Source organism: Geodermatophilus sp. CPCC 206100, assembly GCF_048569675.1.
In the GTDB taxonomy this organism is placed as follows: domain Bacteria; phylum Actinomycetota; class Actinomycetes; order Mycobacteriales; family Geodermatophilaceae; genus Geodermatophilus.
Genome location: NZ_JAQISV010000028.1, coordinates 1 through 56,731, shown reverse-complemented (window position 1 = coordinate 56,731; position 56,731 = coordinate 1). Strand labels below are relative to the sequence as shown.

The window sequence follows — 56,731 nt, the reverse complement described above, 5'->3', positions numbered from 1 at the left end:
GGTCGGGCTCATGCGGTCCACGGTCAGCTCCTCGCCGCTCTTCCTCGCTGGATCCGCTAGCCGACCACGCGGCGCCCGGCCCGTCCAGCCGACGGCTCACCCCGCCCGGCGACCCGGCAGCCGGGCCTCCACCCGGTCCAGCAGCCGCAGGAGGGCGTCGTCCACGACCCACGGGCGGGTGAGGTTGACGCAGTGCCCGGCGCCGGGCACCTCGACCAGCTCCGCGTCCCCGATCGCCGCGGCCAGCCGCCGGCCATGGGCCAGCGGCGTGAGCCGGTCGGTGGTCGCCGCGACCACGGTGACCGGGACCCGGCCGAGGACGGACAGCGCCGCCGCCTCGTCGTGCTCGAGGAGGGTCGCGTAGAAGGCCATGGTCACCGGCAGGGGCGTCTGCTCGAGCAGGGCCTGCACCTCGCGCACGTGCGCCGGGTCGGCGTCGTCCCGGCCGAACAGATAGCGCCGGGTGAACCAGCGGCCGGCCGCGGTGCCGCGCCGGCGGAGGCGTTCCAGCAGCGGCGCCAGCGCCTGCAGCAGCCGCAGGTACACCGGGAGCAGACCGAGCAGGCGCAACGCCCCGACGCCGAGGCCCACCAGCCCGGTGCGCACCAGCCCGCCGGCCGAGGTGGCCAGCAGGAACACGCCGACCACGCGCGAGCCGAACAGCTCCGGCCGCTGCCGGGCCAGGGCCATCACGCTCATGCCGCCCATCGAGTGCCCAGCCAGCACGACCGGCCCCTCGGGGGCGACCGCGTCGAGGACCTCGCCCAGGTCGCGGCCGGTCCGGTCGATGGTGGCCCGCGTCAGCGGCGTCCACCCGGACCGGCCGTGGCCGCGCTGGTCCCACAGCACCAGCCGGGCCCGGTCGCGCAGCGCCTGCCGCTGCAGGTCCCACTCCTCCAGCCGGGCGGTGAAGCCGTGGCTGAGGACGACGGTCAGGGGCGCGGCGACGTCGCCGTCCACCTCGACGTGCAGGTCCACGTCGTCGTCGGTGCGGACGGTGCGCGATGCGGAGGACACCGGCCCATCCAAGCCGCCTCAGTCCTCGTCCGCGCGGGGGCGCCCGGGGGCGGCGTCGCGGACCAGGCGCCGGGCGGTGTCCACCTCCCGGGCCACCGGAGCGAGGACCCCATCGGCGTGGATCTCCGCGTCGTCGGGCGGGCGGTGGGCCTCGATGTCGGCCTCCAGCTCGCGGATCGCCCGCCGGAGGACGGCGACCTGCGCGAGGTCGGGCGCCGGCTCGCCCTGGCGGGTGGCGATGACCGCCTCGGTGACCGCGTCCGACGTCCGCTCCAACTGCACGATCACCGGCCAGAACGCGGCCGCCCGGGTGCTCACCGGCGGCGGCTCGGCCAGCCGGCGCTGCAGCTGGGTCTGCAGCTCGGTCAGCGCCCGGTAGTTGCGCCGGCGGGCCCGGCGCCGCTCCACCGGGCCGCCGGTGAAGGCCGCCTCGACGAACGCGTCGAGGGCCAGGGCCGCGGCGCGCAGCGCCTCGTCCAGCGGCGCGCGCCAGGTCTGCGGCCACAGCAGGTAGCCGAAGACCAGCACGATCGCGCAGCCGATGAGGGTGTCGATCAGCCGGGCGCCGACCAGGCCGGGGTCGCTCGGCAGCGCCAGGTCCAGCAGCAGGATGATCATCGGGGTCTGGAAGACCGAGAACAGGCCGAAGTTGGCCCCCCGCGCCCACGGCAGGACCGCCGCCGACGCGGCGATCGCGACGAGCACCCAGCCGTTGCGCGGCAGCACCGCGAGGAGCGCCGAGCCCAGCAGCACGCCCAGGAGGGTGCCGGCGCCGCGCTGCACCGCCCGCGCGAAGACCGAGCCGAAGTCCGGCTTGAGGACCAGCGCCACGGTGAGCAGCACCCAGTAGGGCCGCTGGACCGGCACGTACTGGCGCGCCACCTCGGCGATCGACATGCACAGCGCCAGCCGGACGGCGAAGTCGCGGCTGTCGCGGCTGGCCAGCGTCCGGTCGGCGAGCTCGCGCAGCCTCGTCCGCAGGTCGGTCTCCGGCTGGAGGGCCGCGGCCCCGGCCCGCTCCTCCGGGTCGCCGACGACGTTCCACACCAGCCGGACGCCGTGCCGGACCGCGCGGCGGGCGGGCGGGCCGTCCTCCAGCGCGGGCGGGCGCGCCGCAGGCAGCTCCCGGCTGCCGGTCAGCGCCCCGGCGAGCGCGGACACCGCGGTGACGTCCTGCGGATCGGCGGGCACGCCGGCGCGGGCGGCCGCCACCGCGCCCTCCACCAGCGGCGCGGCCGCGTTGAGCACCCCGGCCAGCTCCGAGAGCTCCCGGCTGCGCCCGGGGGAGTGGCTGCGGCTGCGGATGACCCGGTCGTAGGCGGCGTTCAACGCGGTCGTGAGCTCCCGGCGGGCGTCGTCCGACCCGGGTGTCCCGCAGGCGGCCAGCAGGTCGGCGATGCGGGTGAAGACGGCGGCCACCGCGGTGCGGTCGGGGTCCTGCTGCTCGATCCGGGCCTGGAGCAGCGCCATCAGCAGCGCCCAGGCGGCTCCGCAGAGGAAGAAGCCGACCTCGGCGGCCGTCGAGAGCGCGGTCACCAGCCCCGACGACAGCGCGGTGTACACGAGCAGCTGCAGCCCGCCGAGGGAGAGGGCCGCGTTCACCCCGCTCACCAGCGCCGCGACCACCGACAGGACGGCGACGACGACCACCGGCTCCCATCCGCCGCCGGTCGCGTACTGGCCGGCGAGCAGGCCCACCGTGCCGAAGCCGACGGCGGCGGCGATGCGACGCAGCTGGTCCCGCAGCGGCCCGGCCTGGGGCGCGAGCGTGGTCACGAGGGCGCCCATCGTGCCGAACACGCCCGCCCCGAGCGCGGGCCCCGGCTGGATGCCGCCGCCCACGAGCACGGCGACGACCAGCGGTGCCGGGATGGAGACGGCGAACCGGACGACGTCCCGCCAGGGCACCGGAGGGCGCTTGGTGCGCACCAGCTCCTCGAGCCAGGCCGGCGCGTGCACCCCCCTCTCCGCCACGGCTCCCGAGCTTTCCACCGGCGAGGGAGCCGCGCGCACCGCCGCTCTGGGACGCTGCCCGACGTGATCGACGTCCCTCCCGTCCGGGTCGCCGAGCCGGCCGAGCCGGCCGCCGGCCCGTGATGGCCCGACCGGTCGCTCCCGTTCCGTGACCCCTTGGCCCGCGCGGTCCACCGGAGCACGCTGGAGGTGTGCCGGGGGAGGCGCCGTCCACGGGAACGGCGCGGGGGACGGCCGTCGGGCACGGCGGCACCGCCGCGCTGCCCGTTCCGCTGACCGCGCTCGTGGGCCGCGACGCCGACCTCGACACGGTGGCCGACCTGCTCTGCCGGACCCGGCTGCTCACGCTGGTGGGCGCCGGCGGCTGCGGCAAGACGCGGATGGCGCTGGCCGCGGCGGTGCGCGAGCGCGACGCTGGGACGCCGGTCGCCTGGTGGCCGCTGGCCCCGCTCCGGGAGGCGGCGTTCGTCGCGCCGTCCCTCGCCACCGCGCTCGGTCTGCAGCACAGCCGCCCCGAGGCGGAGTCGCTGGCCGCGGCGCTCGGCGACCGCGAGGTGCTGGTCCTCGCCGACAACTGCGAGCACCTGGCCGACGAGGTCGCCCGGCTGCTGTTCGCGCTGCTGCCCGAGTGCCCCGGCCTGCGCGTCCTGGCCACGAGCCGCCAGGCGCTGCGGGTCACCGGCGAGCACGTCTGGGAGGTGCCCCCGCTCGGGCTGCCCCCGGAGCGGGCAGCGGACGCGGAGCTGTCCTCGGCGCCGGCCGTCCGGCTGTTCCTCGACCGCGCGTCGGCCGCGGGGGCGGCGCTCGGGCGCGGTGACCTCCCGACCGTGGCCCGGCTGGTGCGGCGCCTGGACGGGATGCCGCTGGCGGTGGAGCTGGCCGCGGCCCGGACGGCGGTGGTGTCCCCCGTCGAGCTGCACGAGCAGCTGGACGACGCGTTCCGCGTGCTCGTCGACGACCGGCAGGGGGTGCCGGCCCGCCAGCGCACGCTGCACGCCACGCTGACCTGGAGCCACGAGCTGCTCAGCGCTCCTGAGCGGGTGCTGTTCCGCCGCCTGGCGGTGTTCGCCGGGCCGTTCGACCGCGAGGTCGCGGCCGCGGTCGCCGGGGACGTGGGGGAGGACCCGCTCGTCGTCCTGGAGTCGCTGGTCCGGCGGTACCTCGTGCGCGCGTTGCCCGCCGAGCCGCGCCGCGGCCACCGGCTGCTCGAGCCGGTGCGCCAGTACGCGGCCGAGCGGCTGGCCGGGGCCGGTGAGCTGGAGGAGACCTCCCGGCGGCACGCCCGCGCCCATCTCGCGCTGGCCCGCCGGCTGGCGCCGGCCGTCCGCGGGGGACCGGCCCCGGTGACGCAGCGCGAGGCCCTGGACCACCTGGACTCCCGCAGCCCCGACCTGCGCGCTGCGCTCGGCTGGGCGCGGCGGACCCCGGGGGAGGACGCGCTGCTGGTCGACCTCGTCGTGGCGCAGTGCTGGGCCTGGTGGCGGCTGGGCCGGTTCGCCGAGGGGAGCACCTGGCTGCGGGCGGCGCTGGCCACGGGCGCGGGCACGGAAGCCGACCGTGCGGAGCTGCTGCACGGGCTCGGGTGGCTGGCCCGTCACCAGGACGATCCCGGGCAGGCCCGGGCCGCGCTCACCGAGGCGCTGGCCCTCTACGACCGGCTGGGCGACTCGCGCAGCGCCGCGTTCGTGCTGCACCGGCTGGCCGCGGTGTGCCTGGACGCCGCCCTCGTCGGCGACACGGACGAGCTGCTCGAGTGCCGGACGCTGGTCGAGGCCAGCGTGGCGCGGGCCCGGGTGGCCGGCGACGACTGGGCGCTGGGCGGCGCGACCTACTGGCACGGGCTGCTCACCCTGGCCGAGGGTGACCCGCAGGCCGCGGCGCGGCTGCTCGCCGAGGCGCGGGCCCTCTTCGTCGTCGTCGGCGACCGGTGGGCGGTGGGCCGGGCCTCCGGCATGTCGGCCTTGGCGCTGGTCCGGTCCGGCCGCCTGCGCGACGCCGCCGCGGCGCTGGGCGAGGCCGAGCGGACCAGCCAGGAGGTGCGCGACCGCTGGGGCCTGGCCCGCTGGGCCCAGCACGCCGCCGAGTGGCACCTCGCCGCGCGGGACCCCGTCGAGGCGGCCCGGTCCTGCGCCCGCGCCGCGACCGGGTTCGCCGAGCTGGGCGACGGCCTGCGGGTGCTGGAGGTGGCCCGCGTGTGCGCGGAGGCGCTGTCCGGGCAGGGCCGGCACGCCGGGGCCGCCGCACTCCGGGCCGCGGTCGCCGTCGCCGCCGAGCGACACGGCGGCGCGGGTGCCCGGCTGGCCGACCAGGTCGCCGAGCTCGCGGCCGGGGCGCCCGTCGCCCCGGAGGGGGACGCCCTCCCGGAGCCGCTGAGCCGGCGCGAGCTGGAGGTCCTGCGGCTGGTCGCCCGCGGGTGCACCGACGCGGACGTCGCCCGGACGCTGTTCCTCAGCGTCCGCACCGTCGGCGGGCACCTCGGGTCGGCCTATCGGAAACTCGGCGTCCGGTCGCGCACCGCCGCCGTCCGCCGGCTGGCCGAGCTCGGCCCGGCCGCGGGCGGCGGGTACCCGGACGCGTAGTTCTACGCATCAGTCGGGACCGGTCCGGCGACACCCTCGTACGGCAGCGGCCGCCATCCCGGGCGGCGCGACCGGGAGGTAGTGATGAGCACGTTCCCCACCACCGGCCGGAACGGCACCGTCATCGTCGTCGGGGCGAGCATGGCGGGGCTGCTGGCGGCGCGCGTGCTGGCCGAGCACGCCGGCCGGGTCGTCGTCCTCGACCACGACACGCTGCCCGAGGACGCCGTGCCGCGGGGCGGCGCCCCGCAGAGCGCGCACGCGCACGGGCTGCTGGCCAGGGGCCTGCGCGGGCTGGAGGAGCTGTTCCCCGGGCTGACCGCCGAGCTCGTGGCGCGCGGAGGGCGCGTGGCCGACGTGCAGGAGGACTTCCGCTGGGTCAGCGACGGCTACACGCTGGCCCGCGGCCGCTCGGGGATGCACGGGATCCTGGTCAGCCGGCCGCTGCTCGAGCGCGAGGTGCGGCGGCGGACCCTCGCCGACCCGCGCATCAGCGTCCACGACCGGGTCGAGGTCCGGGCCCTCATGCACGACGACCGGGGGCGGGTGCTGGGGGTCGCCGCGGTGGAGCGCGACAACCCGGCCGGCCGCGGGATCCGGCGCTGGGACGCCGACCTCGTCGTCGACGCCTCCGGGCGGACGTCGCGGGCGCCGGAGTGGCTCCAGGCGCTCGGCTTCGAGCCGCCCGAGGAGGAGCGGGTCGAGGTGGACGTCGCCTACTCGACGCGGCACTACCGCCGGGAACCGGGCCACCTCGACGGGGGCGGCGGGGTCGCCATCGCGGCCGCGCCGGACAACCCGCGCGCCGGCTTCCTCCTGGCGCAGGAGGGCGACCGCTGGATCTGCGCCCTGGGCGGCTACCTGGGCGACCGGCCGCCGATCGACCCCGAGGGCTTCGAGGCCTACGCCGCGACGCTGCCCTCGCCGATGGTCTCCGAGGTGATCAGCCGGGCGGTGCCGGTCGACGAGCCGCGTCGGTACCGCTTCCCGGCGTCGGTCCGGCGGCGGTTCGAGCGGCTCCGCCGGTCGCCCGAGGGCCTGCTCGTCCTCGGCGACGCGGTCTGCAGCTTCGACCCGGTGTACGGCCAGGGGATGACGGTGGCGTGCCTGGAGGCCCTCGCGCTGCGCGACGTCCTGCGCCGGGGGCCGGCTCCGGCCGACCTCCCCCGGGAGTTCTGGCGGGCGTGCGAGCCGATCGTCGACATCGCGTGGCAGATCGCCCTCGGCGCGGATCTGCGCATCCCCGGCGTCCGGGGGCCCGTGGACCGGCGGACGCGGGTGGTCAACGGGTACATCGGCAAGGTGTACCGCGCGGCCGCGCTCGACCCCGCGGTCGGGACGGCGTTCCTGCGGGTGATCCACATGGAGGCGGCGCCGCCGTCGCTGATGTCGCCGTCGGTCCTGGCGCACGTGGTGATGGGGTCCCGGCGCGCGCCGGCTCTCCCCAGGCCGCGGATCTCGCCCGAAGCCCAGCAGCGGGTCTGACGAGGGTGCCGGGCCGGCCCGCCGGGTCGGCCCGGCCTGCAGGCCGGAGGCGGCGAGCGGCGGCTGACCTACAGTCCGGCCCGTGACCGTGTCGCTGGGCGAGGTCGTCGCCGCGCTCGAGGCCCGCTACGCCCCCGCGCTCGCCGAGGACTGGGACGCGGTCGGCCTGGTCTGCGGGGACCCCGAGGACCCGGTGCAGCGGGTGGTGTTCGCCGTCGACCCGGTCACCGCGGTCGTCGACGAGGTGGTCGAGAACGGGGCGCAGCTGCTGGTCACCCACCACCCGCTGCTGCTCAGCCCCGTCCACGGCGTGCCCGCCGACGACCCGAAGGGCCGCCTGGTCCACCGGTTGATCCGGGCCGGCGCCGGGCTGTTCGTCGCGCACACCAACGCCGACCGGGCTCCGGAGTCCGGGGTCAACGACGCCCTCGCCGCCGCGCTGGGCCTCGCCGACGCCGCGCCGCTGCAGCCGGACGCGACCGATCCGCGGGCGGGCCTGGGCCGGATCGGCCGGCTGGCCGAGCCGGTGACGCTGCGGCAGTTCGCCGAGCGGGCGGCCGAAGCGCTCCCGGCGACCGCCGGCGGGGTCCGCACGGCCGGGGACCCGGACCGGCGGATCGAGACCGTCGCCGTCTGCGGCGGCAGCGGCGGCTCGCTGCTGCCGGTCGCCGCGGCCGCCGGTGCCGACGTGCTGCTGACCAGCGACCTCCGCCACCACCCCGTCTCCGAGGCCGGGGAGGTCCCCGGTCCCGCGGTCTGCGACGTCGCGCACTTCGCCTCGGAGTGGCCCTGGCTCCCGGTGGCCGCCGACGTCCTGCGCCGGGACCTCGCCGGGCGCGTGGAGGTGCACGTCTCGCGGCGGCGCACCGACCCGTGGACCTGGAGCACCGGGGGCGACCCCGCGCCGCAGGTAGGTTGAGCGGGTGAAGGCCGACCACTTCGACCAGCAGAAGCTCCTGGCCCTCGCCGCCGAGGACGTCGCGTTGGCCCAGCTGGCCCACCGCCGGCGCACCCTGCCCGAGCTGGCGGCGGTCGACACCGCGGCCGAGGCCGAGCGGGGGCTCACCGAGCAGGCGGTCCGCGCCGAGACCGAGGTGCGTGACCTGCAGCGCGAGGTCAAGCGGCTGGAGGGGGACGTCGACACCGTCCGCCAGCGCGCGGCCAAGGACCAGCGGCTGCTCGACTCCGGCAGCGTCTCGGCCAAGCAGATGACCGACCTGCAGCACGAGCTGCAGTCACTCGCCCGCCGCCAGTCCGACCTCGAGGACACCGAGCTCGAGCTCATGGAGCAGCTGGAGACCGCCGAGAACGCGCTGGCCGCCGCGCAGGAGGGGCAGCAGGCGGCGCAGACCGAGCTCACGCGGGCCGAGCAGGCACGCGACGACGCCCTCGCCGACGTCGCCGACCAGACCGCCGTCCACGAGAAGGCGCGCGCCGAGGCCGCGGGCACCGTGCCGGCCGACCTGCTCGCCCTCTACGAGCGGATCCGCGCGCAGACCGGGAGCACCGGCGCGGCGATGCTCAAGGCCCGCCAGTGCCAGGGCTGCCGCATCGAGCTGTTCGGCCGGGAGCTCGCCGCCGTCCGCAACGCCGACCCCCACGAGGTGGTCCGGTGCGACAACTGCGGGCGGATCCTCGTGCGCACGGCGGAGAGCGGCCTGTGACGCGGAAGCTGGTCGTCGAGGCGGACGGCGGCTCGCGGGGCAACCCGGGCCCGGCCGGCTACGGCGCCCTGGTCCGCGACGCGCAGACCGGGCGCGTGCTCGCCGAGCGGGCCGAGTCGGTCGGGCGGGCCACCAACAACGTCGCCGAGTACGGCGGTCTGGTCGCCGGGCTGCAGGCCGTCCTCGACCTCGACCCGAGTGCCGAGGTCGAGGTCCGCATGGACTCCAAGCTGGTCGTCGAGCAGATGTCGGGGCGCTGGAAGGTCAAGCACCCCGACATGCAGAAGCTCGCCCGCCAGGCCCAGCAGATCGCCCGGCAGCTCGGCGGCGTGCGCTACACCTGGGTGCCGCGGGCGCAGAACGGCGCGGCGGACGCGCTGGCCAACAGCGCCATGGACGGCCGCCCCGTGCGCCGCGACCTCGCCGCCGAGCCGGCGACGACGGAGGACGACGTCCAGCCGGTCGTCGCACCCGCGCCGGTCGTCACGACGGTGACGCACCTGCTGCGGCACGGCCGGACCGAGCACACCCCGGAGCGTCGGTACAGCGGTCGCAACGACCTGCCGCTGTCGGCCACCGGCCGCGCGGAGGCCGAGGCCGCGGCCAAGCGGGCGGGCGAGCTGGGCATCGAGGTGGTGGTCGCCTCGCCGCTGCGGCGCACCCGCGAGACCGCGGAGGTCGTGGCCGGCGTGCTGGGGCTGCCGGTGACCTACGACGACGACCTCGTGGAGCTCGACTTCGGCCAGCTCGAGGGGCTGACCGCCGACGAGGCCCGCGCGCGGCACCCGCTGGCCACCCGCCGCTTCGTCGCCGACACCACCGTCGCCGCGCCCGGCGGCGAGTCGGTCGCCGACGTCAGCGTCCGCGTCGGCCGGGCCCGCTCCCGCATCCTGCGCGAGCACGCCGGGAAGACCGTCCTCGTGGTCAGCCACGTCACGCCGATCAAGCTGCTGCTGGCCGCCGGCCTCGACGTGCCCGACGAGGTCGTCCACCGGGTGTTCCTCGAGGCGGCGTCCTACTGCACGGTGGCCTGGAGCTCCGACGGCCGCAGCACCGTCCGCCTGGTCAACGACACGAGCCACCTGCGGTGACGACCCGCGCCGACCGGAGCGAACTCAACCGATGAGTTGAGGACGCCGGCGTGGTCTGTCCTGGCGGGGCCCGATCCGGGGCTCCCGACGGGACAGGAGGCACGACGATGGGCAGGGCGATCCTCTTCGCGGCGGTCTCTCTCGACGGGTACGTCGCGCGGCGCGACGACTCGGTGGGGCCGCTGTTCGACTGGTACGGCAACGGCGACGTCGAGATGACGTTCAGCGACGAGTCGCGGCCCTTCCGCGTCACGCAGCAGACCGCCGACTTCCTGCAGGCCACGGCACCCCGGATGGCGGCGATGGTCTGCGGGCGCCGGCTGTTCGACCACACCAACGGCTGGGAGGGGGTGCCCCCCAACGGCGAGCAGGTCTTCGTCGTCACCCACCGGCCGGTGGACGACTGGCCGCACCTCGGCACGGCGCCGTTCACCTTCGTGCCGGACGTGCGCAGCGCGATCGAGCAGGCCAAGGCCTCCGCCGGGGACGGCGACGTCTCGGTCACCGCCGGCGACGTGGGCGGGCAGGCGTTCCAGGAGGGGCTGATCGACCAGGTGGTGCTCAACCTGGTGCCGGTCGTCCTCGGCTCCGGCCGCCCGTTCTTCGGCTCCGGCGGCGCGGCCGAGGTGCTGCTCGAGGACCCGCGGGTGGTCGAGGGCCGGCGGGTCACCCACCTCGTCTACGACGTCCGCCGCTGACGCGGCCGGCGCGCCTCAGACCCGCTGCGCCGCGACGACGGCGGGGATGCGGGCGAGGTCGGCGTCCATCGTCCGCCGGTACCCCGGCACGAGCAGGGGATGGACCAGGCGGAAGAGGCCGTGCGGCACGACGGTGAGCTCCTCGGTGACCAGCGAGGTCCCGTCGGGCTGGGCCGTCACCGTCCGCCGTCCCCGCAGTGTCATCTGCCGCGAGCCGCCCTCGAAGGCGAACCCGTCCGGCCCGGCCTCGACGACCTCGCTCGGCGTGACGAAGGTCAGCCCGGCGACGCGGAGCCGCTCGACGGCGCGCTGCCCGACCCGGGCCGGACCCGGCGGGTCCACCTCCATGTGGGTCACGGCGGGGCGCCACTCGCGGTCGCGGGTCAGGTCCAGCACGACCGCGGCCGTCGCCTCGACGGGTGCCGGCACGGCCACACGGGACGTCAGGGTCGTCATGCGGGGGATCGCAACACCGGCCGGTGGGCCGGTCGAGGGTCGATGGTCCCGCGGGAAGGGCGGGCAGTGGGACGGCGTTGCACGAGGTGCGCCACGACACACCCGGCCGACCCGTGGCCCGGGAGATCATGGGCCCGCACGCCCCGACCCGAGGAGTCCAGTGACCGCGACCATCGCGCCCGCCACGTCCGCCGTCGTCGGTGACGAGCGCACCCTGTCGCCCGCCGAGTACGAGACCTGGGCCGCGGAGGTGCGCCGGCTGGCCGAGGAGCGCGGCGCGGTGATCCTGGCGCACAACTACCAGGTGCCCGAGATCCAGGACGTCGCCCACTTCACCGGCGACTCGCTGTACCTCTCCCGCGTCGCGGCCCAGACCGACGCCCGCGAGATCGTCTTCTGCGGCGTCCACTTCATGGCCGAGACGGCGAAGATCCTCTCGCCGGGCAAGACCGTGCTGCTGCCCGACCACGCCGCCGGCTGCTCGCTGGCCGACTCGATCACCGCCGACCAGCTGCGCGAGTGGAAGGCCCAGTACCCGGGCGCCGTCGTCGTCAGCTACGTGAACACGACCGCGGCGGTGAAGGCCGAGACCGACATCTGCTGCACGTCGTCCAACGCCGCGGACGTGCTCCGCTCGATCCCGGCCGACCGGGAGATCCTCTTCTGCCCCGACCAGTTCCTCGGCGCGCACGTCAAGCGGGTCACCGGGCGCGAGAACATCCACATCTGGGCCGGCGAGTGCCACGTGCACGCCGGGATCAGCCCGGCCGACGTCCGCGCCCAGGTGGCCGCCCACCCCGACGCCGAGATCCTCGTGCACCCCGAGTGCGGCTGCACCACCTCGGTGCTCGACCTGGTGAGCCACGGCGACCTGCCGGCCGACCGCACCCGCGTGCTGTCCACGGGCGGCATGGTCGAGGAGGCGGCACGGACGACGGCGAGCCAGGTGCTGGTCGCCACCGAGGTCGGCATCCTGCACCAGCTGCGGGGGCTCAACAGCGGGACGTCGTTCATCCCGATGAACGACCGCGCCGCCTGCCGCTACATGAAGATGATCACGCCGGCCAAGCTGCTGCAGACGCTGCGCACCGGCGAGGGTGCGATCGACGTGGACCCGGAGACCGCCGCACGGGCCCGCCGCGCGGTCGAGGCGATGATCGCCATCGGCGAGCCCGGCCGCGGCGGCGAGTGAGAGGTCATCGAGGGATAGGAGGCAATACCCGCGTCCGCGGCGCGAGGACGCAGGTATTGCCTCCTATACCTCGCCTCAGCGGAGGACGTCGTCGGAGATGTCGGCGACGATCGCCTTGAACGTGCGGGTGTCCACCTCGTCGTCGACCGTGACGCGCACGATGTCGGAGACCTGCTGCGGGGACGTCGGGCGGACGGCCGCCGCGCGGGCGGCGGCGATGAGGTGCAGCTGCTGGACCCGGGCGGTGCCGCTCGCGTGCCGGACCGGGGAGAGTCGGTTGTCGCGCATGCGTTCGACGGTAGGCAGCCGCCGGACGGGAACCGGGGACGGCGGGTGTGTGTCCGCGCGGACGGGGACCCGTCCGTCACACCGACCCCACCGGTGGCCGCGGTCACAGCACGCGCAGCGCGGCCGGCGGCACCCGTCGGCCGCCCGCGACCGCGGCGGCGCGCCTACGACCGCAGCAGCAGGGGCGACCGCGGGGTGTCCGTGGCCTGGGCGGCCAGCCAGGCCTCCAGCCGGTCGGCGGGCAGCGGGGGCGAGTGCAGGAAGCCCTGGCTCTCGTCGCAGCCGAGCCCGGCCAGGTGCGCCAGCGTCGCCGGGTGCTCCACGCCCTCGGCGACGACCCGCAGTCCCAGCCGGTGCGCCAGCGTGACGGTACTCGCGACGATGGCCTCGTTGCGGGCGTCGGTGAGCAGGTCGGCGGTGAAGGACCGGTCCAGCTTGAGCTCGGCCACCGGCAGCACGCGCAGGTAGGACAGCGACGAGTAGCCGGTGCCGAAGTCGTCGATGCTCACCGTCACGCCGAGCTCGGCGAGCCGGCCGACCACCGCCAGGCTGCGGTCCGGGTCGCTGAGCAGCACGCTCTCGGTGACCTCGAGGACCAGGCGCTCCGGTGGCAGGCCGGAGCCCGCGAGGAGCCTCGCGACCCGGCACGGCAGGTCGGTGTCCAGCAGGTTGCTCGCCGACAGGTTCACCGACACCCGCAGGTCCAGGCCGCGGTCGCGCCAGTCGGCGGCCTGCGCCACCGCCTGCCGCAGCACCTCGTCGGTCAGGCTGCGCATGAGTCCGTGCACCTCGGCCAGCGGCAGGAACTCGGCCGGGCCGAGGAGGCCGCGCACGGGGTGCGCCCAGCGCACCAGCGCCTCCACCCCGACGGTGCGACCGGTGACGACGTCGACCTGCGGCTGGTGGTGCAGCACGAGCTGGCCGGCGCCCAGCCCGGCCCGCAGCTCCTCGACCAGGGCCAGGTGGCGGCTGCTGTCCCCGTGCTGGGCGCTGTCGTAGACCGCCACGCCGGTGCCGGTCCGCTTGGCGTCGTACATGGCCGCGTCGGCCCACTGCAGGAGCAGCTCGGTGCCGCCGGCGCCCTCGCCCGGGGGCCGGCCGCTGCAGCAGGCCAGGCCGATGCTGGCCGCGACGTGCACCGACATGCCGCCCACGCGGAACGGCGCGGCCAGCTGGTCGGCCAGCCGGCGGCCCAGCGCGGCCGCGGCGTCCTCGGGCGCGACGCCGGCGTCCATCGGCGCGACGACCGCGAACTCGTCCCCGCCGAGGCGCCCGAGGACGTCGCCGGGCCGCAGCATCGGCTTCAGCCGGGCCGCGACCAGGCGCAGCAGCTCGTCGCCCGCGGAGTGGCCGAGGCCGTCGTTGACCTCCTTGAACTTGTCGAGGTCGAGCAGCGCGAAGGCCAGCGGGGAGCGCCGGTCGCACAGCTGGCCGACCCGGCGCAGGACGGCCCGCCGGTTGGCCAGGCCGGTCAACTCGTCGGTGAGGGCCTCCCGCCGGCTGACCGCCAGCTGCGCCAGCTCCCGCACGTTGACCAGCAGGCGCACGCTGGCCCCGAGGGCCGCCAGCGAGGCGCACCAGGTGGCCGCCGGGTCGCCACCACCGAGCGCCGCGGCGACCAGCACCGCGGTGGCGGCGACGATGACCACGAAGGCGCCGATCGTCGACGCGGCCGGGTCGGTCGGCTGGGGGTCGGAGCGGGCCGGGCGCAGCGTGGCGGCGACGGCGAGGCACAGGGCGCCCAGCGACTCGGCCGCCGTGCCCCACCAGGCCCGCTCGCCGGTGACGAGGGCGACGCTGCTGCCCGCCAGCAGTCCGGCGAACGCCGCGGTGACCAGCCAGAGCCGCGGGTCGCGGGCCATGGAGCCGAGCGAGGCGAGGGAGGCCGCCGTCCCCACCAGGACGAAGCCGGCCGCGCACTGGGCCAGCAGCGGCTGGACCTGCGTCCAGGGCGCCTCGGCCAGCCGGCCGCCGGTGGAGTCGATGACGACGGAGGCGACGGCGACGACCGCCAGCACGGCGGCCAGCCCGTTCAGCACGTCGTTCGGGTCGGCGAGGCTGGTGCTGTGGCGGTTCCAGCGAACGAGGGCGCTGTAGAACAGCGGGAAGGCCGCGACCGGCGCCCACTGGACGCCCGCCTCGGCCGCGGCGCGGGCCCCGGGGAGGGTACCCAGCACGGCGAGGACGGCGACCACCGCGACCACGACGGCGCCGGCGAGCGCGACGCGGCCCCACACCTCGCGCTCCTGCGGCACCCGGCGGGCGCGCCACAGCAGGATCGCCGCCAGGCAGCCGAACAGCGGCAGGCCCACCGCGAGGCGGGCGGGACTGCCGGTCGCCGGCAGGGCGCCGGTCGCGGCCAGGACGATCTGGACGGTCGTGAAAGCGACGGCGATGCCGAGTGCCCGGCGTGGTGCGCCGGGCAGCAGCCGGGCACGCGCGGGAGACGGCATGCCCCCTGATCGGACGTGTGGCGGGCGGAGTTCACCGTTCGGCGGGCCGGGTCACCCCTTCGGGCCAGCAGCTACACCCGGGTGAAGAGGTACGCCGACACGAGCAGGCCGAACCCGACGATGAACAGCCGCAGCGGCGTGGCGGGGATCCGGCGGGCGACGCGGGCGCCGAGGAACCCGCCGAGCAGGCTGGCCGGTGCGGCGACGACGACCACGAGCCAGTCGACCGGGCCCCAGATGCCGAAGACCACGAGGGTGACGGTGGCGGTGACCGCCGACAGGGCGGACTTCAGCGCGTTGGCGAGCTTCAGCCGGTGCAGCCCGACCCCGAGGACGCCGACCAGGATGACGCCGAGCGCCCCGCCGAAGTAGCCGCCGTACGCGGTGGCGAGCAGCAGCGTGAGGTAGAGCCACCGCGGGTCCCGCCGGCCCCCGCCGTCCTCGTGCTGCCCGATCCGGCGGGTGAGCAGCGGCTGCACCGCCAGGAGCAGGCTGGCCAGCGCGACCAGCACGGGGACGACGAGGTCGAAGGCCTCGCTCGGCGTGGTGAGCAGCAGGACGCTGCCGGCCGTGCCGCCGACCAGGGCGACCAGTCCGAAGCGCAGCAGCCGCCCGCGCTGCCCGGCGTACTCGCTGCGGAAGCCGAGGACCCCGCCCAGGTAGCCGGGCCACTGGGCGATCGAGTTGGTGACGTTGGCGGCCACCGTGCCCAGCCCCAGCGCGACCAGCGTCGGGAAGAGGATGAGCGACCCGCCTCCGGCGATCGAGTTGATCACACCCGCGACGAGGGCGACGCCCGCCGCGATGGCCAGGTCGAGGGCGGACACGGGCGGCGAGCCTACGGCGGGTGGCGGGGACCTCGTGGACGGGTGGGGGCGAGGGCGGCGCGGCACGATGACCCGGTGGCCGACATCGTCCTCGTGCACGGCGCCTGGCACGGCTCCTGGTGCTGGCGGCGGGTGCTGCCGTTGCTGTGGGCGGCGGGGCACCGGGTCGTCCCGGTGACGCTCAGCGGCCTGGGGGAGCGGGCCCACCAGCTGTCGCCGGCGATCACCCTGGCCACGCACGTGGCGGACGTCGTCACCGCCGTCCGAGCCGAGGAGTGCGCGGACGCCGTGCTCGTCGGGCACAGCTACGGCGGGGTGGTGGTGACCGGCGCGGCCGACCGGCTCGGCGGAGAGGTGGGCCGGCTGGTGTACGTCGACGCCGTCGTCCCGGAGCCGGGGGACTGCTGGTCGACGCAGAACCCGCCGTCGGTCCAGGCCGCGCGGCGGGCGGCGATCGCGGCCACCGGCACCATCCCGCCCCCGCCGCCGTCGGCGTTCGGTCTGGAGGGCGCCGACGGCGAGTGGGTGGCGCGGCGGCAGACCCCGCAGCCGGGCGGCGTCTACGACGACCCGCTGACCTTCGACGCCGTCCGGTGGGCGGCCCGCCCGCGGACCTACGTCGCCTGCACCTCGCCGGCGCTGCCCACCATCGACCCGTCGCGGCAGCTGGTGCGCGGTCAGCCGGGCTGGGAGGTCGTGGAGCTCGCCACCGGACACGACCCGATGGTCAGCGCGCCGGAGGAGCTGGCGGCGGTGTTGCTGGACGTCGCCGGACGATGACTCCCGGGTGCCGGCGGCGTCCTACCTGCATGGGACGCATCGTCATCACCCAGAACGCCACGCTGGACGGGGTCGTGGAGGCCCTCGGCGGGTGGTTCGACCCGACCGAGGAGGCGGCGGACGCCGACGACCAGCTCGCCGTCGTGCAGGAGCACATGGCCGCCCAGACCGGGTTCCTCGTCGGGCGGCGGACCTTCGAGGACATGCGGTCGTTCTGGCCGGCGCAGACCGACGACACCACCGGCGTCACGCGGCACCTGGACGAGGTCGCCAAGTACGTCGTCTCCCGCACCCTGACCGAGCCGGACTGGGCGAACACCCGCGTGCTCTCCGGGGACCCGGTGGACGAGGTGCGGGCGCTGCGGTCCTCGGCCGACGGGGAGATCGGGGTGACCGGGAGCATCACGCTCTGCCACGCCCTGATCGCCGCGGACCTCGTCGACGAGTACCGGCTGTTCGTGTACCCGCGGGTGCTGGGCCGCGGTCGTCGGCTGTTCCCCGACGGCACCGACGTCCGGCTGCACCTGGTCTCGGCGCAGGGGTTCCGATCCGGGATCACCCTGCTCGTCCACCGGCCGGCGCGCTGACGTCCACCGGACGTCGTCCCCCGGGAGCAGACTGCCGCCATGCCACCCCTGCCCATGCCCGGCGACTGGCAGCGCGCGCTCGTCGTCGCCGCCCACCCCGACGACATCGAGTACGGCCTGGCCGCGGCCGTCGCCGTCTGGACGGCGGCCGGCAAGGAGGTGCACTACCTGCTCGCCACCCGCGGTGAGGCGGGGATGGCCGGTCTGTCGCCGGCGGAGGCGGGGCCGCTCCGCGAGGAGGAGGAACGCCGCTCGGCCGCCGTCGTCGGGGTCTCGGAGGTCGAGTTCCTCGACCACCGGGACGGCGTGCTCGTGGCCGGACCCGAGCTGCGCCGCGACCTGGCCGGCGCGATCCGCCGGCACCGGCCGGAGCTGGTGGTCACCGGGTACTTCGGTGCGACGTGGACGCCGCCGGGGGTGTCGCCCGCGTACGTGAACTCCCCGGACCACCGGGCGCTGGGGCAGAGCGTGCTGGACGCGGTCGCCGACGCCGCCAACGAGTGGATCTTCCCGGAGCTGCCGGAGGAGCCCTGGCGCGGCGTGCAGTACATCGCGGTCAGCGAGATGCTCGACCCGCCGCACGAGGTGGACGTCGCCGACCAGGTGGACCGGGCCGTCGCCTCGCTGTGCGAGCACCGCCGGTACCTGGAGTTGATCTCGTCCGAACCCGTCGACGAGCAGGCCCGCCAGATCGTCGACATGTCCACCCTGACCGAGGACGGTCGCCGACGCGTCGGGTTCCGGCTCTACTGGGGGTGAGCGTTCTCTAGACTGGTCGGCACGACGGACGAGTCGGCTGGGCGGTCGCGTCGGCGGGGGAGACCCCGTCGCCGAGGAACGTCCGGGCTCCACAGGGCAGGGTGGTCGCTAACGGCGACCCGGGGCGACCCGCGGGACAGTGCCACAGAGAACAGACCGCCAGCTGCGCCGCTCCGGTGGCGCGACTGGTAAGGGTGAAACGGCGGTGTAAGAGACCACCGCACACCGGGTGACCGGTGTGGCTCGGTAAACCCCACCCGGAGCAAGGTCGAGAGGGACGGCGGGCGACCGCCGTCCTGCGCAGGCGTTCGAGGGCTGCCCGCCCGATGCCTGCGGGTGGACCGCTGGAGCCTGTCGGCAACGGCAGGCCTAGATGGATGACCGCCCATCGGGACGCCGCGAGGCGCCCGGGGACAGAACCCGGCGTACAGGCCGACTCGTCCGTCGTCCTAGCCCGGAAGGGCGTCTGGCCTGTGGATATGCCCTTGCGTTACTGAGCGGCTTCCTCCTGGGGGCACACAGGGGGCACAACAGCCCCACGCCAGGCCTCGTCCACGGCCTCACGGGTCCGTTCCTCGGAGTCTGGCCAGAGGTGCGAGTAGGTGTCCAGGGTCTCCGACGCCGACGCGTGGCCCAGTCGGGCCTGGACCGTCTTCACCGATTCGCCGTGCCGGATGAGTAGGGATGCGTAGTGATGCCGGAGTCCGTGGAACGTCTCGGCGGGCGGTAGTCCGGCCGCCCGCGCGGCCGGCTGCCACACCTGGGCAGAGAACGCCGTCCGCCGAATCGGCTTCCCCGAGTCGGTGGTGAAAAGAAAGCCCTCCGCCCCGGCCGGGAACGCCGCGAGGTGGGCCGCCAGCGCGTCCACGACGACCTGGGGGAGGGGGATGGTCCGGTTTGATGCCGCAGTCTTCGGCGGCGCCAGAAACGGCTCCTTGCCCGGCACGAGGATGAGTTGCCGGTCCACGGTCACCTGGCGACGGAGGAAGTTGATCCGGTCCACGGTCAGGCCGAACACCTCGCCCTGCCGCATGCCGGTGCCGGCGGCCAGGACGAACAGCGTCCGGTACCGGTCCGGGACGGCTGCGAGGAGCGCGGCGACCGCCTCGGTGGACAGCGGCTCCACCCACTTCGGCTGCCGCTTCGGCAGCTTCGTGCCCTCACAGGGGCTCGTCGCCACCCGCCGGTCGCGGACGGCGGCCTTGAAGATCCCCGCGACGATGCGGTGGACGACGCCGACCGTCGACGGGGCGAGGCTGCCCGACAGCCGCTTGATCCAGGCCTGCACCTCGCTCGGCCGGATGTCGGCGAGCAGCCGGTGGCCGAGGTGGGGGTACACGTGACGACGCAGCATCGTCTCGTGGTGGGCCTCGGTCGTCGGGCGGTGCACCTGAGCGGCGCGCCACTCCTCGGCGTACTGCTCAAGGGTGACCTTGCCGGCCTTCGGGTCGACGTACGCGCCGGTGAGCATCGAGTGCTCGATGGACGTCGCGTAGCGGTCGGCGTCCACCTTCTTCCCGAAGGACTTCTTCCGTTGGGCCCCTGTCAGGTCGCGCCACCGGGTCTCCCACGTCACCAGGTCCGGCTTCCCGGGGCGCGGCCGAACCCGCTTGTAGACGCTAGCCACCGTGGGGCTCCGGCTTCTCGTCGACCTGCCCCGTCGAGACGGTCAGGTACCAGTTGAGGGCGTCGAAGAGCCGCTGCTTCGACACCGAGTTCTTCCCCGCCTTCGGTGCCAGGAGATTCTGGACCGCCACGACGACGGCGTGCATGTCCTCCTCCCGGCCGTACAGGAAGTTCGGGTGGAAGTTGTAGCCCCCCGTCGGGTCATGGGGACGCGCCGCCTCGTGCCACGCGTACTCGTCGTCCGGCGAGTCGGGCCGCATCGAGTCGTCGAGCCAGTAGTCCCCGCACATCCACTGCCAGGCCCTGTGCCAGTGGACAGAACGATGAGGCGTCAGCGCGACGAGGTCGTCCTCGCCCCAGGTCGGCGCCGGCATGAGCAGCTGACCCGGGGTGACGTTGAGCACGACGGCCAGCGCGACGAGGTCGTCGACGTCGACCCGGCGCTGTCCCAACTCCAGCTTCGAGAGCTGGCCCAGCTTGATCGGGTGCCCCTCCTCGGCCAGTCGCTCCGCCAGCCCACGCAGGTCGAGACCCAGTGCATGACGGAGGTCGCGGACGCGTTGGCCGATCCTCGCGGCCACAGGTTCAGTGACGGGTGTTGCGCCTGGTGCTTCTGACACGCGAGTGTTCTCCTCGATCACGAATCGCCGGTCTGCTGTTGTGGATCGGCGCGAACCATGTACGTTCTGTCTCGACGCGAACGGTAGAGCATCCGTTCACCGAATACCAGAACGGAAGACAGTGATCGACAACCTCATGACCGTCCAGGACGTGGCCGCCTACCTCGGCGTGCCGGTGGCCACCGTGTACCAGTGGAACTCGCGGGGGCAGGGGCCCACGCGCTACCGGCTGGGCAGGCACGTGCGCTACCGCCGGTCCGACGTGGAGGCCTGGGTCGACCAGCAGGCCGCCCCCGTCTTCGCACCAGCGTGACGGCCATGACCGCGGTGGCGCTCTCGATCCCGGGCGGGTCGACCTGGGGTCTGGAGCCACCCCGAACTGCGAGGCAGGTACTGGGGGAGATGGTGGGCCGCCCCGCCTTCCTCCTGGACGGACTGATCCATCCGACGGCAACGCTGCTGACCGGGCCGCCGAAGTCGGGCAAGAGCTTCCTCGTCGTGGAGTGGGTCGAGGCCCTCACCACGGGCCAGGAGTGGCACAGCAGGGCGGCGCCCGTGTCTGCTCGTGCGCTTGTCCTTCCCACGGACCCCGGTGGCTTCGAGGAGTACGCCGGCCGCCTTCAGTCACACGTCCTCGACGACGTGGAACTGGCTCACCCGCCCCGGCCAGGCGACCTGGAGGGCTGGGGCCGCCTAGCGCGCTACGCCCTCGACGAGGGCGTCGGCCTGGTCGTCCTCGACAACCTCTACGGCTACAACCCCACCGCGGACATCAACAACAACGGCGACGTGGGCGTCACGCTCGCAGGGCTCGGTGAGCTGGCGCGAGCCGGCGTCCCGTACCTGACCGTGCACCACCCGGCCAAGGGCGTGAAGGCCGGCTATGCCGGGACCGCCAGCATCGAGGCGCACTTCCGGCACCTCGTCTACATGGACGCGGGGGGCCGGTTGACCATCCGGGGCAACACGGTCACTCCGCACGCGCTGCAACTCGTCCGCGGCCCGGATGGTCGCACCGTCGAGGCGATCACCCGCGAGTCGTCGACCAGCAGTGCCGGCTCCAGCGTGAAGGTCCACAAGGCCACGCCGCGCCAGCAGTTCCGCGAGCGCCAGGTGGCCCAGGCAACACCCCTGCTGGCCGAGATGCCCGGTGACATCTCCGACCGGGAGAAGGCTCGTCGCCTCATCGGCGCGGTCGAGGGGATCAACACGGAGGGCAAGGCGCGCACGCTCTTCGACCTCGTCGAGGGTCGTCACGCGGAGGCCGCCCAACGGCAGCCGCACCTCGACGCGTCGAACGCCTCGACCACCGGCTGACCACGTGGCTAGGTCCCTGGCTGCCAGGGGTGGCTGGCTGGCTGACTCTCCCCCCCACACCCCCCCTCTCGACCAACCGACAAACACCCGGTAGCCCGCCCTCAAGGCGGGCGCGGTACCCGGCCCGACCGGCGCCCCATGTAGGGCGCCTGACCAGGGCCGACACCCGTCTACGCCGCTGCGCCGAGGCGCAGCTCAGAGGCCTCGACCCCGGGTCGAGGCCCAGGGTCCCTCGACCGAGCGCCACGCAGGGCGCTCGAAACCTATCGGCCTACCGGTCGAGGCCACGCGCGAAGCGCGACAGATCTCACTGAGCGGGGCCGTGGAGGCCCGCAACCCATCACCCACCCGACCGCCAGCAGGCGCTGGCGGCTCATCAGCCACGCCCTCGGACAGAGGGCAGGAAGGAACCACGTTGAACCCCGACCACCTCCAGTACCTCGACTACGGGCAGCTCCACGAGGGTCGCCTGCGGCAGCACCAGGCCGACGGGGTCGCCTTCATGATGGCGACGCCGAAGACGATGTGCGCCGACCCCGTCGGTGCCGGCAAGACTGTCCAGGCCGCCGGCGTCATCGCCCACCTGGTCGAGGCCGGCGTCGTCGACCCCTCGCGCCCCGTCCTGTGGCTGACGTCCGACAGCCAGCTCGCCCACCAGACCACCGTCGAGCTGAGGCGCTTCCTGCCGGGACTGACCGTCCGGTGCCTGGCCGGACGCCGGGACCTCGACTCGCGCGCCAACGAGGACGTCCGCCGGCTGGCGCTCAACACGCCCGCTCACGTCAAGGTCATGACGTTCTCGCAGTGGCTGGCCCGGCACACCCTCTGGGAGGGGCCCCGTCCCGTCGTCATCCTCGACGAGGTGTCGCAGCTGAAGGGCGGGGGGAAGCAGCACGCCGCCGTGCTGCAGGCGACCTCAACGGCTGAGCGGGTGCACGCCTTCACGGCCACCCTCTACGAGAACAGCCCGATGGACGTGTGGCACGTCTACGCTCTGTTGCACCTGCCGCACCTACCTGGCTGGGCCGCCTTCGCGCAGCAGTACGTCCAGTGGCAGGTCTTCGACAACGGCCGCCGTCCGACCGGCTGGCTCAACCCCGGTGCTGCCGCAGCCTTCCGCGACCTCACCGCCGGGCACTACTTCCGCCGCGCCGAGGCCCTTGCCGACCTCCTGCGGCCGGAGTACGTGCGCCACGACGAGTGGGTGCCCCCGTCCAACACGCAAGCAAGTCAGCTCCGCTGGGCCGACACCCACATCAAGGACCCACTGGCCCGGCAGCAGCGGCACCGCGCCGTCGTCACCGGGCAGCCCGGTGGCCTGAGCACGAGGGCTAAGCACGCGGCCTACCTGATCAACCGGTTGGCGACCGCTGATCCAATGACCAAGGTGCTGCTCATCGCCGAGAGCCTTGACGAGCTGGACGCCATCGCCAACGACCTCAAGGAGCTGCGCATCGGCTACGTGGAGCTGCGGGGCAGTACCGGCAAGGGCGACCGGCCGGGACTCGTCGAAGAATTCCGCGACGACCCGAACATGCACGTCCTGCTCGGGTCGAAGGTGGTCGAGCGCGGCCTCAACTTGCAGTTCGCCGGCCACCTCGTGTCGGTGGGCGTGCCAGACAACCCTGCCCGACTGCAGCAGCAGATCGGCCGCATCGTTCGGCACGGTTCGCCCTTCGCCGAGGCGCACCACTGGGTGGTCCTCTCCGACTGCGACCTCGACCGCTCCGCGCTCAAGCGCGTCGAGCGGAAGGAGGCTGAGGCCGCGCTGCTGACCACGTCCTGACCGCCTGCGCTCCTGGGGCGTCGGTGAGCCGCCGGTGGGTCGAGGCGGCCGCTTGGGCCGCACCAGGTGCCCTCCTCGACGACCAGCCAGGAGGTGGCCGTGGCGAACGATGCGGTGGCAGTTGGAGCACAGCAGCGCGCGTTCGCCCCGGGGCGTGGTGGTGGCCTCGCTCACCGGCTGGGAGGTCCTGTGGTGGAGCGCGATGCCAGGCACTCACGATTAAGAGGTCTCACAATCTCTATCCAGTGTATTTAGAGTCTGTGGAGTTGGCGCATAACAAACTGGAGTCGCAGTGAGCATGAGCAGCGCGATCATCGTGGACACCGAGGAGCTGGACGCCGGCACCGTGGACAAGCTTCGCGCGGCCATCGCCGCAGTGCTGGCAGAGGCCGGCGCCTTCGAGCCGGATCCGGCTGCGGTGCTGGGGTGGAGCCCGGCCGCGATCGCCGAGTTCGGCGCCCGGCTGGCGGCCCGAAACCGGACGGTCCAGCTCGCCGCCCTGCGCCACGCCGCGGACAACGGGGGTTCGGTGGACCGCGACACGGTCTACAGGCTCGGCGGCTACGCGCCCGAGCGGAGCCTCAACGGCTTCACCAAGCCGGTCAAGGGTGTAATGCGGGAACTGGTCGCTGAGGGGATGCTGCCGGCCGACGCCCCCCACCCGCTCGCGCCCCGCTACGACCCGGCCGCCAGCTCCATTCAGCGCGCCCAAGGGTTCGAGATGCCTGCCGAACTCGCCGGCCTGTTTGCCACAAACCTCGGCGGCGGCGCGTGAGCGCGGGGGCCGCGATAGCGGGGCGCCCCGCCGACGGCGGGCGCGTCTGTCCCGCGTGCGGGAGTGGCGACAACCTCGGGCGGGCCAGGTTCATCCCGGGTGGGCTGCTGCAGTTCACCTGCACTGGGCGCCACGCCGACGGCAATTCGCGGACCGTCACCGTGACCCCGTCCACGCCGCCAGCGGCCCCACCTGTCCGACAGCGCCCGGCAGGCGGCGGGGAAGGACGGACGCGGCAGCGCGCACATCAGCCGGTGAGCGGGGACCTGGTGAGCCCGCTGCGGGACTGTTTCCGTGTAGAAGACGGGTGGACCGAGTACGGGGTGATCGAGCACCGCCTGCTGCTGCTGGCCCCCGCCGTGCTGGCGCGGCACGTGGCCGACCACGGGCACATCGCCCTGGGGAGCAGCAGCAAGGGCAACTCGGCCAGCAACCACCGGGTTATCCCTGCGCTACAACAGCTGCGCCGCGACGGGCTGCTGCACAGCCGAATCGCCCCGGCCACCGGGCAGGCGTGGGAGCGCAGCGGCGGGATCAGCTACTGGTCCCTCGACCCGCACGCCACCGCCACCCTCACCTGGGCGGAATACTGCGCGGCCAACGGTCGGACGGACGGCTTCACCGACGCCGACCGCACCGCACTGGCCGGCGGCGCCACGGGTGGGGAGTGAGCATGCTCAGCTACGAGGAGACGATGGCCGTCGGCCAGGCTCAGTACCAGGACGTCATCGACGCGCTAACCGCTGCGGGCCTGCCGACGACCTTCACCCAGACCGGCGGCATGAACGCCGCGCTGGAGGTCCTCCTCGACGGAGGCCACTCCCTCCTGGTCACCGACGCCGATGACTCGCTGTCCTGGTCGCGTGCCGAGCAGGCCGGCTGGAGCGTGTGCCTGTACCCACCGGCGGACCAGTACGACGGCACCCCCGTAGCGTCGGCCACGACGAGGGACACCACCGTCGAGGACCTCCTCGCGTTGGTCCGCCAGGTGCTGGAACGGGGGGTCGCCGACCTCTGAAGAGGCCCGGCAACCGCCGCGCCGACGGGGGTCTTGTCGGGGGTGGCTGACAAGATGGGCCCGCTTTTGGTGAGGCAGGGCAACGTCACGGGGGAACAGATGTCGGCTACCAGCGAACCGTCCACCATCAACGTCGAGCCGCACCCGCGGCTGCTCGGGGTTCTGGGGGACATCGAACTCGCCCCGTGGCAGTGCATCGCCGAGCTCGTGGACAACGCGTTCGACGAGTTCCTCCGCCAGCACGGTGGGCCGGGGGACCTCACCGCCGAGGGGGAGGCGCCAACGGTCACGGTGACCCTGCCCTCGAAGGGGAGCGGTCCCCGCGACGGGGAGGTGTGGGTCAGCGACAACGGCCCCGGCATGAGCCGGGACCAGCTGCGGTCGGCCCTACGGGCGGGGTGGTCGAGCAACGACCGCGTGGGCCGCCTGGGGCTTTACGGCGTGGGCTTCAACATCGCCACCGCCCGGCTCGGCCACGTCGCGGTCGTCAAGACCGCACGGTCGGGGGACCCGGCGTGGACGGTGGTCACCCTGGACCTGCGGGCGCTGGCCAAGGGCGACCACTACGACCTGCCTTTGACCACCGAGCCCAAGAAGGCCCCCGGCGAGCACGGCACCGTCGTGGTCATCCGCGACCTCAAGCCCGAGCACCACGAGACCCTGAGTCGGCGACAGGCCAAGATCAAGGACAACCTCGGCGACGTCTACAGCCACCTGCTGGCCGAGCGCGGGTTCGTCCTCAATGTCGACCGCTACCCGGTCAAGCCTCGACTGGCCTGCCTCTGGGACGAGAGCCGCTCGGTGGTGCGCAACGGCGAACGCATTCCCGCGGTCATCAGAATCGACGAGCAGCTGGCCGACCGGCACGTGTGCCTTGACTGCGGGACCTGGCAGGACGACCTCGACGGCCGGTGCGAGTCCTGCCAGAGCGACCGGCTCAAGGCCGAGCCCCGTCGCATCTGGGGCTGGGTGGGCATCCAGCGCTACCTGCACACGAGCGACTACGGCATCGACTTCATCCGCAACGGCCGCAAGATCCTGGTGCGCGACACCAGCATGTTCCAGTGGCAGGACCCCGACGACGCGAGTGGTCGTGGTGAGTCGGAGTACCCCTTAGAGATGCCGCGGGCCGGGCGCATCGTCGGGGAAATACACGTCGACCACGTACGGGTCAACTACCAGAAGAGCGCCTTCGATTACGACACCCCGGAGTGGAAAAAGGTCGTCCAGGTCGTACGTGGCCGCGGCCCCCTGCAGCCGAAGAAGGCGGCCGCAGCCGGATACGGGCCGAACACCTCCCCGCTGGCCCGGCTGCTTAGCGGGTACCGCCGCAACGACGCCGGACTGAACTACCTCATCCCTGGGGATGGCAAGAACGCGCTCCACGACCGGGCCCGGGAGTGGGCCCAGCTCTTCCGGAACGGCGACCCGAGGTACCAGACCGACGAGGAGTGGTACCGCGCCGCCCAGCGGCACGACGAGCCCCAGCCGACCGCCCCGGACCCCCGGGACGGCGGCGGTGCTGGCGACGCCGACGGTGGCGATGACGGCGGGGACATCTTGAAGCGCAAGGGGCTCCTGGACGACGAGCCGGGTGACACCACGACGCGCCCCGAGCCCGCGCCGGCGGTCGAGAGCGAGGAACAGCGCCGCGCCCGGTGGCGTGCCCACGGTGACCGGCTCCCGGACCTGGAGACCAAGTTCGGGCTGCCCGGACACGGCGCCCCGCTTGAGGTCACGGCCTACCTGGTCCGGAAGCAGACGCTGCAGCGGGCCGACGGCGAGCCGGTCCCGGTCTACGTCGCCGCCGACCGGGGCGCGCGGGTGGAGGTGTTTATCGACGCCGACCACAAGGTCTTCACCGACTTCGCCGTCGACACCAGGGACTTGGTGGTCATGGAGCTCGCCGAGTACCTCCGCGTGCGCAGCGGCCAGACCGAACGGGCCCTGTCCGCCCTGTTCTACGACCTGAAAGAGAAATGCCTGCCCGACCACAAGGTCAGCGGCCTGGCCCTTAACGACGTCGCCGTCCGCCTGCTAGAGCGGGTGCGGGAAGGGATGCAGCCGGTCGTCGCCGGCAACTCGACCGGGTACTGGTCACTGCTCGCTCCAGACGAGCAGGCGAGTGCCGAGCAGAAGTACGCCCTCGAGGGAGGTACAGCCAGCTGGGAAGATGACGTGCTCACCAGCGGCGAGTGGATCTCCTACGTGCCCGGGATGGCACTGGTGCGGCTGCTCAACGCCCGCGCTGACGCCTTCCTGGACGGACGCGTCTTCCGCTCCGCCCACGATGGCCTGTCCAGCCCGGAGGCAAGGGCCATATCGGTGGAGCGCGTCGCTGACCTCCTCGGCGACGTCGCCGTCCTGGCCGACCGACCGATCAGGCGGGGGGCGGAGGAGCTGCAGCGCGGCCGGCTGTCCTGCGTGCTGCTCGAACGGGAGATCAACCCCGTCGAGCTGGACAACGGACCCCCCGGTGGGGACGGGGCGGGCGCGTGAGCGGCTCCTACCTCGACCCGCAGCTACTGCACACCGGTGGGCCGCACCGCTTCACCCGGCAACTGGAACGCCTCCTCGGGCAGCTCGGGTTCCGCGACGTGGTCAACATCGACGGCAGTGGGGATCACGGCGGTGACCTGCTGGCCACCCGCGGGGGCCGGCTCTGGGTGTTCCAAGCCAAGTGGAAGTCCCGCGGCGCCGTGGACGCCGAAGCCGTCGACGAGGTGAGCAACGCCTACGACCACTACGGGGCCAGCAGGGCGGTCGTCGTCACCAACACCCGGCCCACCGCCGGCGCGCTGCAACGCGCCCACGAACTGGCCAGGCTCGGCCGCAGGGTGGAGTTCTGGAACGGCGCGGACCTGCAGGAGCTGCTGCGCGCGGCGGAGGAACACCCCCCGATCCGGCTACGGGACTACCAAGACGACGCCGTCTCCAGCCTGTGGGCCGACCTGCGGGCCCGGCAGCGGGCGCTGCTGGTTCTGGCCACGGGATTGGGCAAGACCGTCGTCGGTGGAGAAGTCCTCAGTAGGTACCTCCGGGAGAACCCCGGGCGGGACGTGCTGGTCGTCGCGCACGCCAAGCCCCTGGTCAATCAGCTCGAACGAGCCCTCTGGCGACACCTGCCCAAACGGGTCAAGACCCAGGTACTCACGGGCGACGACAAGCCCAAGGACCTGACCGGCGTGACGTGCGCGACCACCGCCAGCGCCCTCAACGCGGTGCTGCGGGGGTGGCGCCCCGGCCTGGTCATGGTCGACGAGACCCACCACGTCGGCGAGGACGGGCAGTACGACGCCCTCCTGGCGGAGCTGGGGACCAGCCTGCAGTTCGGGGTGACCGCAACCCCGTGGCGCGGCGACAAGTACGACATCGAGTCCCGGTTTGGTGCCGCCAGCTACAAGCTCGGCATCGAGCAGGGCATGAAGCGGGGCTACCTCGCTGCGGTGGATTACCGGCTCTACGTCGACAACGTCGACTGGGACGTCGTCCGTGGCGCCAGCGAGCACCACTACTCCCTCAAGGAGCTGAACACCCGCCTGTTCCTGACCCAACGCGACGAGGCGGTCGTGGACGCCCTGCTGGAGGCATGGCACACCACCCCGAGCCCAAGGGGCATCGTCTTCTGCCAGACCATCGCCCACGCCGAGCGGATGGAGCGGCTGCTGCGCCAGGTGCCCGAGTGGTCCGGTGCTGCGGCCCTGCACGCGGACCTGCCACATCGCGACCGCCAGCAACGGCTGTTGGATTTCCGCTCCGGCCGCATCCCCCTGCTGGCTGCGGTCGACGTCCTCAACGAGGGAGTCGACGTGCCGGACGTGAACATCCTCGCCTTCGCCCGGGTCACCCACAGCCGGCGGATCTTCGTCCAGCAGCTGGGCCGCGGCCTGCGGCTGCGCGAGGGCAAGGAGAGGGTCCTCGCGCTGGACTTCGTCTCCGACATCCGGCGCGTGGCGGCGCTGCTCAACATCCGACGTCAGCTGGATGCCGAGGAGATCGAGGTTCTGCCCCGCGTACCCCAGCCTCGCATCAGCTTCAGCGATGCCAGCGTCGAGGGCCTGCTCGACCAGTGGATCAAGGACGCCGCCAGCCTGGAGACGGCCAACGACGAGGCCCGGCTCCAGTTCCTCGACCCCGACGTGATGCCGGCGTGAGCCGCGACCGCACACTCCCGGCCCACCAGCTCGCCGCGGTCGTCACCGCCCTCTACGCACGCGCGGACGACGTCGGCTGGAGCACGCTCACCCCGCAGGAACGCACCCGCCACTACGCCGAGTGGGTGGAGACGCCCGACGTCGGCAAGATCCTCGCCGCCTACATGACCCCCGAGAAGGCCCGCACCTGGATTAAGGACGGGCCGATGAAGGAGTACGTCAACGCGAGCCGCGGCACCGGCCGATACGCACGATTCGGCCGTCACGGGGGCACCGGGCCCACCGACGTCGCGGCCGCTGCCCTGGGACCAGCGGCGACCGTGGTCCCCGGCAGCCAAGGCGTCAAGCCGCCGCACTGCCTCGCCGAGGACCCGGCGGGGACCACGTCCTACCTGGCGTGGGGCGAGGCCGGGAACTTCCGCAACCTCCTGTGGGCGGCGCTGCGGGCCGCAGTCGTGGACGGGCTACCAGCCCACGTGGTCGTCCTAGAGCCACCCGGGCGCCCCACCCCTTCAGCCGACATCAAGACGCACCGCGCGATGGCGCAGCGCTGCGATCTCGGGTTGCACTACCTGCCAGAGGTGGCGGGCCGCCTCGCCGGCCCGGTGCCGGCAGGAGACGCCGACGGTGGCGACCGTGACCAGTGACCTCCTGACCCTGCCGGCCGGGGCGGCACACCTTCACATCGCACAGCACGCCGTGAGCGGGCCCAAGCTGGCGGACTTCGGTCTGGCCACCAGCGGGAGTACTGTCGACGCCCTCAGCGCGTCGACGGGACGCGGGGTCCTGCAGTCCCTCGAGCTGTTCGCCGGCGGCGGCGGCATGGCCCTCGGCATGCGGGCAGCCGGCTTCAGCCACCAGGCCCTCGTGGAGTGGTGGGCCCCCGCAGCCCGGGTCCTGCGACACAACGCCGAGCTACGACCGGAGCTCTGGAAACCAGACCAGATCGTCGAGGACGACGTGCGCCAGGTGCTCGGTGACCTCGGCGACAGGGGCCCGGTCCAGCTCATCGCCGGGGGACCCCCCTGCCAGCCGTTCTCCTTCGCCGGCGCCCACGCCGGCGACACCGACGAGCGCAACATGTTTCCGGCCGCCCTCGACACGGTCCGGCGGCTGCGCCCCCAGCTGGTCGTATTCGAGAACGTGCCCGGCCTTACCCGGCCGTCCTTCGCGCCCTACCTCGACTACGTCAAGGCCCAGCTTCGCCACCCCGATATCGCCCCACGCAGCCCCGACGAGCTGTGGTCGGACCACCACGCGCGCATCTTGGCCAGCGACGGTGAGCCGGAGTACCGCGTCTACCAGGACCTCATCGACGCCGCTGACCTGGGGGTACCGCAGAGCCGACGCCGCGTCTTCCTCATCGCCATCCGCCACGACGTCCACGGTGCGGACACGTGGACCGATGCCCCGAGGACCCATTCCCGCGACGTGCTGCTCCACCAGCAGTACGTCACCGGCGAGTACTGGGAGCGCCACGGCCTCGAGCAACCGGAGGTGCCCTTACGACAGCGAGGACACGTTCTCCGAGTCGAGCGGATCGGGGTCCCCGAGACGCTGAAGCCGTGGTCCACGCTACGTGACGCCCTCGCCGACGTCCCCGAGCCCGACGACGCCGACGAGCTTCCTGGTTGGCCGAACCACCGCGCCATTCCAGGGGCGCGTACGTACGCCAAGCACACTGGTAGTCCGCTGGACATGCCCTCCAAGACCATCAAGGCCGGCGTCCACGGCGTCAGCGGTGGAGAGGCCATGCTCCGCGAACTCGACGGCACGGTGCGCTACCTCAGTGTCCGCGAGTCCGCCCTCGTCCAAGGCTTCCCGACCGACTACGAGTTTCCCGGCCCCCGCAGCCGGGTCATGGGTGTCATCGGCAACGCCGTCGCCGTCGACGTCGCCGCAACGGTCGGCATGGCGCTCCGGGACCACACCGGACTGTGACTTTCACCCGAAGGGCGGCACCCCTCACCGAGCCCTGGCGACGGGTGGGTCACCGGGGCCGTTGGTGGAGGCCGAGTCAGCGCGTTTGCACAGGAGGGCGTGGGCCGAGGGCGATCTCGACCCTGCCGGCGGCCGCGTCGAGCGGCTCGTGCTCCCACACACGGACCACCCGCCAACCCTCCGCGGCCAATTGTTCGTCTGTATCACGATCCCGGGCGGCGTTCCCTGCCAGCTTCTTTCGCCACCAGTCGACGTTGCTCCGGGGCACCCGACCGTGCTCCGGGCAGGCATGCCAGAAGCAACCGTCGACGAACACCGCCAGTCGGTGACGGGGGAAAACTAGGTCGGCGCGGCGACGCACCCCGCGCAGGGGGGCGCGGTCGACGAAGAACCTGCGACCCCGGCGGTGCAGCTCCTGGCGGAGCGCCAGTTCGGGCCGGGTGTCGCGCCGCCGCTGGGTCTGCATCCTCGCCCGCGTCGCCGGACTGGAGGGCGTCAGCGGGAACACCACTTGATCATGCGCCCCGTCCAGCGGACAAGCAGCGCGGTGTCGGCGTGGCGAAGAGACGGCCCGGGAGCCGGAGTCCTTCTGCCGAGTCACGATTCGCCCGGCTGAGCGAACGACCTCGTTTAAAGGGCGACGCTGAGGCCTTGCACCTAGATGGAGGACGTGGACGAGTAGGTTTCGAGGAGGGGCATCGCCAGGATGCACGGGGTCACGGTTGGCCCTCCTGCCCGGACCGTTGGTGGGCTGGACTCAGTTATCTCTGGTGAACAACGCCTCATGGCGGCGCCGACTGTCGGCGCGCACGGACAGCGGACAGTTGCGGGGTGACCGAATGCTAGGCAAGGACTTCACGAGTCCGCTCACGTCCGAAGTCCTTGATCCGGGTATGCGGCTGGAGATGGAGCCCAACTTCGTAGCTGCCGCCCTGCAGCAGGGGCGTAGTCACCTCGCGGACGCGTGGCTCGCAGTAGCCCTATCCCACAAGAGCTGGCTTTACGAGAATGTGCCCACCGAAGGGCCCAACGGACACCTGGTCGACGCACTGGCAGGCCTGGGAAGCGATGTCCTGAGGTTTGAGATCCTCATGCACTTGGATAGGACCGAGCCGCAAGCGACGCTAGAACGCCGCCACCGCTCCCTTGAGCGATTCGGAGTGGTATTGGAGCACCTGGCCATGGCGATGGACATTTCCTCCCTAGCAAGACTTGGCCTAGGCGAAGCCCGCCAGGCCGAAGAGGCGTCTGCAGCGGGCCGCCAACCATCCGCCTACTCTGCGGTCGCCACTCAATGCCTTGGCTGGTGGTCCGTCTTCGGCAACCAAGCGGCGCTGCACAAGATTGTTTCGGCCGCGATTGAGAAGGCCGACAAAACTACGGACTATTCGAACATCAAGACCAAGACGCTCATCGATGTGCACTTTCGTGCTTTCATGCCCGTCTACTCATACCAAGCTAGCGGGCCCGATCACGCCCGAACCTTCATTGCCGAGTTGCGCCTCACAGATGGAAGGTCCGGCACAGGCGCGGGGGTTACGAAGAAGGCGGCAGCGGGGGCCGCAGCTCTCGATCTGCTTGCCCGTCACGCCCCCGAGCATCTAGCAGTCGCGAGTCCGAAGGAGGACATCAAGCGCGCGGAGGACGCAGTGCGTCGCGTCGGGCGTCACGACGCAGACCGGTACAAGCAACTTGCGGCCGCTTTCGGCTGCCGTATCGCGGAGAACTTCGCGCTTGCACTAACCCATCGCAGCTGGACCTACGAGCAGCACCCTGTCGATCTCGACGCTGGTAGCAATACGGTACTCGCGCACGCGGGCCGGATTGTCTTTGATTTGTCCTTTAGGCGGCTCCGGGTGATGCAACTGCTAACGCGCTCTGTCAGTCCGACAGCCACGGAGGCGTCACCTCGGAACGCGCCCGACGAGGAGATGGCGACGCTATTTGCGGTGCTTGATATACCTTCCCTGGTTCGTCTTGGCCAGGGCCAGCGTCAACTGGGCATGACCAAAGAAATTAAAGCGACTTGCGCTCAGGCTCTCTACGGTGCTGCGATACTGGAGCACCGATACATTGACCGACTCGAGCGGGCGTTACCCGACGTACTGATCGACAGCCTCCACGGGCTGGCGTCCATTGAGCTGATTGACGCGCATACCAAACTTGTTGGAGAGTTGGCACCCCTTGGAGTCGAACTCCACACTGTGTCTTTTACGGAGTTCGGACTTCGCCACGCGAACTCCTTCGAAGCGGTCCTCGCCCTCATCTACGAGGGGCGCACAGTCCAATTGCGAGGTGACGGCAATACGAAGCGTCATGCGAAGAAGGATGCCGCCCAGCAGGGCCTAGCAGCTTTGGCCACGCTCAGCGGGGATGCGGTACCCGCCGCCGCCGCCAAGGACGCAGTCGAGTTGCTTATACGAGCCCAAGTCGGAGCTTTGACTTCCCGTCGAGACTGGCAGCGATGGCTGGACAGAGGAAGCCTGGGCGGTGGCCTTCTGGCACAGGGCCGGCATGACGACTTTAGGATTTGGGCCCGCACGACGGTCGAACTGCTTAACGGCTGGAGCCCGACTCATGATGAGCGCGAGGCTGTCCGCGAATACTACGATTTCGCGCGTACCGCCGAGCCGCGGCCACTATTCACAACCGAATTGCGCAAGTTACTCAGTTCGGTAGACACCCTCGCGAGCACTGAAGCCCTGACTGCCGCGTCCTTGAGCTTCGCACGAAGGAGCGTGCGGCACCTTAGCGCTGCACACGCCGTGCACCTTGCCACCGGGGAGAACGCTCTCCTCGCCGATGTAATAGACGACTGGTTAACCCTGAGTCGGCGGACCTTGACGGTCACCAAGCTCGATGAAACAACATCCCGGATATCGGCGCGGTCCGCCGCCGCGCTTGGCCGGATCCTGGCCGAGGCCGGCGAAGCCCTCACTGGTGGGGATGGGCCGAGACCACTGGCCGTCGAAGTAAGCATTCGAAATCAGCACGGCGGAGTTACTATTGATGTTAAGGCTCCCGTCGGATGGACCTTCCCACAGCGCGACGCTGAGGGCGTTGAACTGGTTCTCGAGGCGGCCCCTGCCGTGCGAATGCAGCTATTGGGGTCCGACATCCTCTCGCTGAGTGTCGTCGGCGACGATGAGGACAACTGGCTCGTCTCGCTTTCATCCTCCTCTCCAGGGCAGGCCTATGAGCAGGAGCTCGCCCGCGTGCTGCACGACTTGAAGAATCAGCTAACCGCGGCATCGATTGCTTTGGCGACACCTGCGACCACGCGAACCGACCGCTTGGCCAAAGAGCTTGAAGTCAGCCGACACCTCGATGTAGCCGCTTCTCTTGGGTCGCGATTGAAGGCAGCACGGCTGGACCTGACCGGGGAGGACCTGGTTGGAGAGGTGGAGATAGACGGGTTTCTGCGGAGCTACAGCGCCAGCCTGTTGCAATCTCTGCCACAACACATCCACCTAGTGACCCCTCGAGCCGCATGCGGCGCGACCGCCCGCCTATCCGCTGAGGCGCTCTCGGCGGCCCTGGACAATCTTATTCGTAACGCCGTTGAGGCCTTGCCAGAGGGCGGTGTCGTGACGATTGACGCGATCGCTACGGAGGAGGAGGTCATCTTGGAGGTGGCCGACTCAGGGCCAGGCGTGCCGTCGACTGTCCTCGAGGCGCTGAGTGCCAATCGCGTGGCGGTCAGCACCAAGCGAGAGGGCTCCGGTTTAGGGCTCGCGTCAGTGCAACGACTCCTGGCGCGCGTGGGCGGTTACCTCGACTGGACCACCGGTCCATCAGGGCATCGTTGGCAGGTCGTAGCACCCGTAGTAGGGGGACCTGCCTAATGACCAACGACAGCGTTGGGGCCAAAAGTCGCGTTCTGATCGTTGATGATCAATCGGACGTTGCGCGGACCTTAGCCACCCTCTTGCCGGCCGAGCGCTTTGACGTCGTCTTCGCCGAGGACGGGGAAGAGGGTTTGAAGCGAATACTCGGCGGCATCTTCGACCTGGTCATCGTCGACCTGCGAATGCCACCTGAGCAGTGGGGCGGGCTATGGCTCCTGGAACAGCTGGCCGTCCATCCTGGGGAGCATGCGGTCTTGGTGATGTCCGGCGAGGGGGGCCAGCGGGAAACCATTCGTGCCCAACGCCTGGGCGCTCTAGACTTCGTCGTGAAGGAGTCGGCACAGGAAGAACTCCTGCATCGAGTCGAGGAGTGCCTGACGACGGCGAGCAGTCGGCGCTTGTCCTTGACGCCCCAACGACTGCCAAGGCCGTTGGCGGTGGCCGTATCTCGTATGGACGCGACGGCGGATCTTGACCATCAGCTGCGGGCGGGGCTACAAGCGGTCGAAGCAGCGCTCCGTCACGCCGCCCTATGCGATTTAGGCCACCGCAGGCGGCTTGGCCGGTTGGATACGTCCCTTACAGCAAGGCTGGCGTCTCCGAGCATGGGCACTTGGAACGAGATTTGTCGGCAAGCGGGGAAGGCGCGCGACAGGAAAGTCTCCGCCTGGACTCAGATCGTGGACGTGCCCGCCGCTGAGTCTCTCATCGCCCTGCGTAATGCCTTGGCTCACGGGAGTCAGCAACCTCGGGCTACGATCCAACAGGGCCTGCTCGAGTGTCGACGGTGGCTAGACCGATACTTCGTCGCGGTGGAGCGGCGCAACCCTCCGCCGATCAAGCTCGCGAGGGCGTTGCGCTATGAAGCTCCGATATTCCATGTGGAGACTTTGTCTCTGATGGGTGTTGGCCACGCCTCGCGGGTCGAGAGCGATCCGCGGGATCAGCCGCTAGAGGCAGGGCACGTCTACCTCTTCGAAGAAGAGACGATCGACTTATGGCCGTTCTACGTGGCGACCGAAGGTGCCACCGTCGGCACATTCGAGTTGCAGTTGTGGGATGGCTACAGGGCAACGGTCAGGGGGGTGGCGAGCCTTGGTGATCGGACTCGACACACCAATGTTGACACCGGTGAGCGCGTGATGGGCATGGCTACTGTCGGGGACATCATCGGTCCCGTTTGAGCCTTCGGGCGCCAGAAGCAATGGTCGGATTCCGTGTTGCGGAGCCATGAAGCGGCTGGCCTCCCGAGGCATGATGCTGGGTCCCGAGGAACCGGCAGCTTATCGTTAGCCCCTCCAAGAACCTCTTATCCGAAACTCTGGGATCCGGCAGCCCAGCCTATGAGCAGCCGACCGCATGAGCGTCGGCCAATGGCCCCTCGGGCGGCTGCGCGTGTGCATTCGAGCCCTCCCATGTGCATTACCGCGTCGCTGGTGAATAGCTACGGCCTTGGTAAAGTGCAATATTGACGAGGATTCGACCTCCGTGCTTTTGTCCGACTCATGGAGTCAAGCACCGAAGCCCCGAAGATCTGCGCCAAGTGCAAGACGTCGAAGCCGCGCGAGGCGTTCGGCGTGAACAACGCCACAAAGGATGGCCTCCACTACAACTGTCGACCCTGCGCAGCCCTCGTGCGCGCCGAGTGGGCCGCGAAAAACCCAGGTAAGACGGCCGAGTATGCCCGGCGCCACCGAGAGCGGGACCGAAATGGATACAACCGCAGAATGCGCAACTGGGCCCAGGCGAATCGGGATCGAGTGCGCGCGTTCGATCAAGCGATCGTGGACCGGAATGTCGCTCACGTCAATGCCATCAAGCTGGATCGCGGCTGCGCCGATCACGGCCTTCACGGATTCGACTGCGGGACGTCCAGCAACCCCAGCCTGCTGGAGTTCGATCATGTCCATGGCAGCAAGCGCGCAAACGTGTCAAGGCTCGCTCTCGGCGGATACAGCATCGCAACGATCGATGCGGAGATCGCGAAGTGTGAGGTCGTCTGCCAACTCCACCATCGAATCCGCACCCTCATTCGAAACGAGCGACCACCGAAGGCTTAGTCGGCAGCACGAATACGCGGCCCCGTGACCGGTGTCTAGGCGGCGTGGCTGCGCAGGTGCGCATAGTTGGCCCCGACTGGCCGGGCAGCTCCGCGTCATCAAGCCCAGTTGGGGTTCCCTCCCTGCCGCGACTCGGCGTCAGCTGGAGCCGCCCCCGTGTCATCGGACGGGTACCCAGACGCCCTTGCTCTTGTAGCGGTGCTTCATCCGGCGAAGGTCTCGGATGGCGTAGCGGCGATCGGAACCGTCCGGCGCAGTGTGCGTGTTCGGTAGGTGGCCGGCGACGTCCCAGCTGCGGAGAGTGTGGACCTTCACGCCCGTGATGCGGGCGGCCTCGGCTGGCGTCAGCAGTTGCAGGGGGTCCACTTCGGATTCCCCAGCCGGATTCACGTCTGCACAGAAGGCTCGAGCAGGTGGCCGGCTGGGCGCCGTCCGTGTCTGCACGCCGGTCCAGGGCAGTTCCGTATCCCAGGTGGTGCAGATGGTGAGCACTGGTGTCGCCCGGAGGCTCCGGGCGGTGACGCGACGGATGAGGGCGCGGAGCCGGGCACGGCGGGCAACGTTTTCGAGGACATCCCAGTCCTCGAGGAGCGCAGCCGCGGTGACGCTGGGGAACGGGGTGGTGTCAGGAGCGCGCAGCTGATCGAGGTCCTGAAGCAGCGATGCCCGCTGCTCGACGTCGGTGGTACGAGTGACCTCCTCGCGTACGGCGGATGCACGACGCGCCTGCGCTTGCGCCCTGTCCCACGCCTGCAGGTCGGCCTGCCGCCCGACGTGGTGGCCGTAGGCGAGTGCGGTGAGCCAGGTATAGAGCATCCCGTCGAGGCGGGCGCGGAGGATGCTCTTGCCGCGTTGCCCGGGTGGGTGCTTGAGGCACTGGTAGCGGTCGGCGGCCTTGGTGGTGTTGCGGGTCGCGTACATCAGCTGGCCGCAGTAGCAGGCGAGCAAGCCCACAGCGAGGAACTCGGCCGGGGGCCTCCGCGGGCCATTTCGCGTCCGCTCGCGCTGAGCCTGGTAGGCCTCCCACACCGCGGCGGAGATCACCGGCTCATGTGCGCCGGGCAGCAGCTCGCCGTGGGACCTGATGCAGCCGGCGGCGAATCCTCGGTCCATCAGGGCAGACAGCCTCTTGGTCCAAGGCTCGCTCGCGCCGCTCTGCTGGATGGTGGCGACGTGATGGCTGTTCAGCCAGCGCGCCAGCTCGGTGAAGGTCGCACCGCAGATGTAGCGGTTGTACAGCTCGGCCAGGATCGGCGCGGTGCGCCTGTCGGGCACGTAGTGCCCATCCGGCCGCTTGCGGTAGCCGAAGATGTTCTGCCCCTGGGAAGGCAGACCTTGCGCAACTCGGCGGGCAGCGACCTCGCGCCAGAGGTCGCCTTGGCGGTCGGACTCGAATGCGGCGAGCTCAGCCAGGATGCCGCGGGCCAGCCGGCCGGTGGAGGTCGAGACATCGAAGGCCTCAGTCGCGGATTCCAGCTGGCCCCCGATGGCTTCAACTCTGTCGACTGCGACGGCCCAGTCAAGGCGGTTGCGGGAGACTCGCGACCAGCGCCAGACGACGATGACGTCCGCTTGGTCGTCCTCGATCATGCGGATGGCACGCTCCATCTGGCGGTGCTTCCAGATGCGGCCGCTCAGGTCGAGGTCCTGCAGCTTCTCGGTGAGCACGTACCCGTGCCGCTCGCAGTGGTCCTTGATGGAGCGAAGTTGCAGGTCGGGGCTGATCGTGTCGTCGTGGGCCTTGCTCACGCGGATGTAGGCGACGGCTCGGACGGCGGTAGCGGGGTCGGGGGAAGCGTCGTGTGCCATGGGCCATCCTCGACCCCAGGCTCAGGGCGCAACAGCGCGAGCGGGGACCCCTGCTACCCCCGTTCCCCCGGAAAATCGAACCGGGGTACGTACCTAGAGAGTGCGGCGCGTGGTTAACAACTCCGGGTCGCTCCGCCGCGAGCCGCGGGGGCACAGCGGGGGCACAGGACGCTGACCTACGACGGCAAGCGATGCGAGCTACACAGAGTGATCGTTGCTGGTGACGTGGGCTGCTGAGAAACAACCCCCGATGTTGCGATCCCGCTCGACTGTCCCCGGCGTACAGGCCGACTCGTCCGTCGCCCGCCGCACTCGGCACGTGTCGTGCGGCTGGGTGTCGCTATCGGCCGACGGTGGGGTCGGACGTCCCGCCCTGCCTCCGCGCGGATCCGCGGACCCGGCGGTGTGGCAGGGTGCGCGGGTGCTGCCCTCCACGATCCGGACCACCGACTTCCACACCGGCGGGGAGCCGTTCCGCATCGTCGCCGAACCTCCGGTGGCGATCCCGGGGGCGACGGTGGCCGAGCGCCGCGCGCGGGCGATCGAGGACCCCGAGATCCAAGCGCTGCGGGCGGTGCTGTGCTCGGAGCCGCGCGGCCACGCCGACATGTACGGCGGCTTCGTCGTGCCGCCGAACGACGCCGGTGCCCACCTGGGCGTGCTCTTCTGGCACAAGGACGGCTTCTCCACCGCCTGCGGGCACGGCACCATCGCGCTCGGCGTGTGGGCTGTCGACTCCGGCCGGGTGGCGGCGCCGCACACGGGCAGCGTGGCGGTGGTCATCGACGTCCCGTCTGGCCGGGTGACCGCGCGAGTGCACCGGCAGGACGGCCGGGTGACGTCGGTCGACTTCGTCAACGTGCCCAGCTGGGTGATCGCCCGGGAGGTGGCTGTCACGACCTCCCGCGGCGAGGTGTCGGCCACGGTGGCCTACGGCGGGGCGATCTACGCGACGCTGCCCGCCGCGCAGCTGGGTCTCTCGGTCACCCCGGGGCACCTCGGCGAGCTCATCACGCTCGGGCGGGAGATCAAGTGGGCTCTGAACGACTCACCTCACGCCGTGCATCCGGACGACCCGCGTCTCGACGGCATCTACGGGACCATCTGGTTCGACGAGCTGGGCGACGTCCCGGGGCAGGTGCACCAACGCAACGTGGCGGTCTTCGCCGACGGCGAGGTCGACCGCTCCCCGTGCGGATCGGGAACCTGTGCCCGGCTGGCGGTGCTCGCCGACGAGGGCCGGCTGCCACCCGGCAGCGTGCTGCGGCACGACTCGGTGGTCGGCAGCACCTTCATCGGCTCGGTGCTCGAGACCGTGGACGCAGCGGGGCGCCGCTCGGTGATCCCGCAGGTCACCGGGATGGCCTACCGCACCGGCGAACACCTGTTCTCCGTCGACCCGCACGACCCGCTGGTCCCCGGGTTCGTGCTGCGGTGAGGTCCTCCGACGCGGACGCCGTCGCCGCACTCGGCCCGGCCGGCGCGGTCCGGGCGATCACCGACGCGCTGCGCGGCGGCCTCGACCCCGCGACCGACCCACCCAGGGCGGCGGTCGACCTCGCACGGCCAGTTCCTGCTCATGCCGTCGGAGACCGCGGCCGCGCCGCTGTCTCGCGGTCGGTGGGACGGCGGGGAGGTCCCTGCCGGCAACGCCCCGGGCCTTGACGAGCGACTCCCGCTGACGCTGCACTTCACTGTCCCGTCAGCAGGAGGCCGGCGATCCGATGCCCCGCGACGCGAGAACGGAGACGTCCGATGAGCTTTGACCCCCGCGGCTACGTCGTCTCGGCCGAGTCCGGCGATTCCCAGTGGTTCCTCGACACCCGCATGACGGTCCTGGTCGGGGGCGAGCAGACCGGCGGGTCCTTCACCTTCCTGGAGTGGGAGGCCCCGCAGGGCTTCGGGCCGCCGCGTCACATCCACCACCGCGAGGACGAGGCGTTCTACGTGCTCGATGGCGAGCTCGTCGTCGAGTGTGGGGACCGGAGCTGGACCGTCGAGTCCGGTGGCCTCGTCTTCCTGCCCCGCGGCATCGCCCATGCCTTCGTCGTCTCGAAGGGACCGGTCCGCGGCCTGCAGATCACCTCGCCGGCCGGCTTCGAGCGGTTCATCACGGAGCTGGGGCGGCCGGCCGACGGGGCAGGTCTCCCCGAGCCCTCCGCACCGGACATCCCCCGCCTCGCCGCAGCGGGGGCCCGCTACGGCCACGAGATGGTGGGACCTCCGCTGACCCCGCCGGCGGTGTCGGGCGCTCCGGCCGATGGGGAGCCATCCGTGTAGATGCCTCCGCTCCGCAACGCCCTCGGGGACTCAGGGTCTCGTGGGCGGCGCGGACGAACTACCGGCCGGTCCGCACTGCGCCGCCGCCCAGCACGCCCGCCAGAGCCACCGCCGCGATGAGCGGAGCCACGCCGAGGATGCCGGTGATGTGCAGGAGGCCCGCGATCCCGGCGAGCGAGAAGCCCTCGGGCCCGATCAGCAGTGCCCATGACAGCGCGAACAGCGGCAGGGTGACCACCCCGGTGCCCAGCGCTCCAGCCCATCCTGCTCGGCGTCCGCGACCAGCGAACAGCCAGCCGGCGAGGAACGCCGGGGTGGACGTGAACAGCCAGTGGAAGATGGGGATGATGGCCCCAGAGACGCGGTTCGACAGCGCCGCCGCGTAGAGCGCGTTCCACACCAGCGCCGCAGCGGCGACCACGACCAGAGTCAGCCACGCCCAGAACACGGGGTTCCGGGGCCCCAGACCCGTCTCCCGCCGCAGCAGGACCACGGCGGTCCCGAGACAGGTCAGGGTGGTGACGAGCAGGAACGTCCAGAGCGGCGCGGGCACGTCGTCCACCAGCCACCTGGACGTCCGCACCCACACCGGCTGCGGCCACGGCAGGAGCCCCAGCATCGTCGCGACCAGGGCCAGCACCACGGTCGCCACGATCAGCGGACGCGGCAGGCCCACGCGCGCCGGCTCCGGAGGCGGTGTCGGGGCGGCGGGGTACACGCGGAGCACTGTGTCCGTGCGGCTCGGCGACGTCGAGGTCGGATCCCCGCACAGGTGAGCTGTCCTCACAGGCGGGCCGACTGCCCCCAGCGGTCTACTTGGGACGCGAGCGTGATCCACGTCGGGCGGCCGTCCAGACCGGCGGACGGGGCGACGTCACGCAGGGGCGGCGAGCGGCGGGTGCTCGAGCACGCGGGGCTTGTACTCGACCAGCTGGATGCGGCCGTCGAAGGTGCGGTGCTCGATCATCTCGAGGGCGACGTCCGGATAGCCGTCGTAGATGCGTTCCTCGCCCGTGGCCCCGGTGATCACCGGGAAGATCCCGACCCGGAAGCGGTCGACGAGTCCGGCTCGTAGCAGGGACCGGCACAGGCTGAGGCTGCCGATCGTGCTGAGGAGCCCCGAGCCGTTCTCCTTCATGGCGCGGACCGCTTCGACGGCGTCGTCGCGGACGAGCGTGGAGTTGGCCCACGTCAGCGGCTCCTCGAGTGAGGAGGAGAACACCACCTTGGACGCTCGCGTGAGCTCGTCGACGGACGCCTCTTCTTCGGGCCTGAACTCGTCTTGGCCACTCGGGACCTCGCCGGCGGCGAAGCCCGACATCAGGCGGTAGGTGTTCGCCCCCATCAGGTAGGTGACCTCGGGCTGCTCACCGAGCCATGCGAGGTACTCCGGACCCTCGAGGCCCCAGAACCCGGGCCATCCCTCTCCCGATGCGTAGCCGTCGAGGGAGGTGATGAAATCGACGAGAAGCTCCGACATGGCGGTGTCCTTTCCTCGGGTGTCACGAGCTGGGACCGGCCGGGAGCCACGAACTCATCGACCAGCGACGACGTCAGGGCGCACTGAGCGGCCCGTCCGGGGCGCCAGCCGGGCCAGAGCCGCTCCGGCGTCGGGCACTCACTTCCTGGTCTCGTACCTGGTCAGGAGCACGCCGTCGGGGAACGTCCGGGTCTCCACCAGGTCCAGGTCCACCCAGTTGTCCAGGGCCGTGAAGAACGGCGTGCCGCCGCTCACCAGGACTGGGTGGGTGACGATCACGTACTCGTCGATCAGCCCCGCCCGCATCGCCGCCGCCGCGAGGGTGGCGCCGCCGATGTCCATGGAGCCGCCATCCTCGGCCTTGAGCCGCGTGATCTCGGTGACCGCGTCGCCGGTGACCAGGCGGGCGTTCCCGTCGACCGCGCTGGTCGTGGAGGAGAACACGACCTTCGGCATGTCCCGCCAGCGGCGGGCGAACTCGATGTGCGCCGGTGTGGCGCCGGGCTGCTGGTCGGCGGTCGGCCAGTGGGAACTCATCCCCTCCCAGAGTCTGCGCCCGTACAGCGCCAGGCCGGTCGCCCCCACCCGGTCGGACCACCACTGGAACAGCTCGTCGCTCGGCACGCTCCAGCTGAGGTCGTCGCCGGGCGCGGCGATGTAGCCGTCCAGGCTCAGGTTCATGCCGAAGGCCAGTTTCCGCATGGCGTCATGCCTCTCGTGAGTCGGTGGTCGGCGTACCGACCAGCACGGCCCGGAGAAGTCATCGGTCGGGCCACACCGAGGGCAGCCACGACCGGATCCGGCACGTGCGCATCGTCCACGGGTGTCCCACCGGCCGCCTTCAGGGAGAGGCGGCGGGCGGTCGGATCAGCGTTCACGGTTCCCGGCGTACGGGTCGACTCGTCCGTCGCCCCCGCCCCACCTGCGGTTGCCAGGTCAGCGGCGATGCTCTTGTCCGTGGCCTCCGTCGGGGGAACCCTCGACGCATGGACGGGTCCCAGGAACGGCCCCCCGACGAGCGCGGGACAGGTGAGCGAGCGCGCCGGGAGCGGCAGCGCCGTTCCGCCGAGGAGGCCTCCGAGCGCCTCCGGCAGAACATCCGGCGGCTCCAGGAGCGACTGGGCCGAGGCGCCGAGGCGGTGGCCGCAACCGAGAGCGGCGTCGCTGCCACGAACCTCACCCTGGCCGAACGAGCCTTGCAGGAGGGCCGTCTCGAGGATGCGCGGGGGCTGTTGAGCGAGGCTGCCGCGGCGCTGCAGGCCGTCGGGCACGAGCGTCTGCGGGCGGATCGCTGGGCGGGGGACAGCACGCTCGATGCCACGGACGCGGGGGGTGTCGAGCAGCGGCGGATCGCGGCCGGTCGGGCCCTGGACGACGCGGCCCGGCGTCGGGAGCAGGCAGCCCGCCGACGGGACGACGCTGCCCTGCGCCGCGAGTTCGCTGCTCAGCAGCGCGACGAGGTGGCCGCCGAGCGGGACCGGCGGGCCGGAGAGCGGGCCGTGGCCGCGGGCCGCCGGGAGACGGCTGCCGACGAGCGCCGGGCCGGACAGGCGCGGCGGACGGACCCGGCCGCCCCGGTCGGCGGGACGCCGGGCGAGGAGGCCGACCAGCAGCGGGCCATCGACGCCGAGGTCGACGCGAGCTACAGAGGGTGGTCCGAGGACGACCGGGCGCGGGCCGGGGCCGACCGGGTGGTCGACGCGGCCGACCGTCGCGCGGCGGAGCAGGACCGGATCGCGGCGGAACAGGACCGCGCAGCCGCCCGCGCCGACCGCGCGCAGGACGACCGTGACCGCGCCGCGGCCGCAGCGGACCGCGACCCACAGGCGTGATGCCGCACGTTCGGGCGCATGCCCCGGACCTCCCCGTCGCGACCTGGGCGGACGCTCCGCTAGCGTCCACCCACCTGACCGTGGCGAGTGCGCGAGCGGGAGCGAGGTGGCGGCGTGGCCCTGCACATCCGGAACGCGGAGCTCCCCGGGAACGGCGAGTCGCGGACGTTCCTCGGTCGCGACCACGGTGGCGTGCCGGTCTCGTTCTTCATCCAGGCGAGCCCCCCGGGCCATGGCCCGGGGCCACACCGCCACCCCTACGCAGAGGTCTTCGTCCTGCACGAGGGGTCGGGCTCGTTCCTGGCCGGCGACGAGACGATCGAGGCCTCCGGAGGGTCCGTGGTGGTCGTGCCGGCGGGCGAGGTCCACGGCTTCACGGCGTCCCCGGGAGGTCCGCTCCGGATGACCTGCCTCCACCTGCACGACCACATGGTCACCGAGTGGGTCGAACCCGGCTGACGGCCCGAGCAGTTCCCGGGAGACAGGCCCTGGTCCATGCCAGGATGCCGCGTGGACACGTTCGCGGAGATCGCCGACGAGCGTCGCAGTCTGGCCGCTCTGGTGTCGGGACTGACCCGCGAGCAGCAGGCGACGCAGAGCCTGTGCAGCGAGTGGAGCGTGCACGACGTGATGGCGCACCTGATCGTGCCCCTGGAAGTGGGCATCCCGAAGTTCGTGCTGGCCATGCTGGCCTCCCGCGGGAACTTCGACCGAGCGAACGTCAGGCTGACCCGCGAGCAGGCACGTCGGCCCTTCGGCGAGATCACCGAGGTGTTGCGTCAGAAGGCCGACTCGCGGTTCACCCCTCCCGGTTCCGGTCCCGAGGCGCCCCTCACCGACGTCCTGGTGCACGGCCTGGACATCCGCTGGCCGCTGGAGCTGCCCCGCGAGATCCCCGAGGAACGCCTGCAGACGTCGCTGACCTTCGTGACCGCCGCGCCGTTCGGGAGCGTCGTCCCCAAGGGCGCCCTGGACGGGTTGCGCTTCGAGGCGAACGACATCGACTGGGCTTCCGGCAGCGGTCCCATCGTGAGCGGCAGCGCCGAGGCGCTCCTGCTGGCGATCACCGGCCGCACGACCGCACTCGGCCACCTCAGCGGCGACGGCGTGCCGACACTGCGGAGCCGACTGGCCTGACCCTTCCACACCGGTGCGACACCGCACGCCCGGAACGGGCGTGATGGATCCACCGGCGACCGGACGACGTGCGTTTCTCGACTCGCCAAGGAGGCGGCCCGTGGCCCACGACATCGAGCTCGCGAACCGAGTGCGCGGTGCGATATCGGACGAGGGGGACGTTCGTGAGGTGAAGATGTTCGGCGGCCTCGCGTTCATGGTGAACGAGAAGATGGTGGTCTGCGTCTCGGGCGGTGGGGGCGCCCTGCTCGTGCGCGTGTCCCGCGGTCGCGATGCCGAGTACCTGGGCGTCGTCGGGGCCCGCCGCGCGGAGATGGGCGAGGGCCGGTCGATGGGCGAGGGCTGGATCACCGTCGAGGAGGAGGCGCTCAGGGACGACGGCGATCTGCAGTTCTGGCTCGACGCCGCCCTCGAGTACAACGCCGAGCAGACAGCAGCGCGGTGACCGAGGCGGCCGACCGATGGTCAGGCGCCGGCGTCCGGGAGTGCTGCGGGTAGTCGCACCGTGACGCGGAGGCCCCCAGCGGAGCGGTGGGTGAGCGTGAGCGTCCCGTCGTGCGCCTCGGCGATGCTCTTGACGATCGCCAGGCCGAGGCCCACGCCGGCGCGGTCGGTGCGGGAGCGTGTGCGGGTGCCGCGCTGGAAGGGCTCGGCGAGCGTCGGGACCAGCTGAGGCGGGAGCTCCTCGCCGGTGTTCTCGACGGTGAGCACCGCGGTCCCGGGAGCAGCGCTCGTCGTCACCCACACCGTGCCCCGATCGGGCAGATTGTGGACGACCGCGTTGTGGACGAGGTTCGTCGCCAGCTGCAGCAGGAGCGCGGCGGAGCCGGTGGTCAGGGCGACGTCGCCGGAGGTCTCGAGGGTGACGCCGTGCTCCTCCGCGAGGGGGAGGAGCGTCTCGGCGGCCTCCTCCGCCAGGAGGGACAGGTCGACGCGTTCTCGGCTGGAGGACCGTCGGTCGGCGCGACTGAGCAGCAGCAACGCCTCGGTGAGGTCGATCGCCCGGGCGTTGACGACGTGGAGGCGGTCGACGAGCCCGCCGGGGTCGCGGGCCGGGTCCTCGCGGGCGACGTCCAGGAGGGCCTGGGTGATCGCCAACGGGGTGCGCAGCTCGTGGGAGGCGTTGGCGGCGAACCGCCGCTGCTCGGCGACGTGCGCCTCGAGCCGGGCGAGCATGCCGTCGAAGGCGTCGGCGAGCTCCCGGAACTCGTCCCTGCGGCCCGGCAGCCGGATCCGGTGGGCGAGCGATCCGGTCGCGGCCAGGCGGGTCGCGTCGGTGATCCGGGTCAGCGGGGCGAGCATCCGGCCGGCGAGGAACCACCCACCGGCGAGACCGGTGACCAGCAGGACGGCCAGCGCCGCGGAGGCCCGCGGCGCGAAGGCCCGCTGGAGGTCGGACCGGTTGGGGACGAAGAGCCCGGGGTCGGGCCCGGGGGCGGGGGTGACGAGCACGGTGTCGGGCACGTACCGCAGCAGGAACACCCACACGACCGCCAGGAGCAGGGCCCCGGCGAGCACGAGGAAGCCGGCGTAGCTGAGCGTGAGCTTCAGGCGGACGCTCATCCCGGGGGCTCTATCCACGGCCTCCCGCCCCCCGCCCGGTGCCGGGTGCTGGGTCGATCCGGTACCCGACGCCGGCCACGGTGGCGATGATCCCCGGTTCACCGAGGCGCTTGCGCAGCGCCGAGATGGTGATGCGGACGGCGTTGGTGAAGGGGTCGGCGTTCTCGTCCCAGGCGCGCTCCAGCAGCTCCTCGGCGCTGACGACCCCGCCCTCGGCGCCGACGAGGACCTCGAGCACGGCGAACTGCTTCCTGGTCAGCGCGACGTACCGGCCGTCGCGGTAGACCTCGCGGCGGAACGGGTCCACCCGCAGACCGCCGATCTCCCGCACCGGCGGCCGGATGTGCGCGCGCCTGCGGTCGAGTGCCCGGAGCCTGAGCACGAGCTCCTGGAGCTCGAACGGCTTGGTGAGGTAGTCGTCGGCGCCGAGCTCGAACCCGGAGGCCTTGTCGTCGAGCCGGTCGGCGGCGGTGAGCATCAGGATCGGCATGCCGCTGCCCGAAGCGACGATGCTCCGGGCGATCGCGTCACCGGAGGGCCCCGGGATGTCGCGGTCGAGCACGGCGACGTCGTAGGCGTTGATGCCCAGCAGCTCCAGAGCGGTGTCCCCGTCGCCGGCGAGGTCGGCGGCGATCGCGGCCAGGCGCAGCCCGTCGCGGATGGCTTCGCCCAGCAGGGGTTCGTCCTCGACGATCAACGCGCGCACGTCCCCGAGGCTAGAGAGCCGGCACGTATCGCCGGCGTATCGGAAACGGCGTACGTGCTGACAACGCCGTCCTGCCTTGACTGCCGGCATGTCCTCCAGGGAGCAGGCACGAACGACCGGCCGCCGGGCACGTCCGACGATCGCCGTCGGCATGGCACTGGCCCTCGCCGCGATCGTCGGGACCGTCGTCGGCTACCAGGCGGTGGCCGCCCCGACCGGTCCGGCGGCGACGACCGCCGGCACCGCGGACGGGAGGACCGGGCCCGCCCTCCCGGCCGGCGGAACGCTCGCCGACGGCGTGGTCCCCGACGGCGCGACCGTCTTCGACGGCGAGTTCCCGGCCGTGGCCCACCTCGATCCCGACCTCCTGCGCGCCCTCCGCCGGGCTGCCACGGCCGCGGCGGACGACGGGCTCGAGATCGGAGTCAACAGCGGCTGGCGTTCCCCGGCGTACCAGGACCGGCTGCTCCACGAGGCGATCTCGGAGTACGGCTCGGAGGAGGAAGCCGCCCGATGGGTCGCCACCGCGGAGACGTCGGCGCACGTGACCGGGGACGCGGTCGACACCGGGCCCGCCGTCGCCACAGCGTGGTTGTCCGAGCACGGCGCCGAGTACGGGCTGTGTCAGGTCTACGGCAACGAACCCTGGCACTTCGAGTTGCGCCCCGACGCCGTCGACGACGGTTGTCCGCCCCCGTACGCCGACCCCACGGCCGATCCGCGGATGCAGCAGTGACCGACCGGCCCCGGTCGAGCCGTGCCGGTGCGCGTCACGATCCGGCATCGACGCTGGTCGGCCGCCAGATCACCGGCCTACCGTCCGCACCGTGAGGCGCTTCGTGGGCGCGGTGGTGGCGGCGCTGGCCGCGGTCGTGATCGTCGGCTGTACCGGCCCGTCCGGCACCGACTCGAGTGGCGCGGACGGCGGTGCCAGCGGGGGTCCGGTCGTTCCGGAGCCCGCGGTCCCGGGCGGTCCCGAGGTCGCGCCGGCCGCCCCCGGCGAGACCGATCCCGACGCCGACCGGCAGGTGGTCACGACCGCCTCCGCCACCCTGGCCGTCGAGGACCCGGCCGCCGGTGCCCAGCGGGTCAGCGAGCTGGTGGAGTCCGTCGGGGGCCGGGTCGACGAGCGCAGCGAACAGGCGGGGTCGGGGGAGGGCGGCGGCGAGGGTGCCGCCGCCGACCTCGTGGTGCGGGTGCCGGCGGCCGAGCTGACCGGCGTCCTGGCCGACCTGGAGGACCTCGGCGACGTGGCGAGCGTGTCGGTGTCCCGCTCCGACGTGACGACCACAGCGGTCGACCTGGACGCGCGGATCTCGGCGCTGCAGACCTCGGTGGCGCGGCTGCAGGCCCTGATGGACGGCGCGGGCACCACCGAGGCCCTGCTGTCGGCCGAGAAGGCCCTCTCCGACCGGCAGCAGCAGCTGGAGTCGCTGCAGTCCCAGCGGGCGCTGCTGGCCGACCAGGTGGAGCTGTCGACCCTCCGCGTGCACCTGGCGCCGGTCGGCGTCGCGCCGGCCGGTGGGCCGGAGGGCTTCTCCGACGGGCTCGGCACCGGCTGGCGGGCCCTGGTCTCGACCCTGGGCGCGGCCGTCGTCGTCCTCGGCGTGGTCCTACCGTGGGTGGCGCTCGCCGTGCTGGTGGCCGCGGCGGTGCTGGTGCCGCTCCGCCTGTCGCGGCGGCGGGCCGCGGTGGACCCGCCGGTACCGCCGCAGGGATGAGGGCCGAGTTCATCTCGCTCGACCCTCCCCGCGGGACCCGGCACGGTGCGCGGCTCGAGACTCCCGATCACTGCGGAGCGCGGGCGCGCCCCCGCCGCCACCTCAGAAGCGGTACGTCGTCTGGCCGTGCTCGTCGCCGAAGACGATGACCTTGTCCGGGGCGACCCGGTACACCCACGCGCCGCCCCCCGAGCTCCCGCCGGAGTGGCTCACTTCCACGAACTCCTGGCCGCGGACGTCGAAGTGCCAGTCGTCCCCGTACTTGGCGAACCACGCTGCTGCCAGCTCCCGCAGCGCCTCGCCGTCCGTCACGCGCACCGCCGTGCCCTCGACCACGACGTCCTTCCCGTTGTTCCAGCCGTTCACCCCGGTGCTCCCGGTCGTCACCGAGACGTGCGCGTTGGTGTCCAGGTTGCGCTGCTTCTGCTCGTCGGAGCCCGTGCAGAACGCGAAGGCACCGTCCTGCCACACGCCGACGAGCGGCACCGCGTGCGGACGACCGTCCGCACGGACGGTGATGATCCAGTACAGCTGCGCGTCCGTCAGGAGGCGCTCGACAGCAGCCCACGGTGGTGGGGTGGCCGACGCATCGCCGTACCTGGGGTCGATCACTCCGGTCGTCATGCCTCATCCGACTCGGTGGGAGACAGCGACTCATCGCGGGAGTCGAGATCCGGTGAGGGACGTCTGCGGCTCGATGACGACACGCGCTGACGGCCGCCTCGCGGGGCTGCGTGACGACCGCCGGCGGGTGGTGATCTCGACCGGCGCTCAGCGCCGCAGCTCGGCCACCTCGTCCAGCCGGCCCAGCTTGTGCGGGTTGCGGATCGCGTACATGCGGGTGATCCGGCCGTCCTCCACGACGAAGGTGATCGCCGTGTCGAACTCGCCGCCGGGGTCGATGCGGGCGGCGACCGCGCCGTTGACCAGCGGCGTGGTGATCTGCACCGAGGGCGCGAAGGACGCGAAGCGGGACAGCGCCGCGGCCACCCGGTCCCGGCCGGTGACGGGACGCCGGGCCGCGGGCGCCAGGCCGCCGCTGTCGGCGACCACGACGACGTCGGGGGCGAGCACGTCCATCAGGCCCTGCACGTCGCCGACGGTGACCGCGGCGAGGAACCGGTCCACGACCTGCTGCTGCTCCGTGCGGCTCACCACCATCCGCGGGCGGCGCGCGGCCACGTGACCGCGCGCCCGGTGCGCGATCTGCCGCACCGCGGCGCTGCTCTTGCCCACGGCCTCGGCGATCTCGTCGTAGGGCACGTCGAACACCTCGTGCAGCACGAGGACGGCGCGCTCGGTCGGCTCCAGGGTCTCCAGCACGGTGAGCACCGCGAACGACACGCTCTCCGCCAGTTCGACGTCGTCGGCGACGTCGGGGCTGGTGAGCAGGGGCTCCGGCAGCCACTCGCCGACGTAGTCCTCGCGGCGGCGGGACACGGTGCGCAGCCGGTTGAGCGCCTGGCGGGTGACGATCCGGACCAGGTAGGCCCGCGGATCCCGCACCGCCGTCCGGTCCGCGTCGGCCCACCGCAGCCAGGTCTCCTGCACCACGTCGTCGGCGTCGGCGGCCGAGCCGAGCATCTCGTAGGCGACGGTGAACAGCAGGCTGCGGTGGGCGACGAACGGATCGTCGGTCATGCCGAGGCGACGCCGTCCACGGACGGGGCCGCCAGTGGCGGCAGGCCGCAGGACGCCGAGAACTCCTGCGAGCGGATACCGAGTGCGACGTTGGCCCGAGCGGTGAGGTTCATGGTGCCGATCCTGGCGGTCAGCTCCAGGAGCGCGGGCGCCCCCAGCTCGGCCAGCAGGGCGGCGGACATCTCGTCGGTCACGGCCGGCGGCGTATGGCTCATCGCCTCGGCGTACTCCATGACCCGCCGCTCCAGGGGCGTGAACGCCGTGGACTGCCGCCACCGCGGCACCTCCCGCGCCTTGGCCTCGTCGAGCCCGCGGTTGTGCGACATGAAGTAGTGGAGGTCCAGGCAGAAGCTGCACCCGACGGCGCCGGCCGCCGCCATGGTCGCGAACGCCGCGAGGTGCGGGTCCAGCCGGTTCCACGCCTCGACCTTGCGGCCGAAGCCCATCATGTCCTTGAACACCCTGGGGTGGTGCCACATCACCCCGGCGGCGTCCGGCACCTGTCCCAGCATCTTGCGGCTCATCGCCTTCACCAGGCTGCCGTAGATGCCGGTGATCTCGGTCGGGGGGACCCGGGTGCTGCTGGTCATGTCTCCTCCAGGGGATGCGGTTGGCGTCGACATGGAGACACCGGCCGCGCCTCGCGTGTGACAGCCGGCCGGCGCCGATGACTTCCGGCGGGCTCGGGGGTCTACAGCCCTGGATGTCGGTTGACCGGCCTCGGCACGGCGCCGAGCATGGGCCGGTTCCTCGAGCGGTGCCGGCACCGTCGGCGAGAGGGGACAGCGCGTGATCCGTGCACGGGGTCTGGTGCAGACCTTCCGGACCCGCCAGGGGCGGGTCAAGACCGAGGTCCGGGCCGTCGACGGGGTCGACCTGGACGTCGACGAGGGCCAGATCGTGGCGTTCCTCGGCCCCAACGGGGCCGGCAAGACCACGACGCTGCGGATGCTGACGACGCTGCTCCGGCCGACCGCCGGCACGGCGACGGTGGCGGGCTTCGACGTCGTCGCCGAGTCGGTGCAGGTCCGCCGCAGCATCGGCTACGTCTCGCAGGTGGGCGGTGCGTTCAGCGGCGCCCGCGCCGGCGACGAGGTGGTCGACCACGGCATGCTCTACGGGCTGTCCCGGCAGGAGGTCGAGGAGCGGGGCAAGCGGCTGTTCCAGCAGCTGGACCTGGACGGCCTGTGGACCCGGATGCCGAAGAACATGTCCGGCGGGCAGAAGCGGCGGCTGGACATCGTGATGGGGCTGATCCACGAGCCGACCCTGATGTTCCTCGACGAGCCCACCACCGGCCTGGACCCCCAGGCGCGGGCGAACCTGTGGGAGCACATCCGCGACCTGCGGCACCGGCGCGGCGCGACGGTCTTCCTGACCACCCACTACCTCGACGAGGCCGACGCGCTGGCCGACCGCATCCTGATCATCGACCGGGGCCGGATCGTCGCCGCCGACACCGCCGACGACCTCAAGGCGCAGGTCGCCGGCGACCTGGTCGACCTGGAAGTGGCCGACGCGGCCGACGTGCCGGAAGCGGCCCGCAAGCTCGCCGGCCTCACCGACGGACGCGCCGACGTGGAGGTCGACGCCCGGCACGTCCGCGGGCGGGTGCCCCGCGCCGGGCGCGCGGTCCCGGGGCTGCTGCGCGAGCTGGACCGCTCCTCGATCGACCTCGACTCGATCGAGGTGCTCAGGCCGACCCTGGACGACGTGTTCCTCGCGCTGACCGGGCGGTCCCTGCGCGACGCCGAGACCTCGGCCGCGGCCGCCGCACCGGACGCCGACCAGACGCCGGCGGACAGCACTCAGACCGTTCCCGCGTCCGGAGGAGCCGCGCGATGACCACCTTCCTGCGCGAGTCGGGGATCGTCTTCCGGCGCCAGCTCCGGATGAATCTGCGGAACCCGGCGTGGGTGATCATCGGGGCGATCCAGCCGGTGCTGTACCTGCTCCTGTTCGGCCCGCTGCTCACGCCGCTGGTCGAGCAGTTCGGTGCGACGAACGCCTACACGTTCTTCGTCCCCGGCATGCTGGTGCAACTGGGCATCTTCGGTGCGTTCTTCGCCGGGTTCAGCCTCATCGGGGAGTGGCGCGAGGGCGTCATCGAGGCCGAACGGGTCACCCCGGCCAGCCGGACGGCGTTGCTCTTCGGCCGGCTGCTCCGGGACCTGCTGCAGCTGTTCGTGCAGGCGCTGATCCTCATCGGGCTCGGCTACGTGCTCGGCATGGAGGCGCCACTGCAGGGGATCGTCCTCGGGACCCTGCTCACGCTGCTCATCGGTGGCGCCTGCGCCGCGGCGTCCAACGCGCTGGCGCTGACCACCAAGAGCGAGGAGGTCATGGCGCCGGTGGTCAACATGGTGATGATGCCGGTGCTGCTGCTGTCGGGGATCCTGCTGCCGATGACCATCGGCCCGGCCTGGCTGGCGGAGGCCAGCGACTTCATGCCGATCCGGCACGTCGTCGACGCCGTCCGCAGCTCCTTCCTCGGCGACTTCGCCTCGTCCGGACTGCTCTGGGGCACCCTCTGGTCGGTCGGGCTGTTCGCCGTCGCGATCTGGTGGGGCACCGCCACGTTCCGCCGGGAGAACGCATGACCGCCGGCGGGGCTCACCGGGCGTCGAAGAGGGTGACCTCTTCCGGCTGGACGGAGAACGGGTTGGCCCACTCCGACGGGGTGCCGGTGATCGGCTGGGCGTCGGTGACGACCACGAACGGGGTGCCCGGGTAGATCGCCAGCACCCGGGTGGCCGAGGTGAGGTCCTCGGTGCGCTCGATCAGCTCCCCGCGACGCAGCTGCTGCGTCGTCCGCCGCCCCCGCAGCTCCTCGCCGACCGCGGCGACCCAGCGGGCGCCGTCCTGGGGGAAGGCGATCGACTGCACCCGCTGCCCCGGCGGGGCGGGCTCGCAGCCGGCGAACTCGGCCAGGGCCTCGTAGAGGCGCTCGGCCTGCTCGTCGTCGCTGGACCGCGGGAGGAAGAAGGCAACCACGGGGGGATCCTCCCCGCCGGTGCCGACAGGACCGTCACCCCTCGGCAGCCGGGACGCCGCCCAAGCCGAGCTCGTTGCCGTCGGGGTCGCGGTAGACGACCTTCCGCACGCCGTTGTCGTAGGTCTCCCGCTCCGCGGGCTCGATGCCGCGGGCGGAGATCCCGGCGACCCGGGTGTCGAGGTCCTCGACGACCCACGTCTGCATCGCGTGCCCCGCGTGCTCGGGCCGGACGACGAGGTACACGTACCGGTGCTCGCCGAGCTCCCACACGGCCTCGGTCGCGTTCGGCCGGAAGCTCGGTCCCGAGCCGAGCAGCCGCTCGTACCAGGCCACGGCGCGCTCGAGGTCGGAGACCGGGGCGCCGGCGAAGAGTTCGACCGCCATGACCGGACCGTAGCGAGTCCGACGGCGGTTCAGTCGGTGCCGGACTCCATCGCGGCGCGGTCGAGCAGCTCGTCGTCGGCCGAGACCCGCCCGCGGGAGGCGATCGCCTCGGCCCCGCCCTCGGACATGGCGCCGATGAGGCCCGTGGAGGCGGCCTGGGCGGCGCCGATCACCTGCGGGTGCCGGCCACCGACCATGCCCAGGCCCGCGTACTGCTCGAGCTTGGCGCGGGAGTCCGCGATGTCGAGGTTGCGCATGGTCAGCTGGCCGATCCGGTCCACCGGCCCGAAGGCGGAGTCCTCGGTGCGCTCCATGGACAGCTTGTCCGGGTGGTAGCTGAACGCGGGACCCGTGGTGTCGAGGACCGAGTAGTCCTCGCCCCGCCGCAGCCGGAGGGTCACCTCGCCGGTGACCGCGGTCCCGACCCAGCGCTGCAGCGACTCCCGCAGCATGAGCGCCTGGGGGTCCAGCCAGCGGCCCTCGTACATGAGCCGACCCAGCCGGCGGCCCTCGCTGTGGTAGGTCGCGAGGGTGTCCTCGTTGTGGATGGCGTTGACCAGCCGTTCGTAGGCCACGTGCAGCAGCGCCATCCCGGGCGCCTCGTAGATGCCCCGGCTCTTCGCCTCGATGATGCGGTTCTCGATCTGATCGGACATCCCCAGGCCGTGCCGGCCGCCGACCGCGTTGGCCTCCAGCACCAGGTCGACGGCGGAGTCGAACTCCTTGCCGTCGATCGTCACCGGCCGGCCCTGCGCGAAGCCGATCGTGACGTCCTCGGTCGGGATCTCGACGGCGGGGTCCCAGAACCGCACGCCCATGATCGGCTCGACGTCCTCGACGCTGGCGTCCAGGTGCTCGAGGGACTTGGCCTCGTGCGTCGCGCCCCAGATGTTGGCGTCGGTGGAGTAGGCCTTCTCGGTGCTGTCCCGGTAGGGCAGGCCGTGCGCGACCAGCCACTCCGACATCTCCTTGCGGCCGCCCAGCTCGGTGACGAACGCGGCGTCCAGCCACGGCTTGTAGATCCGCAGCGACGGGTTGGCCAGCAGGCCGTACCGGTAGAACCGCTCGATGTCGTTGCCCTTGAAGGTCGAGCCGTCGCCCCAGATCTGGACGTCGTCCTCGAGCATCGCCCGCACCAGCAGGGTGCCGGTCACCGCCCGGCCGAGCGGGGTGGTGTTGAAGTAGCTGCGGCCGCCGGAGCGGATGTGGAACGCCCCGCAGGTGAGCGCGGCCAGCCCCTCCTCGACCAGCGCCGCCCGGCAGTCGACCAGCCGGGCGAGCTCCGCGCCGTAGGCGGCGGCGCGGCCCGGGACGGAGTCGATGTCGGGCTCGTCGTACTGCCCGATGTCCGCCGTGTAGGTGCAGGGCACCGCGCCCTTGTCGCGCATCCACGCGACCGCTACCGACGTGTCGAGACCGCCGGAAAAGGCGATCCCGACGCGTTCGCCGACGGGCAGGGACGTGAGCACCTTGGACACGGTAAACAGTATGCACGACCGTGCATGACCATGCACGAGCGGGGGCGGGGGGCGGCCGGCCCCGCTGGATCAGGTCAGCGTGCTGGGCGGCGGACCGCCCGGAGCGGGCGGCGGCACCACGGGGCCGGACGGCGGCACCACCGTGCCGGTCGGAGGCACCACCGGGGCGGACGGCGGCAGCACCGTGCCGGTCGGCGGCACCACCGGGCCGGACGGCGGCACGACCGGGGCGGACGGCGGGGGGACCGGGGCGTCGTCCGCCGCCGGCGTGGACCGCCCCAGCTTGCCCATGACCTGCTGCACCTGTGGTCGCCGGGCCAGGTCGGCCGCCGCGTGCTGGATCTGCCGGAACCGTTCCTGCCCGGCCCGCGCACCGAGGACGTAGCCACTGCCGAGACCGGCGGTCAGCGCGGCCAGGCGAGTGACCCGCCGCGACTTCTTGCGCAGTCGCCCGGCGCCCTCGGCCACCACCTCGGGAACGGCCTCCACCGCGCCGCCCACCCGGAGCCCGGCGAGCAGACCCAGCCGGCCGGCCTCCGAGGCGCGGGCGGCCGCGCCGGCCCCCACCGCGGCCGCGAGCCGTCCGGCCGCGACGGCTGCCTCCCCGGCGTACCCGGCGCCGGTCCGAGCCGTTCGCCAGGCCGCCTCTCCGGACGCGGCCAGCACCGGAGCGGCGGCCGCGGCGAGCCACCGCGCGCCGGCGTCGGCCG

56 protein-coding genes and 1 other RNA gene (1 of these 57 cut by a window edge) are annotated in these 56,731 nt (G+C 72.4%); 34 read left to right on the top strand and 23 right to left on the bottom strand.

Annotated elements, in window-relative coordinates:
* The 3 genes from PGN05_RS14270 to PGN05_RS14260 form a co-directional block, all read right to left on the bottom strand.
* Window positions 1-12, bottom strand: partial view of a WS/DGAT/MGAT family O-acyltransferase gene (locus PGN05_RS14270; protein ID WP_419753216.1) — the beginning only. Its footprint begins 1,380 nt before the window's first position; only the first 12 of its 1,392 coding nucleotides appear in the window; the start codon lies at window positions 10-12; its stop codon lies beyond the left edge, outside the window.
* Between the two features lie 84 nt (window positions 13-96).
* The gene (locus PGN05_RS14265) at window positions 97-1,017 is read right to left on the bottom strand and encodes an alpha/beta fold hydrolase (protein WP_419753215.1); all 921 of its coding nucleotides are present in this window, start codon (window positions 1,015-1,017) and stop codon (window positions 97-99) included.
* Between the two features lie 18 nt (window positions 1,018-1,035).
* Window positions 1,036-2,976: an FUSC family protein gene (locus PGN05_RS14260; RefSeq protein WP_419753214.1), complete on the bottom strand. Its 1,941-nt coding sequence runs from the start codon at window positions 2,974-2,976 to the stop codon at window positions 1,036-1,038.
* 206 nt (window positions 2,977-3,182) lie between these two features.
* Between PGN05_RS14260 and PGN05_RS14255 the strand changes: the two genes are divergently transcribed.
* The 6 genes from PGN05_RS14255 (at window position 3,183) to PGN05_RS14230 (ending at window position 10,508) form a co-directional block, all read left to right on the top strand.
* Window positions 3,183-5,570 carry an ATP-binding protein gene (locus PGN05_RS14255; protein ID WP_419753213.1) on the top strand — a complete coding sequence of 796 codons (2,388 nt, stop codon included), beginning with the start codon at window positions 3,183-3,185 and terminating at the stop codon, window positions 5,568-5,570.
* 84 nt (window positions 5,571-5,654) lie between these two features.
* Window positions 5,655-7,055, top strand: a complete 1,401-nt coding sequence (locus PGN05_RS14250; RefSeq protein WP_419753212.1) for an FAD-dependent oxidoreductase — start codon at window positions 5,655-5,657, stop codon at window positions 7,053-7,055.
* 82 nt (window positions 7,056-7,137) lie between these two features.
* Window positions 7,138-7,974, top strand: coding sequence for a Nif3-like dinuclear metal center hexameric protein (locus tag PGN05_RS14245; RefSeq protein ID WP_419753211.1), 837 nt, complete (start codon window positions 7,138-7,140; stop codon window positions 7,972-7,974).
* A 4-nt stretch (window positions 7,975-7,978) separates the two neighbouring features.
* Window positions 7,979-8,719 carry a zinc ribbon domain-containing protein gene (locus tag PGN05_RS14240; protein ID WP_419753210.1) on the top strand — a complete coding sequence of 247 codons (741 nt, stop codon included), beginning with the start codon at window positions 7,979-7,981 and terminating at the stop codon, window positions 8,717-8,719.
* Complete coding sequence (locus PGN05_RS14235; RefSeq protein WP_419753209.1) at window positions 8,716-9,810, top strand: bifunctional RNase H/acid phosphatase; 1,095 nt, start codon at window positions 8,716-8,718, stop codon at window positions 9,808-9,810. The genes PGN05_RS14240 and PGN05_RS14235 overlap by 4 nt, the downstream gene beginning before the upstream one ends.
* A gap of 107 nt (window positions 9,811-9,917) precedes the next feature.
* Window positions 9,918-10,508, top strand: coding sequence for a dihydrofolate reductase family protein (locus PGN05_RS14230; protein ID WP_419753208.1), 591 nt, complete (start codon window positions 9,918-9,920; stop codon window positions 10,506-10,508).
* A gap of 15 nt (window positions 10,509-10,523) precedes the next feature.
* Here PGN05_RS14230 and PGN05_RS14225 read toward each other — a convergent pair whose 3' ends face one another.
* Window positions 10,524-10,964, bottom strand: a complete 441-nt coding sequence (locus PGN05_RS14225; RefSeq protein ID WP_419753207.1) for an SRPBCC family protein — start codon at window positions 10,962-10,964, stop codon at window positions 10,524-10,526.
* Between the two features lie 160 nt (window positions 10,965-11,124).
* Between PGN05_RS14225 and nadA the strand changes: the two genes are divergently transcribed.
* A complete protein-coding gene (nadA, locus tag PGN05_RS14220) occupies window positions 11,125-12,156 on the top strand; it encodes a quinolinate synthase NadA (RefSeq protein ID WP_419753206.1) in 1,032 nt (343 codons plus the stop codon).
* A gap of 75 nt (window positions 12,157-12,231) precedes the next feature.
* Here nadA and PGN05_RS14215 read toward each other — a convergent pair whose 3' ends face one another.
* From PGN05_RS14215 to PGN05_RS14205, 3 genes are all read right to left on the bottom strand, one after another.
* Entirely contained in the window at window positions 12,232-12,444 is a 213-nt protein-coding gene (locus tag PGN05_RS14215; protein ID WP_419753205.1) for a hypothetical protein, read from the bottom strand.
* Between the two features lie 164 nt (window positions 12,445-12,608).
* Window positions 12,609-14,897, bottom strand: a complete 2,289-nt coding sequence (locus tag PGN05_RS14210) for a putative bifunctional diguanylate cyclase/phosphodiesterase (RefSeq protein WP_419753204.1) — start codon at window positions 14,895-14,897, stop codon at window positions 12,609-12,611.
* A gap of 71 nt (window positions 14,898-14,968) precedes the next feature.
* Window positions 14,969-15,724: a sulfite exporter TauE/SafE family protein gene (locus PGN05_RS14205; RefSeq protein ID WP_419753203.1), complete on the bottom strand. Its 756-nt coding sequence runs from the start codon at window positions 15,722-15,724 to the stop codon at window positions 14,969-14,971.
* Window positions 15,725-15,799: 75 nt separating this feature from the next.
* Between PGN05_RS14205 and PGN05_RS14200 the strand changes: the two genes are divergently transcribed.
* The 4 genes from PGN05_RS14200 (at window position 15,800) to rnpB (ending at window position 18,294) form a co-directional block, all read left to right on the top strand.
* A complete protein-coding gene (locus PGN05_RS14200) occupies window positions 15,800-16,504 on the top strand; it encodes an alpha/beta fold hydrolase (protein WP_419753202.1) in 705 nt (234 codons plus the stop codon).
* 29 nt (window positions 16,505-16,533) lie between these two features.
* A complete protein-coding gene (locus PGN05_RS14195; RefSeq protein WP_419753201.1) occupies window positions 16,534-17,091 on the top strand; it encodes a dihydrofolate reductase family protein in 558 nt (185 codons plus the stop codon).
* Window positions 17,092-17,130: 39 nt separating this feature from the next.
* Window positions 17,131-17,850, top strand: a complete 720-nt coding sequence (locus PGN05_RS14190; RefSeq protein WP_419753200.1) for a PIG-L deacetylase family protein — start codon at window positions 17,131-17,133, stop codon at window positions 17,848-17,850.
* Window positions 17,851-17,879: 29 nt separating this feature from the next.
* Window positions 17,880-18,294, top strand: an RNA gene (gene rnpB, locus PGN05_RS14185) — RNase P RNA component class A.
* 46 nt (window positions 18,295-18,340) lie between these two features.
* On the opposite strand, the gene PGN05_RS14180 is transcribed toward rnpB, so the two are convergent.
* Window positions 18,341-19,477 carry a tyrosine-type recombinase/integrase gene (locus PGN05_RS14180; protein ID WP_419753199.1) on the bottom strand — a complete coding sequence of 379 codons (1,137 nt, stop codon included), beginning with the start codon at window positions 19,475-19,477 and terminating at the stop codon, window positions 18,341-18,343.
* Window positions 19,470-20,057, bottom strand: coding sequence for a helix-turn-helix domain-containing protein (locus PGN05_RS14175; protein ID WP_419753198.1), 588 nt, complete (start codon window positions 20,055-20,057; stop codon window positions 19,470-19,472). The genes PGN05_RS14180 and PGN05_RS14175 overlap by 8 nt, the downstream gene beginning before the upstream one ends.
* A gap of 160 nt (window positions 20,058-20,217) precedes the next feature.
* Here PGN05_RS14175 and PGN05_RS14170 point away from each other — a divergent pair, with 160 nt between their 5' ends.
* From PGN05_RS14170 to PGN05_RS14125, 10 genes are all read left to right on the top strand, one after another.
* A complete protein-coding gene (locus PGN05_RS14170; RefSeq protein ID WP_419753197.1) occupies window positions 20,218-20,409 on the top strand; it encodes a helix-turn-helix transcriptional regulator in 192 nt (63 codons plus the stop codon).
* A 5-nt stretch (window positions 20,410-20,414) separates the two neighbouring features.
* Window positions 20,415-21,413, top strand: a complete 999-nt coding sequence (locus PGN05_RS14165; protein WP_419753196.1) for an AAA family ATPase — start codon at window positions 20,415-20,417, stop codon at window positions 21,411-21,413.
* Window positions 21,414-21,828: 415 nt separating this feature from the next.
* The gene (locus PGN05_RS14160) at window positions 21,829-23,199 is read left to right on the top strand and encodes a helicase-related protein (protein WP_419753195.1); all 1,371 of its coding nucleotides are present in this window, start codon (window positions 21,829-21,831) and stop codon (window positions 23,197-23,199) included.
* 298 nt (window positions 23,200-23,497) lie between these two features.
* Entirely contained in the window at window positions 23,498-23,974 is a 477-nt protein-coding gene (locus PGN05_RS14155) for a hypothetical protein (protein WP_419753194.1), read from the top strand.
* A gap of 323 nt (window positions 23,975-24,297) precedes the next feature.
* Entirely contained in the window at window positions 24,298-24,645 is a 348-nt protein-coding gene (locus PGN05_RS14150) for a hypothetical protein (RefSeq protein WP_419753193.1), read from the top strand.
* Window positions 24,646-24,647: 2 nt separating this feature from the next.
* Window positions 24,648-24,992 carry a hypothetical protein gene (locus PGN05_RS14145; RefSeq protein ID WP_419753192.1) on the top strand — a complete coding sequence of 115 codons (345 nt, stop codon included), beginning with the start codon at window positions 24,648-24,650 and terminating at the stop codon, window positions 24,990-24,992.
* A 42-nt stretch (window positions 24,993-25,034) separates the two neighbouring features.
* Entirely contained in the window at window positions 25,035-27,491 is a 2,457-nt protein-coding gene (locus tag PGN05_RS14140; protein WP_419753191.1) for an ATP-binding protein, read from the top strand.
* Complete coding sequence (locus PGN05_RS14135; RefSeq protein ID WP_419753190.1) at window positions 27,488-29,146, top strand: DEAD/DEAH box helicase family protein; 1,659 nt, start codon at window positions 27,488-27,490, stop codon at window positions 29,144-29,146. The genes PGN05_RS14140 and PGN05_RS14135 overlap by 4 nt, the downstream gene beginning before the upstream one ends.
* Complete coding sequence (locus PGN05_RS14130) at window positions 29,143-29,793, top strand: hypothetical protein (RefSeq protein WP_419753189.1); 651 nt, start codon at window positions 29,143-29,145, stop codon at window positions 29,791-29,793. The genes PGN05_RS14135 and PGN05_RS14130 overlap by 4 nt, the downstream gene beginning before the upstream one ends.
* The gene (locus PGN05_RS14125) at window positions 29,783-31,087 is read left to right on the top strand and encodes a DNA cytosine methyltransferase (protein ID WP_419753188.1); all 1,305 of its coding nucleotides are present in this window, start codon (window positions 29,783-29,785) and stop codon (window positions 31,085-31,087) included. Before PGN05_RS14130 ends, PGN05_RS14125 begins: the two co-directional genes overlap by 11 nt.
* Before the next feature lie 76 nt (window positions 31,088-31,163).
* On the opposite strand, the gene PGN05_RS14120 is transcribed toward PGN05_RS14125, so the two are convergent.
* Window positions 31,164-31,595, bottom strand: a complete 432-nt coding sequence (locus tag PGN05_RS14120) for a very short patch repair endonuclease (protein ID WP_419753187.1) — start codon at window positions 31,593-31,595, stop codon at window positions 31,164-31,166.
* Between the two features lie 331 nt (window positions 31,596-31,926).
* On the opposite strand from PGN05_RS14120, the gene PGN05_RS14115 reads away from it, so the two are divergent.
* From PGN05_RS14115 to PGN05_RS14105, 3 genes are all read left to right on the top strand, one after another.
* Complete coding sequence (locus PGN05_RS14115; protein ID WP_419753186.1) at window positions 31,927-34,932, top strand: ATP-binding protein; 3,006 nt, start codon at window positions 31,927-31,929, stop codon at window positions 34,930-34,932.
* The gene (locus PGN05_RS14110) at window positions 34,932-36,119 is read left to right on the top strand and encodes a response regulator (RefSeq protein ID WP_419753185.1); all 1,188 of its coding nucleotides are present in this window, start codon (window positions 34,932-34,934) and stop codon (window positions 36,117-36,119) included. Before PGN05_RS14115 ends, PGN05_RS14110 begins: the two co-directional genes overlap by 1 nt.
* 321 nt (window positions 36,120-36,440) lie before the next feature.
* On the top strand, window positions 36,441-36,995 hold the full coding sequence (locus tag PGN05_RS14105; protein ID WP_419753184.1) for a hypothetical protein: 555 nt from the start codon (window positions 36,441-36,443) through the stop codon (window positions 36,993-36,995).
* Between the two features lie 159 nt (window positions 36,996-37,154).
* Here PGN05_RS14105 and PGN05_RS14100 read toward each other — a convergent pair whose 3' ends face one another.
* The gene (locus PGN05_RS14100; protein WP_419753183.1) at window positions 37,155-38,804 is read right to left on the bottom strand and encodes a recombinase family protein; all 1,650 of its coding nucleotides are present in this window, start codon (window positions 38,802-38,804) and stop codon (window positions 37,155-37,157) included.
* A 421-nt stretch (window positions 38,805-39,225) separates the two neighbouring features.
* Here PGN05_RS14100 and PGN05_RS14095 point away from each other — a divergent pair, with 421 nt between their 5' ends.
* Together PGN05_RS14095 and PGN05_RS14090 are read left to right on the top strand one after the other, a co-directional pair.
* On the top strand, window positions 39,226-40,242 hold the full coding sequence (locus PGN05_RS14095) for a proline racemase family protein (protein WP_419753182.1): 1,017 nt from the start codon (window positions 39,226-39,228) through the stop codon (window positions 40,240-40,242).
* A 317-nt stretch (window positions 40,243-40,559) separates the two neighbouring features.
* Window positions 40,560-41,084: a quercetin 2,3-dioxygenase gene (locus tag PGN05_RS14090; protein WP_419753181.1), complete on the top strand. Its 525-nt coding sequence runs from the start codon at window positions 40,560-40,562 to the stop codon at window positions 41,082-41,084.
* Between the two features lie 58 nt (window positions 41,085-41,142).
* On the opposite strand, the gene PGN05_RS14085 is transcribed toward PGN05_RS14090, so the two are convergent.
* The 3 genes from PGN05_RS14085 to PGN05_RS14075 all read right to left on the bottom strand — a co-directional run bounded on the left by PGN05_RS14085 (window position 41,143) and on the right by PGN05_RS14075 (window position 43,266).
* On the bottom strand, window positions 41,143-41,802 hold the full coding sequence (locus tag PGN05_RS14085; protein ID WP_419753180.1) for a hypothetical protein: 660 nt from the start codon (window positions 41,800-41,802) through the stop codon (window positions 41,143-41,145).
* A gap of 156 nt (window positions 41,803-41,958) precedes the next feature.
* Window positions 41,959-42,564 (bottom strand): dihydrofolate reductase family protein, encoded by a 606-nt coding sequence (locus tag PGN05_RS14080; protein ID WP_419753179.1) that lies wholly within the window; start codon window positions 42,562-42,564, stop codon window positions 41,959-41,961.
* A gap of 138 nt (window positions 42,565-42,702) precedes the next feature.
* Window positions 42,703-43,266 carry a dihydrofolate reductase family protein gene (locus PGN05_RS14075; RefSeq protein WP_419753178.1) on the bottom strand — a complete coding sequence of 188 codons (564 nt, stop codon included), beginning with the start codon at window positions 43,264-43,266 and terminating at the stop codon, window positions 42,703-42,705.
* 530 nt (window positions 43,267-43,796) lie between these two features.
* Between PGN05_RS14075 and PGN05_RS14070 the strand changes: the two genes are divergently transcribed.
* The 4 genes from PGN05_RS14070 (at window position 43,797) to PGN05_RS14055 (ending at window position 45,978) form a co-directional block, all read left to right on the top strand.
* Window positions 43,797-44,396 (top strand): hypothetical protein, encoded by a 600-nt coding sequence (locus tag PGN05_RS14070; RefSeq protein ID WP_419753177.1) that lies wholly within the window; start codon window positions 43,797-43,799, stop codon window positions 44,394-44,396.
* A gap of 114 nt (window positions 44,397-44,510) precedes the next feature.
* A complete protein-coding gene (locus tag PGN05_RS14065; RefSeq protein ID WP_419753176.1) occupies window positions 44,511-44,855 on the top strand; it encodes a cupin domain-containing protein in 345 nt (114 codons plus the stop codon).
* Between the two features lie 51 nt (window positions 44,856-44,906).
* Window positions 44,907-45,533 carry a maleylpyruvate isomerase family mycothiol-dependent enzyme gene (locus PGN05_RS14060; RefSeq protein WP_419753175.1) on the top strand — a complete coding sequence of 209 codons (627 nt, stop codon included), beginning with the start codon at window positions 44,907-44,909 and terminating at the stop codon, window positions 45,531-45,533.
* A gap of 100 nt (window positions 45,534-45,633) precedes the next feature.
* Window positions 45,634-45,978 (top strand): TfoX/Sxy family protein, encoded by a 345-nt coding sequence (locus PGN05_RS14055; RefSeq protein ID WP_419753174.1) that lies wholly within the window; start codon window positions 45,634-45,636, stop codon window positions 45,976-45,978.
* A 20-nt stretch (window positions 45,979-45,998) separates the two neighbouring features.
* On the opposite strand, the gene PGN05_RS14050 is transcribed toward PGN05_RS14055, so the two are convergent.
* Both PGN05_RS14050 and PGN05_RS14045 read right to left on the bottom strand, forming a co-directional pair.
* Complete coding sequence (locus PGN05_RS14050; RefSeq protein WP_419753173.1) at window positions 45,999-47,096, bottom strand: sensor histidine kinase; 1,098 nt, start codon at window positions 47,094-47,096, stop codon at window positions 45,999-46,001.
* Between the two features lie 10 nt (window positions 47,097-47,106).
* A complete protein-coding gene (locus PGN05_RS14045; protein ID WP_419753172.1) occupies window positions 47,107-47,802 on the bottom strand; it encodes a response regulator transcription factor in 696 nt (231 codons plus the stop codon).
* Window positions 47,803-47,953: 151 nt separating this feature from the next.
* Between PGN05_RS14045 and PGN05_RS14040 the strand changes: the two genes are divergently transcribed.
* Both PGN05_RS14040 and PGN05_RS14035 read left to right on the top strand, forming a co-directional pair.
* Complete coding sequence (locus tag PGN05_RS14040; protein WP_419753171.1) at window positions 47,954-48,538, top strand: M15 family metallopeptidase; 585 nt, start codon at window positions 47,954-47,956, stop codon at window positions 48,536-48,538.
* A 91-nt stretch (window positions 48,539-48,629) separates the two neighbouring features.
* Complete coding sequence (locus PGN05_RS14035; RefSeq protein ID WP_419753170.1) at window positions 48,630-49,523, top strand: DUF4349 domain-containing protein; 894 nt, start codon at window positions 48,630-48,632, stop codon at window positions 49,521-49,523.
* Window positions 49,524-49,625: 102 nt separating this feature from the next.
* Here PGN05_RS14035 and PGN05_RS14030 read toward each other — a convergent pair whose 3' ends face one another.
* From PGN05_RS14030 to PGN05_RS14020, 3 genes are all read right to left on the bottom strand, one after another.
* A complete protein-coding gene (locus PGN05_RS14030; protein ID WP_419753169.1) occupies window positions 49,626-50,147 on the bottom strand; it encodes a pyridoxamine 5'-phosphate oxidase family protein in 522 nt (173 codons plus the stop codon).
* 147 nt (window positions 50,148-50,294) lie between these two features.
* Window positions 50,295-51,164: an RNA polymerase sigma-70 factor gene (locus PGN05_RS14025; RefSeq protein WP_419753168.1), complete on the bottom strand. Its 870-nt coding sequence runs from the start codon at window positions 51,162-51,164 to the stop codon at window positions 50,295-50,297.
* The gene (locus tag PGN05_RS14020; RefSeq protein WP_419753167.1) at window positions 51,161-51,754 is read right to left on the bottom strand and encodes a carboxymuconolactone decarboxylase family protein; all 594 of its coding nucleotides are present in this window, start codon (window positions 51,752-51,754) and stop codon (window positions 51,161-51,163) included. Before PGN05_RS14020 ends, PGN05_RS14025 begins: the two co-directional genes overlap by 4 nt.
* Before the next feature lie 199 nt (window positions 51,755-51,953).
* On the opposite strand from PGN05_RS14020, the gene PGN05_RS14015 reads away from it, so the two are divergent.
* On the top strand, window positions 51,954-53,009 hold the full coding sequence (locus tag PGN05_RS14015) for an ATP-binding cassette domain-containing protein (RefSeq protein ID WP_419753166.1): 1,056 nt from the start codon (window positions 51,954-51,956) through the stop codon (window positions 53,007-53,009).
* Window positions 53,006-53,764 (top strand): ABC transporter permease, encoded by a 759-nt coding sequence (locus PGN05_RS14010; protein ID WP_419753165.1) that lies wholly within the window; start codon window positions 53,006-53,008, stop codon window positions 53,762-53,764. Before PGN05_RS14015 ends, PGN05_RS14010 begins: the two co-directional genes overlap by 4 nt.
* A gap of 13 nt (window positions 53,765-53,777) precedes the next feature.
* Here the strand turns inward: PGN05_RS14010 and PGN05_RS14005 are convergent, their stop codons facing one another.
* The 4 genes from PGN05_RS14005 to PGN05_RS13990 all read right to left on the bottom strand — a co-directional run.
* The gene (locus PGN05_RS14005) at window positions 53,778-54,158 is read right to left on the bottom strand and encodes a hypothetical protein (protein ID WP_419753164.1); all 381 of its coding nucleotides are present in this window, start codon (window positions 54,156-54,158) and stop codon (window positions 53,778-53,780) included.
* A 34-nt stretch (window positions 54,159-54,192) separates the two neighbouring features.
* The gene (locus PGN05_RS14000; protein WP_419753163.1) at window positions 54,193-54,543 is read right to left on the bottom strand and encodes a VOC family protein; all 351 of its coding nucleotides are present in this window, start codon (window positions 54,541-54,543) and stop codon (window positions 54,193-54,195) included.
* 29 nt (window positions 54,544-54,572) lie between these two features.
* A complete protein-coding gene (gene argG, locus PGN05_RS13995; protein WP_419753162.1) occupies window positions 54,573-56,021 on the bottom strand; it encodes an argininosuccinate synthase in 1,449 nt (482 codons plus the stop codon).
* 69 nt (window positions 56,022-56,090) lie between these two features.
* Window positions 56,091-56,731 (bottom strand): hypothetical protein (locus PGN05_RS13990; protein ID WP_419753161.1); only part of this gene is annotated, 641 nt, incomplete at its 5' end.

Bases quoted from the DNA above. Each gene is read 5' to 3' on its own strand.
- PGN05_RS14250 (WP_419753212.1), top strand. From the start codon at position 5,655: ATGAGCACGTTCCCCACCACCGGCCGGAACGGCACCGTCATCGTCGTC.
- PGN05_RS14230 (WP_419753208.1), top strand. From the start codon at position 9,918: ATGGGCAGGGCGATCCTCTTCGCGGCGGTCTCTCTCGACGGGTACGTC.
- PGN05_RS14225 (WP_419753207.1), bottom strand. From the start codon at position 10,964: ATGACGACCCTGACGTCCCGTGTGGCCGTGCCGGCACCCGTCGAGGCG.
- PGN05_RS14215 (WP_419753205.1), bottom strand. From the start codon at position 12,444: ATGCGCGACAACCGACTCTCCCCGGTCCGGCACGCGAGCGGCACCGCC.
- PGN05_RS14210 (WP_419753204.1), bottom strand. From the start codon at position 14,897: ATGCCGTCTCCCGCGCGTGCCCGGCTGCTGCCCGGCGCACCACGCCGG.
- PGN05_RS14195 (WP_419753201.1), top strand. From the start codon at position 16,534: ATGGGACGCATCGTCATCACCCAGAACGCCACGCTGGACGGGGTCGTG.
- PGN05_RS14190 (WP_419753200.1), top strand. From the start codon at position 17,131: ATGCCACCCCTGCCCATGCCCGGCGACTGGCAGCGCGCGCTCGTCGTC.
- PGN05_RS14165 (WP_419753196.1), top strand. From the start codon at position 20,415: ATGACCGCGGTGGCGCTCTCGATCCCGGGCGGGTCGACCTGGGGTCTG.
- PGN05_RS14155 (WP_419753194.1), top strand. From the start codon at position 23,498: ATGAGCAGCGCGATCATCGTGGACACCGAGGAGCTGGACGCCGGCACC.
- PGN05_RS14145 (WP_419753192.1), top strand. From the start codon at position 24,648: ATGCTCAGCTACGAGGAGACGATGGCCGTCGGCCAGGCTCAGTACCAG.
- PGN05_RS14115 (WP_419753186.1), top strand. From the start codon at position 31,927: ATGCTAGGCAAGGACTTCACGAGTCCGCTCACGTCCGAAGTCCTTGAT.
- PGN05_RS14110 (WP_419753185.1), top strand. From the start codon at position 34,932: ATGACCAACGACAGCGTTGGGGCCAAAAGTCGCGTTCTGATCGTTGAT.
- PGN05_RS14105 (WP_419753184.1), top strand. From the start codon at position 36,441: ATGGAGTCAAGCACCGAAGCCCCGAAGATCTGCGCCAAGTGCAAGACG.
- PGN05_RS14100 (WP_419753183.1), bottom strand. From the start codon at position 38,804: ATGGCACACGACGCTTCCCCCGACCCCGCTACCGCCGTCCGAGCCGTC.
- PGN05_RS14090 (WP_419753181.1), top strand. From the start codon at position 40,560: ATGAGCTTTGACCCCCGCGGCTACGTCGTCTCGGCCGAGTCCGGCGAT.
- PGN05_RS14080 (WP_419753179.1), bottom strand. From the start codon at position 42,564: ATGTCGGAGCTTCTCGTCGATTTCATCACCTCCCTCGACGGCTACGCA.
- PGN05_RS14075 (WP_419753178.1), bottom strand. From the start codon at position 43,266: ATGCGGAAACTGGCCTTCGGCATGAACCTGAGCCTGGACGGCTACATC.
- PGN05_RS14050 (WP_419753173.1), bottom strand. From the start codon at position 47,096: ATGAGCGTCCGCCTGAAGCTCACGCTCAGCTACGCCGGCTTCCTCGTG.
- PGN05_RS14040 (WP_419753171.1), top strand. From the start codon at position 47,954: ATGGCACTGGCCCTCGCCGCGATCGTCGGGACCGTCGTCGGCTACCAG.
- PGN05_RS14030 (WP_419753169.1), bottom strand. From the start codon at position 50,147: ATGACGACCGGAGTGATCGACCCCAGGTACGGCGATGCGTCGGCCACC.
- PGN05_RS14025 (WP_419753168.1), bottom strand. From the start codon at position 51,164: ATGACCGACGATCCGTTCGTCGCCCACCGCAGCCTGCTGTTCACCGTC.
- PGN05_RS14020 (WP_419753167.1), bottom strand. From the start codon at position 51,754: ATGACCAGCAGCACCCGGGTCCCCCCGACCGAGATCACCGGCATCTAC.
- PGN05_RS14010 (WP_419753165.1), top strand. From the start codon at position 53,006: ATGACCACCTTCCTGCGCGAGTCGGGGATCGTCTTCCGGCGCCAGCTC.
- PGN05_RS14000 (WP_419753163.1), bottom strand. From the start codon at position 54,543: ATGGCGGTCGAACTCTTCGCCGGCGCCCCGGTCTCCGACCTCGAGCGC.